We start from the raw sequence: 57671 nt of genomic DNA, 5'->3' as shown, positions 1-57671 counted from the left end.
AGCTCAGGTCGTGTAAAACACGCAAAATCACCACTGATTTCTAGGATAAAACTCATGTATTCTCCTTTTGTCTATTCTATGAAACCATAATAAATAATTTTGATTGTCCAGTCAAGAGTTTTGCTGGCAAATTTGTTATAATACCGCCTGGATAATTATCCAATCAACCGCCCTGCGTGGTTGTGTGTTGAAACTATGATACCATGTCTTAAATTATTAAGGCAAAACGCCCCTATCTAGGGGCGTTTATCATAAGACACACTCACTTGGGGATAGGACACTATCATCTGTCATCAAGCCAAACTTATCATCATAATATCCCGTATCTAGCACTAATAAGCCCGCTCGCTCAAAAACCGCCCCTTTGGGCAATTTTGCCAATTCATGCTCATACACAGTAATGGTGTAGCGTTGTAATTTGCGATAAACCCATTTGTGCTTAAGTGGGTCGCTTTGTAAATAACCAAACCAAGTCTCAAACGGCTCAGGCAATGCCAAGCTCTGCACACCGCCACTTTGAAACTCAAAGCCATCTTGAGCATAAGTAGCACAATCCACATTTTGACCATCTTGGGGCTGGTATCGCAACCCATCAAGCACTGATTGCCATGTTTGTATGGGTTGATTTACCAAATATCGCTCAAAAAATTCTGACAACTGCGTGGCTTCTACAATTTTTGGAGTGCCATCCTGCCAAGCCAATGGCACAAACGGCACAACCAATGCCACACCTTGATTGTCAATCAAACGAAACTTCTCTGAAGCGGTGCGAAATTTGATTGCCAAAGGATTTTGTTCTGAGACTTGCGCTGTCAAATCATCGGTAATTTTGTATTTATCCACCAAGCCTTTGGCACGAAAACGGCGAAAATACTCACTAAATGTCTGTGGCGACAAGGGGTCTGCTAATAGTCCTGCCGCAAGCATCTCTTCGGTAATATCCTGTCCTTGTTTTAGACTGCCTGTGGGAGCACCCTGCTCTGCCCGAAATACCACCACATCACCAAGCTTAGGCAATTTACCTTCTCGATTGCACCGACCTGCCGTCTGAATGATACTATCCAAGCCTGCCATCGCTCGATACACCACAGGAAAATCCACATCCACACCTGCTTCAATCAGCTGAGTACTTACCACCCACAAAGGCCTGGTTAGCTTGCCTTGATGATAAACTTGCAAATAATAGCGTATCAGGGCAACCACTTGGGTGCGATGGGTGGCACACATATTGGCGGATAAATGTAGCTTAATACCATCATCGGGCAAAGCTTCAAATAACAGACGAGCGTGTCGGCGAGTATTGACCACCGCCAGTACGCAGTCATGATTGGCAATATCATGAGCGACCTGTTGCCAAGTCTGCTTGGGCGTGTCTATCTTAGGCAGATGAATTTGTACACGTTGTAGCTTTTTTGCCAAGGCTGTCTTATCAAGGATGATTTCATGCACACCATCTAGTCCCTGCATATCCATTCGCCCAAAGGCATCCACTTCCTTGCCAAGCTCTGGTTGGGTGGCGGTACACAGCACAAATGTCACCCCAAAATCCCTTGCCAAAACACGCATCATATCTGTGATTGGCTTTTGAAACTCTCTAGGAATTTGCTGAGACTCATCCAAAATCACCACACTATCAGCAATATTATGAATTTTGCGACAGCGACTGGTGCGTGTAGCAAACAGACTTTCAAAAAACTGCACATTGGTCGTAACTATCAAAGACGCATCCCAATTTTCGCTAGCCAATCGGTTTTTGGCGGTTTCTTGCCCTTGTGCCACTTCAAGATTGCTATGATGCTCAAGCACCGCTTCATCACCCAAGACTTGACGAAATACGCTAGCATTTTGCTCAATGATACTGGTAAAAGGAATGGCATAAATAATGCGTTTTTTATTAAATTTCAGAGCGTGTTTGAGTGCAAAACCTAGACTTGCCAAAGTCTTGCCACCCCCTGTCGGTACAGTTAGGCTAAACAGCGACTTCTCCAAAGTAGCCGCATCAAAGCATTGCTCCAAGATGGCTTGACGCTCTTGGTTTAATGCCGATGGCTTAGCATTGTTGGCAAGGGCTGCCATAAAATTCTCGTAGCGATGATGCAGCTCATTTAGCGTCTCAAAACTTGGTCGAACACCGGCTTTTTTGGCATCATCAGCATTATCAAAGCCATGCATAAAGCTTTCGGTATCCAAAAAATCAGCATCCACTAGGCACGAAAACCAAAAACGCATCCAAATATGCAGTTCGCCCAATACATCATCACTATGAGCGACAATCTGCTCAAGCTGAGCAACCAGTTCACCTTCATCAAATTGCAAAAACTCGCTTGCCCCTTGCGATTGTGCTACGCCAGCAAGAGCAGCAGAGAGCTCATCATCCGCCTGTTGCAATCTATCCTTTAGACTACCCTTGTCATGCCAATCTGCAAGCCCTGCATGATGGCCTGCAATCAAATACGCCAATAAATGCCCCAATAACGGGTCAAGATGGGTGGTGGCGTACTTTGCCCCTGCGGTAGAATGGGGGCGTTTGGTAGGTTTGCTACTTTCCACATCTTCAAGATGTGCATTTTCTTTGTCAAATCCCGTGACTTGCTTGATATAGTCTTGAAAAGCTTGCTGAAACTTGCCCAAATCATGCCAAAGCCCTGCATAATGAGCAAACAGCTCACCCCGACCATCTGCAAATCTGACTGCCATTTGCGCCACTTTTGCCAAATGATCTTGCAATGCATGAATGCACCAATTCCCTTGCATATCTTGTCGAATATGCGCCATCTGTACTTTATCCATGAATAGTCATCCTTTGCTCGCCCAAGATCAACTCACCAGCCTGATGCTCAAATCAGCCCACTGCCCTTTCTTAATTTACAACCCATGCAAAGCTTTATACTTCTCCAGCCGTTTCTGCTGTTCATCATACGCTTGCTTTTCTCGGTTATAGATTTCATAAACACAAAAATCACCACACTCACTACCACAGCATTCCCATGATTCAGGATAGTCAGGCTTAGGCAATAGGACTTCATTAAATGGTTTGGTTTCGCTCATAACACGCTCCTTTTTTTGTTTGATTATAACAAAATTTGCCATAAAAAACGCCCAAATCCACAGGGATTTAGGCGTCAATTAGCCACAGGCGACTATCAATTATTCATCAACAAAAGTCAGCCAGTGCTTGTATTGCTCATTGCGACCTTGCACCACATCAAAATACAGCGTTTGCAGTTTTTCGGTGATTGGGCCACGACCGCCATTACCGATGACACGGTCATCATATTCACGGATTGGCGTGACTTCTGCCGCTGTACCTGTCATAAAGATTTCGTCCGCCAAATAGAACTCATCACGAGTAATACGGCGCTCCACGACCTTGATGCCCAAGTCATTTGCAAACTGGATGATGGTGCGACGAGTGATGCCGTCTAGCGCACCACCTGCCAAATCAGGCGTGTGTAGCTCGCCATTTTTTACCAAGAATAGGTTTTCGCCAGAGCCTTGGCAGACATAGCCTTGCGGGTCCATCAAGATGGCTTCGTCATAGCCATTGCGGGTTACTTCTTGGTTGGCTAGGATAGACACAGGATAGTTGCTCGCGGCTTTTGCCTTACACATCGTGACATTTGGATGATGGTGCGTGTAGCTTGATGTCTTGACACGGATACCATTTTTGATGCCATCTTCGCCAAGATATGCACCCCAATGCCATGCTGCGACCGCTGCGTGGATGGTGTTGTCTTTGGCAGCGATGCCCAGCTTTTCAGAACCCACCCAAATCAGCGGACGGATATAGGCTGATGCCAAGCCGTTTTCACGCACGACATCTTTTTGGGCTTGGCATAGCTCATCAAAGCTATAAGTGCAGTTCAGCTGAAAGATTTTTGCTGAATTTAATAGACGCTCGGTGTGCTCTTGTAGGCGGAAAATCGCTGTGCGACCATCAGGCGTCTGATAAGCACGCACGCCTTCAAATACCGCCAAGCCATAGTGCAAGCTGTGGGTTAGTACATGAACTTTTGCTTCAGGTTGCTCAACCAAAGCACCGTCAAGCCATAGTTTACCTTGTTGGGTAGCCATACTCATAGCAGTTTCCTTATTTTAAGATAAAATTCATACAGTATCACCATTTTATCATAAATAATCAATTCCTAAAATTTATGACAAAATGACAACATCATCTAAATGGTTTGGATTATAGCATTGTTAATGGCGTTTGTAACGCTTTTTTGGTATCAAATTCTTGCAATTTTTATGATTGGATGATTGGATTTTCTTACCAATCCACCGCCATCATTCCGATTGCACTCATTGACCATTCAATCCGTCATCGCTCGGCGCTGTATCATCATCACCCAAGACATCTTGCCACACATCACGGACAAAGCGGCGCAATTCGTGCCATTCTTCATCATCGACGATGGTTTTTTGTTCAGATAGGGCAAGTTCGTGGGTTTTTTTGCGTAAGTCCAGATAAGCTTGGGTCAGTCGCTCACAGCGATAAACATCCCAAATCTGCGCCTTGCCCACTTCTTCAAAAATCCGCACATTATCCGGCCAAATTGCAAGCGTCGGATAGTCATGCGACAAGCTTAGCACCATAAACTGCGCCAAAAATTCGATGTCCACCAGTCCGCCAAAGTCTTGTTTGATATGAAATTGCTCGCCATCCGTGCCGTGGCGAGTGGCAGGCTTTGTACCCAAATGCGTCTGCATTTTTTGGCGCATCTCAATCACATCACTACGCACCTGCGCCGTATCACGCTTGGCAGTCAGTACTTTTTTGCGGATGCGGTCAAATTCTGTCAGCACCTTTTCATCACCAATCAAGCCACGAGCACGCACCAGCGCCTGATGCTCCCACGCCCATGCTTTTTCGTCTTGATACATCTCAAAGGCATGGGTTGAAATCACCGCCACGCCCGCATTGCCCGATGGACGCAGGCGAGTATCAATCTCATAAGCACGGCCATCACGGGTTTGGGTGGCTAGATAAGTCATCAGCTTTTGGATAAGTCGTGCGGCAAATTTCATACCGCTGATAGGTTTTTCGCCATCGGTTTCGCCTTTTTCGTCAATGCGATGCAAAAATACCAAATCTAAATCCGACGCATAACTCATCTCAAGCCCGCCAAGCTTGCCATAGCCAACGATGGCAAAGCCACAATCATCCGCACCCGCTCGCTCGCCATTTTGGAGTAGCGGAAAGCCATGCTTGGCTGTCAGCTCATCAAAAGCACGATACAGCGCTGATTCTAGCACCACTTCAGCGATAAAGGTTAGGCTATCCGACACCTTCATAATATGGCGAAGTCCAAGCACATCCGCAGTCGCCACCGCCAGCACTTGGGTCTTTTTAAATAGGCGAATGGCAGACAGATAACCTTCATCATCAAATGGCTCAACCCGCAGTAAGCTTTGGCGTAAAATATCGGTCAGCTCGCTCTTATCAGGCAGATGTAGATAGCGTTTTTGTAAGAAAGTATCAAGCAAAACTGGATAATGTGCTAATTCTTTGGCAATCCACGGGCTTGCTGTCAGCATCGGAATGAGTCGCACGGTGGCATCAGGGTTTTCGGTCAGCATCACCAGATAAATCGAGCGACGGCAAATTGCTTCAAGCAGTGCAATCAATCGTGGTAGCGCCGTCATCGCCGACTGCACACCATCCATCTGCGCATGGGTCAATAATGCGTGCAAAATAATCGGATACGCCTGCGACAGTCGCTCTTTTGAGACATCATCGAGCGAGCCGACCAGTCGTGAATTCATAAATTCATCCAGCTGCGCCATCGCTTCATCGCCCAAAGTCTCATGTAGTGAGTCGCCGATTTGCTTGGCGTTTAGGCTTTCTTGCTTGGGTGATTGACGGTCGGTCACCATCCGCCCAAACGGACGGCTGACATTTTGGCGATGTGCATCGAGCACCGAGCGAAACGATGTTACAGACTCGAAACCGAGCGTCTTGGCGATGGCAAGCAGTTCATCGCTATCGCTTGGCAGTCGCTGTGACTGATGGTCGTGGCGTGCTTGGATGGCGTGCTCAAGGCGACGCAAGAACCGATATGCCGATGACAATTGCTTACTTTCTTCGGCATCGATATAGCCAAGCTCAGTCAGCACCTGCATACATTCAAGACAGGCAGGATGCTCAGCGATGCGCACATGATGCCCGCCATAAATCAGCGCAAACGCCTGCACGATAAACTCAATATCACGAATACCGCCCACGCCAAGCTTAACATTATCAAGGTCTTGACGCTGTGTCTGCTGATTGATAATCATCGCTTTCATCTCACGCAGTGCACTAAAGGCACTGTAATCGATGTAATAACGATGAACGAAGTTTTTAATGATTTGGCGTAATTGCGTCGCAAATTCATCACTGATGTGGTTCACCACACGGGCTTTTAGCCAAGCAAATCGCTCCCATGTACGCCCATGCTGATTAAAATATTTCTCAAGCGCCTGTAAATGCAGCACCAGTGGCGAGCCATCGCCCCACGGACGCAGACGCATATCGACACGGAACACAAAGCCATGCTCGGTGTTCTCGTCAAGTAGCTTAATCACCCCGCGACCCAAATCACGCATGAATTTGTGGCTATCGATGCACTTTTTGCCATCGGTATCGCCATTGTCAATATGCACAAAAATCAAATCAATATCGCTTGATAAATTGAGCTCGCGCGCGCCAAGCTTACCCATCGCAATGATGGCAAGCTCGTCTTTGAGTTGCTTGGTTTTACGGCGAATGATGGGGTCGCCATAGCGATTGGTTAATTTGTGATAAACAAAATCTTTTGAAAATTCGATACAGCTATCGGCAAAATCCGACAGCTCACGGGTCAAACCTTCAAGGGTAATCACCGCCAAAGCATCTTGCCAAATCCATTTAAGCATCAAAAATTTACGCAGTTCACGAAGTCCTTTCATCACCATGTCTTCGTTAATGCTGTCTAAATAATTGGTCGTGCCAAGCCCCACAAAGCGGCGCACCAAAGCATCAAAATCCGCTCGAGCCATCGGTGTGCCAAAGCCAAATTCACCCAAAAACGCCTGTGCACGCTCGGTGTGCTTTTGATAAATTTGCAGTGCAAAGGGGCTAGCCAGCGCCAAAATATCCAGCTGTTCTTGGTTGGGGATAAAATCAAATGAGCTCATGAACACCATCTCTTTAGCTACACCCTTGTAGCACAAATCCAAATTTGACTTATTTTACACCAAAAATTGCGTTATAATAAGCCAATGCTTTGATTATTTATGACAAAGTCATTTATAACAGAACCATTATATTATTCTATTATATCATATTTTCTTATGCCTATATCAAAAATCCTAATACTTATCACCACATCACCGCACACGCATAAAGCGAAGCTTGCCCTAGCCGATGTCAGTACTCGCTTGGCAAAGGGTGAATCAGTGTCGGTGTTTTTTTATGGTGATGGAGCAGCCACCGCCAATCGCTTGATGTGGCAAACCGCCGATGTGCCAAACATTCGTGATGGCTGGACAGCATTATCCGAGCAGTATCAGCTTGATTTGCCCGTCTGTGTCAGCACGGCACTCGCTCGGGGCATTACCGACAGCGACAATGCCAAACGACACGGGCTAGATAGCGATAATCTACAAACACCCTTTCGATTGGTTAGCTTATCCGAATTAGCACTACTCATTGATGATGGCGTGCAAGTGGTGCAGTATTAAGGATTAATAATGAAATTTTTGATAACAATTAACACCGATAGCGAGCTAATCAGCTATGAAGCCATTGCCCTAGCATTCACTTTGGCGACTTTTGACCATGCGGTTCAGCTATCTTTTGGTAAGCATAGCTTAACAGTACTGATGGATACATCTACTCGCATCTATGGCATGGTGCAGTCGCTTGAGCTGTATGATTTGCCATTGGCTTATCATGAATTTGGTGATGACTTTGGCAAACTAAATCCCGCCATTCAAGCGGTCTTGACGACAGGCGCACCTGTGCTTGATGACTATGACACCGTGCTGACTTTTTAAGATAAATAATAAATAGATAATAAAATGACAGAACAGATATTATTACTTGATGACGATGGGCATTTGGTCAATCATTTGGATTGGACGCCTGCGGTTGCGCAGACGCTGGCTGATACGCTTGATGTGACACTGACCGATGAGCATTACCAAATCCTAGCCCAAGTGCGTGCGTTTTTTGAGACTTATCATCACAGCCCTGCCACACGCCCACTGATTAAGCATTTGATGACTACCTTGCCGGCACTTGATATTAGCAATCAAAAACTACAAGCACTGTTTAACACAGGCTTAGTTGCTCGCCATGTCAATCGCATTGCAGGCTTGCCAAAACCGCCTAATTGTTTGTGATGATGTTATTGAATCAGTGTGAAGTTATATCAAACAAATGGCTATGTCAAAAAAACCTTGTTAAACAAGATAAAGTTGGTACTTAGCCTTTTAAATACCCTGCCAAATCCACGACTTCCACGCCGTATTGGATATCTGGATTATCCGCTGATAGCAAGTTTTTGATCGCTGTCATTACACGCTCGGCAAGCCCTGCCTTAATCTTATCGCTACGCCCTGCCATGATAGCAACTTTGACATACACAAAGCCTTGCGACATTGTGCCATCACCCACTAGGTAAAACTCGGGACGATACAGGCGAGATTTGATATCAGACAGACGAAAAACGCCACTATCGCTCAGCACTTGATTGACAGCGGTTAGCGCAGCTTGTTCGCTCGCTTTGACACTTGGTGCAAGCTCGATGATGACTTGTGGCATGGTATTTTTCCTTTAAATCAATTACTTATCTATCTTGACTATCTAGAAGTTGGCTTATGATAGCCGACACTTTGCCCAACATCACCAACAAAGCCCAGCTGACGCCACACTTCATACAGACAAATCGAGACACTATTGGCAAGGTTCAGGCTGCGAGATTGTGGTAACATCGGCAGTCTTAGCCAATTATCCGCACCGATATCGGCACGCACATCATCAGGCAGACCATCGGTTTCGGAACCGAACACCACCGCCACACCACAGGCATCACTTTGACCATCTAGCCCAAAATCATAGTCATAAAACGGGCGGCTAAACTTGGTCGTCATCGCCACAAATCGGCTGACGCCTGCTGCCTGCAATACCGCTTTGGCACTCGCCCAATCTTCATGCACCTGCAGATTGGCGTATTCATGATAATCCAGTCCCGCACGCTTAAGCTTGGTATCATCGAGCTCAAAGCCCAATGGCTTGATAAGATGCAACTGTGCACCCGTATTGGCACACAGGCGAATGATGTTGCCTGTGTTATTGGGGATTTTTGGAGAAAATAGAACGATATGGATAAGTGCGTGATCGTATGACATGCGATTAACTACTTGATAAAGATTGGACTATTATAATCAACTAAATATTTCTTGTTTATTGCTATATGAAAAATAATGTAAAATTTCCAGATGAAACACTAGCCAAAAACCCAAAACTTAGCTAAGATAAAACTGCAGATATCGACAGGTATTTGACAATTTAAATTCACTGACTTTGATAAGGAAATTCACATGAAAAAATTACTCATCACCTCACTAGCTGCTCTAGTTGTGCTCACTGGCTGTAATACCGTTAAGGGCTTTGGTAAAGATGTTTCAAAAACTGGTGAAGCCGTTTCAAATACCGCAGAAAAAGTTGAAAATAAACTGTAATTCAATCAGTTTACCCTTTCAAAACTCGCCAAATCTTAGGCGAGTTTTTTGATGTGGATATCTTAAGATAATCCCAAATCACGCAAAACCACTTATAAAAACTGACTCACAAGATGATTGACATAACGAAAGCCCAATGCCGTCGGTGCAATCACAAGTGGGTCAAACACCATCAAGCCTTGATGCTGTAGTGGCATCATCTCATTATCAATGGTACTGACAAATAGCCCTGTACGCTCTTCAAACACCTGCGTCGTCGTGCCTTGTCTTAGACGTAGGGCATTCATCATAAATTCAAAGGGCAGATTTTCTTGGGCGATGGCTTCAAAGTTCACCATCTTTGGCGCGCCATCATAGTTTAGATAATCTTTTGGTAGGCGAGATTTTTGAAAGCGATAAATACCATCTGCCAACTCTGCTTGGTCAGCAACTGTCACTTTGCCATGCGCACCTGCACCGATGGCAAGATAATCACCAAATTGCCAATAGTTCATATTGTGCCGACAAGCCGTATCCGTACACCCCGCCCATGCACTGACTTCATAATTATCAAATCCGTGCTGTGTCAATACATCACGCCCTGCCGTCTCGATGGCTTCCATCATCTCTTCATCGGGCAAATCAGGTGGCGTGCGATGAAAAGCAGTATTGGGCTCAATGGTCAGCTGATACCATGAAATATGCGTCGCACCTGCATTGATGGCTGTGGTGATGTCATGCACGGCAAGGCTTGGCGTTTGATTGGGGAGTCCATACATCAAATCGGCATTGACCCTATCAAAGCCCGCTTGTCTTGCCTTGATGATGGCGCTGATGGCCTGCTTGGGATTATGGATACGCCCAAGCACTGATAAAGCTGTGCCATCAAAGCTTTGCACGCCGATGGATAGGCGATTAATGCCGATGGCAAGATAATCTTCAAATGGTGCGTGCTCAAGCGTGCCGGGGTTGGCTTCTAGCGTGATTTCACAGTCACTGGCAAACGGTAAAATCTGTCTAAGCCCATCAAAGAGCCGCGCCATCTCGGTGATTGGTAATAGCGATGGCGTGCCACCACCGATAAATACCGTGCCAATCTCACGATTTGCCAAAAATCGCACCTGCGATGACGCATCAGCGAGTAGCGCATCAACATAATCAGCAAACGGCGTATCACTTGGCAGTGCATGCGAGTTAAAATCGCAATACGGACATTTTTTGACGCACCACGGCACATGAATGTACAACGACAATGGAATGCGTGATGGCATCAAGGTCAACTCAGGGATCATGCGTCGCCCAAATCCGCCATGCTACGGTCTGACTCACCACCCGTTTCATCAAAATCAAACTGGCTTAGTTTGAATTTTTGGTCAATATGCGACTCCAGAGCAGGCAGGTTAAAGGCATCATTTTCGCTGACAAAGCTGATCGACACCCCCGTATGTCCCGCTCGACCCGTACGCCCGATGCGATGCACATAGTCATCTGGCATATCAGGCAAGGTAAAATTGATGACATGAGTGACATCATCGACATGAATACCACGCCCTGCCACATCGGTCGCCACCAAAATATTAACTTCGCCATCTTTAAAGCGTTGTAGATAGCGTTCTCGTTTTTGCTGTGCGACATCGCCTGATAGCATGGTCACATCATGATGACGGCGTAGATTGTCATACAGTCGCTTGACTTGATCCTTGCGATTGGCAAAGACGATGGCTTTTTTGACCGACTGATCCGATAGAATCTGACGCAGTGCCGTCATCTTTTCACGCTCGGTCAAGAGATAAAATTTCTGCTCAATGGCGGTATTGGTCTTGGACTCAGGCGCAATCTCCACAAAGGCAGGATGATACAACCAGCGATACGCCAAATTCATCACATCTTGGTTGAATGTCGCCGAAAACAGCAAGCTTTGGCGGTCAGTGTTGGCAGGCATATGACGCACGATACGCTTAATATCAGGAATAAAGCCCATATCCAACATACGATCGGCTTCATCTAGCACAAAGACTTCGACACGATCCAAGAACAGCACGCCCTTATTCACCCAGTCAATGATACGACCCGGTGTGCCGATCAGAATATCAAGTGGTCGTTTATTGATTTGTTCTGCTTGCTTATCAAAATCCGCCCCACCTGTAATGCACAGATTATACAGCTCACTAAAGCGAGTCAGCTCACGACAATCCGCCAAAATCTGCTGTGCCAGCTCTCGAGTCGGTGCAAGCACCAAAGCGCGTGGCTCACCCAAATAGCGTTTTTCATCTTTGGCAAATGGTTTTTTTAGTAGTGCTTCAATGATGGTAATCAAAAAAGTCGCCGTCTTGCCCGTGCCTGTCTGCGCCTGACCGATGGCGTCTTGATTTGCCAGCGTATGTGGCAAAATCTGCGCCTGAATCGGGGTCAATTTGGCAAAATTCAGCGCCTTGACTGCCTTTAGCGTCACATCGCTTAATGGCAAATCTGTAAATCGGCTAAACTCAGCCATTGGCTCAGTGGGTGACTGCACAGCTTGCACTGCAGTTGACTCAATGGTGGCTTGAGTTGTCGTTTCGACAGCTAAATCTGACATAAATTATTAAATCACAGTTAATCAAATGAATAAAAAGTGCATGATCATTACCATGCACTTTGGCGTTTATCCTTTTGGCGGTGTGCTGATGTCGGCAATACAGGTGCTCATGCTTTGTTGATACACCGCTTGCACAAAGCCCGCTTTATCTTCTTGGGTGTCATACACCTTAGTTTCCCACATACCATCGATATTCATCCGCCAAAACTCGCCAAGTTGTTTGGTCGCTTCTTTATCTTCAGAGCTATCATTCATCGCCTTGATGATGGTCTCAAGCTCTTTGGTCGCGTCCGTCTTGCTCATGCCACGCTGACGCATATCAGCCAGCACTACAAGACCAAAAGACGACGAATCACAAAATTGTAGCATCGCCATTTCTTCTTTAGTAAATGGTGCTTTTTCTGCGGCTTTGGTGGTAGTTTTAGTATCGGCAGCATTTGCCATCGTTGTGACAGCTAGAGTCGCTACAGTCAATAGTGTTTTTAGTGTTGTTTTCATTATAAATCAATCCAAATACTAAGTTGCGCTATCAAATTGACAGCAGTAATTATCATTATCGCATATTGTCAGATATTTTCATAGCCTAGTTTTGTATCCAATTTCTCGCTCATTTTTGAATCATTGCCACAAAACAAAAACTCGCCAATCATGACGAGTTTTTTGTTTTTTGATGATTATAGTTTCACCACTTCTTCGGCTTGTAGTCCTTTTTCGCCTTCAGTCACCACAAATTCCACTGGCTGACCTTCTTTGAGTGAGCGATAGCCTTCACTTTGAATGGCACGAAAATGCACAAACACATCTTCACCTGTGGCACGTTGAATAAAGCCAAAACCCTTGGCATCATTGAACCATTTGACGGTACCTTGTTCTTTCGACATGATAATTTCCTTATGAGCATACACCGATTTTTCTGTGAACGATGTACAATTTTAAAGCGATGGCAACTTACTAAAGGTTCACAATCCTTAGTGTTTGCTTGGGATTCCTAGCGTACAAGGTGCCACTGTTACAACTTAACGGCAAAAACCATTGGTGCTATCATACCTTGTTTACAAAACTAATACAAGTTTTTACGGATAAAAATAATCACCATTTAGTTGATGAATAATGCATTTTTTGCAAACTTTTAGTACTCATAAAAATTATTAATGAAAACTTGGCAAAAATCCACTAAAATAACCCAAACCCACTAAGGAATTCATCATGAGCACCAAAAAAATCGCACTCATCAACGGCCCAAACTTACACCTACTTGGCAAGCGTGAACCGCACATTTATGGCGCAACCACGCTACAAGATATTGAAGTACATCTAAGTAATCTAGCAAGTCGAGCAGGCATTGAGCTGATTTGTTTTCAATCCAATCACGAAGGTGCTATCGTGGATTTTGTCAGTGACATTGGATTATTAAGCGATACACCCGTCGATGGCGTCATCATCAATCCTGCTGCCTTTACCCATACATCCGTCGCCATCCGTGATGCGCTGTCAGCACTTAATAAACCCTTTATCGAAGTGCATCTGTCCAATGTCCATGCCCGTGAGCCATTCCGTGCACATTCGTATTTTTCGGACAAGGCGGTCGGGGTGATTTGCGGTCTGGGGGATATAGGTTATGAGATGGCGCTCAATTGGTTTGTGAAATATTTCTCAACACATGAATGAGCTTGCTGAATATCTCATCGATGTGCTGAGCCCGTTGGGTAAGCTTAGCACACGACGAATGTTTGGCGAGACTTGCCTGTTTGTCAATGGTCAGATGTTCGCCATCATTAGTGCAGACGGCGATATTTTTGTCAAAACGCATCATCTGACAGATGGCGACATACCCTTTACTTATCAGCGTCAAGGCAGGACTATCACCATGCGCTATACCAAGATTGATAATGACCTACTTGATGATACTGATATGCTAATTGATGTCATTCGTCAAAAGCTACACAATGAAAAAAGCTAGGTGATTGCCTAGCTTTTTCAATCAATACCGCCTGATAGCTTAGTGAAATAACTTAGTAAGATAACTTAGTAAAATTGTAAAATTACCAAATCACAACAACGGGTTAATCACAGGGATTTTGTTGTCTTTTTTATCATCTTCTTTGGCAAATTTAGGGTTAAAAGTCTGCACCAAAGGATTAATCGGCAAGCCCATTTTATCCAGCTCTTCGGTCACGCCCACCTGAATATTATCCCCTTCAAACAGCCTTTCATCATCATTACGCTCAAGGCTTAGATTTTCAAAGTCAAACAAATTGCGGTCGGCAAGCTGACTTGGGGCGACATTTTGTAGTGCCTTAAACATACTGGCTAGGCGTTTTGGATGTGCATGGTCCCATTCTCGCAGCATTTCATTAATCATCGCTCGTTGCAGATTTTCTTGGCTGCCACACAGATTGCATGGAATAATGGGGAATTTTTTGTAATTGGCGTATTTGATGATGTCTTTTTCGGCGACATAAGCAAGCGGACGAATCAGCACATTTTGTTTATCATCGCTTAATAGTTTGGGCGGCATGGCTTTTAGGCTGCCACCGTGGAATAGATTTAGGAAAAAAGTTGCCAAAATATCATCACGATGATGACCCAAAGCTACTTTGGTTGCACCAATTTGTTTAGCAAATCCATACAATGAACCACGACGCAGACGAGAACACGCTGAGCAGTAGGTCTTGCCTTCTGGGACGACTTGCTTGACGATGCTATATGTATCTTTTTCTAGGATATAGTACGGGATGCCTTGCTCAGATAGGTATTTTGGCAGGACATCTTCGGGGAAGCCCGGTTGTTTTTGGTCAAGATTGACCGCCACGACATCGAAGTGAATCGGTGCGATACGCTTTAGGAATAATAAAATATCCAGCAAGGTAAAGCTATCTTTACCGCCTGAGATACACACCATCACCACATCGCCATCTTCAATCATCTTAAAGTCGCGAATCGCCCACGACACTTCTTTGCGTAGCTTTTTTTGTAGCTTTTTAAAGCGGCTTGATTTGATACCATCATCAAATTCATGACGCTCATCATCAAGATTTTCTTCATCATCGACTTGGATAGAATTATCTACACCTGTGAGCACATCGCTCAGCTCTTGTTGTTCTTGGCGGTCAATTTCGTTTGTCTGACTTGTCATGTTTTACCTATTTTTCAATGCTTAATTTCGCTTAAATTTATCAATCTTTACGCTTAATGCGATAGCGTGATGTCGCTTGTACATCATCACTTAGCTTGTCATTGAGTTTTTGCGTCAAGCTTTGGGCAAGTCTTTCGCCATCAGCAAGCTTTGGATTGACATACACACGCTTGATGCTTGGCTTATCTATCGCTTGGGTTTTATCTGTTTGGCTACCAAATTGCTTGCTTTGTGATTTACCAAAAGGTTTGCCTTGCGCTGCTTTATTGGGCTTAGCAAAATTAGACTTATCAAAGTCTTTTTTGCCCAAATGCTTTTTATCGCCACGCTCAAAGGTTTTGCAGTCGCCTTTGACAGGCTTATCAAAAGATTTAAAGGCTTTATCAGACGGCTTATCCGATGTTCTGCCTGATGACTTATCTAAAGATTTCGCAAATGGCTTTTTATCCGCTTTATCTACTCTTTGATACGCTTGATTTCGGTCATTTGGCATATCATTGTCATCATGGACTTCGATTTGTGCCGTCTTGATGGCGTTTTTGTGGCGGATTTCAAAGCTTTGATGAATTGGTTTTTTGATATCAAAATCAAAACCAATGGTCTCATGCGTGATATTTTTGACATTATAGCGAGCCATCAAGCTCTCATCTAGCTCAAAGCGAGTGTAGTTATTACTAAAATACAGCACACCCCCTGCCGATAAGCGGTTCATTGCACGATTAATCAGCGCCACATGGTCACGCTGAACATCAAAAGTGCCTTTGAATTTTTTGGAATTTGAAAAGGTCGGCGGGTCAATAAAAATCACATCATATTGCTCAGTGTTATTTTTAATCCATTCAAACGTATCTTCAGATATGAACTGATATTTTAGTTCATCTTCATGGAATGCATCGAGCACCAAGCCATTTAGGGCAAAGTTTTGTTTACCCCAATCCAAATAATTCCCCGATAAATCCACGCTGGTCACGCACTTAGCACCGCCAAGTGCTGCGTGCACACTCGCCGAGCAGGTGTATGAAAACAGGTTCAGCACTCGCTTGCCACGACTTGCCGATTTGACCAGTCCACGCATATTGCGATGGTCGATGAACAGCCCCGTGTCGAGATACTCGGTGAAATTGACATAAAAATACGCCCCGTCTTCGCTTGCCACCCACATTTTTTTGCGCTTGGTGGTTTCGTTTTTGGTGTATTGTTCATTACCCGATTGACGGGCACGAGTCTTGATAAAGATGGACTCACGAGCCACGCCAAACACTTCACGCACCGAATGTAGCACCAGATTAAAGCGAGCTTTGGCGACATCAGCAGGGATTTGCTTGGGCGGTGCGTACTCTTGGACATGGATTTTGTCACCATAGACATCGATGGCGACATTGAAATTTGGCAAATCTGCATCATAGACACGCAGATTGGTCACGCCTTGTCTGACTGCTTGTTTTTTTAGATTAGCTAAATTTTTCTGTAGGCGATTGATAAATTCTTGGGCATCATCAATCTGCACATCACGACGCTCATAATCACGGATTAGGCTTGGCAGTGGCGATAGGTTTAGCTTGCCATGACGAAAATACACCGTCAGTGCACCGTTATGACAGCGTAAAGTATTCGGCTCGATGATTGGTAGTGTATCGGCGTGTTCGATGTGGCTGGCAAGCACCGCCATATATGCATCACTCACACCTGCTGTACGCAGTCCTGCACTCACCTGCAAGCCCACACCGTGATACAACGGTTTGATAAAATCACTGTCACCAAGTCGCTCGCCATACGGTGGGTTGGTGATGACAAGCAGGTTTGTGGTAGTGATTTTCTCCAGTGCACCCGATAGCTGTGCAACACTACGCTGCTCTAGCTGTACTTTGTGTAAAATTGGCGATAGACCTGACGCCATCAGATTCTTGTGGCACGCCTGCACCGCATGAGCATCAGCGTCAAAGGCGATGACAGTTAAGTGACTATTTTGTAATTTATCTAAATTATTATGAAATTGATTTTGGGCATTGGCGACCACCTCATCCCACAAGTCTTCATCATGATGTTGCCAACAATAAAAGCCAAATTCATCACTGACCTTATCCAATCCCACCGGATAATTGGCACGCATGAGCAGTGCTTCGGTGATGAATGTGCCCGAGCCACACATCGGGTCGATGATGGCATCAAACTCACCCTTGTGCCAACCACATTCATACAGCAACGCCGATGCCAAGTTTTCTTTTAGGGGTGCGGCGGTATTGGCGACACGATAGCCACGGCGATGCAGGCTAGTGCCTGATAAATCAAGAAATAGCTCGGCAAATTTATTATTCGCCGCTGCAAAAATCTGAAAGTCAGGCGACTTGGCATCGACATCTGGGCGTGCGCCAAAAGCACGGTTAAAGGTATCAGCAATCGCATCTTTGATACGCAAGGTGGCAAACTGCTGATTGACCGTCAGACGCTTATCGGTACTTAGGCGAATCGCAAATCGATGCTCAAGCCCGAACAGCTTAGTCCAGTCGATACGAGTGGTGAACTGATACAGGGCTTCTGGCACATCTTCGTTCAGCACTTCTATGCCATTATCCATTTTTTGTTTAAAATGATATTCACCAAGCGGCAACAACACACGGCTTGCCACACGGCTAAATAGGCAGATATGATACAGCTTAGCCAAATTCAGCGACACCAGCACACGCCCTGCACGCAGGATTTTTGGCGCAAGCCCAAAGCTCTCAAGCTCTATCACAAGTGCCTGCTCCAAGCCATCGGCACAAGTGATGACACCATGAAAGTCATCAGCATTAAAATTCGCCAAATCAGCAAAATAAGTCGGGGTGTGCGTGGTCATACTATCCAATCAATTACAAGAATAAAAGCTGATTATTATAGCATATATCATCGCCAAAATCCTGCACATCCGTTAAGAAAATAAACCGCTTTTGGTCACACATAGACACAAAAGCGGTTAAACATCATGGATTGATAATGTCTTTGGATAGTACTCTGGGTAGTACTTTAGGCAGTATCTTAGATAGCATCTTTAGACAGTGTCTGATGGCTTCTGAATAATCACTTTTTTAACATCATCCGCCCCATCATCAAGAATCAGCTTCATATACGGATAAGGCACTTCAACGCCTGCATCATCCAGCGCTCGTTTGATTTTTTCGTTGATATTTTCTTTAATCACAGGAATGCGAGCCACCGACAATGGCGCAACCCAAAAACGCACGATGATATTAATCCCAGACTCGCCAATGCCATCAACGGTGGCAATCGGTGCTGGATGCTTGAGCACGACTTCGTCTTTTTGGAGCGTCTTAATAATCGCACTGCGAGCCTTAGTGATATCGGCGTGTAGCCCGATACGAGTTTTGACATCAAAGCGAATCATCTTTTTAGATGTCAAATTCACCACTTCAGACGATGCGACCGCTGAGTTTGGGATAATAATGATGATATTATCACGGTCAAGGATTTGGGTCGCTCGCAGTGAAATCTTGACCACACGCCCTTCTTTGTCGCCCAAGCGAATCCAGTCCCCCACCTGAAACGACTGCTCCACCAAAATCACAATACCTGCGATAAAGTTCGCCAAAGTGCTTTGGGATGCCCAGCCCACCGCAAGACCTGCGATACCCAGACCTGCGACGATGGAGAAAATATCAAAGCCAAACTTTGCCATCACGGTGGCAAATGCCAAGACCAAAATCAGCACAAGTAACAGGTTTTTGAGCAGCTGTTCAATCGATGCATTCAAATCATAGTGCTTGAGCACGCTACTGACCATCTGCCCACTGACCGCCCACAGCACATAATAAAAGCCTGCCCAAGTCGCCGCCTTAGCAGTCGCCTTGACCAAATCCGCCTGAATACCAATCTGCGACATCACCGCAATCAGACTGGTCATAAACCACAGATAACGCAAAGTCGCACGGGCAATGCGTGCATAACGATGCGACAAATTAAAAATCTTGCGGACCGACTTGACCAGATAGACAAGTAGCCAATAAATAAAGCCAATCACCACAAGCAAAATGACAATCTTGATGCCCGTGCCCAAAAAAGACAAACCAAGCTTTGACCAGTTCAGCGTCTGGTCATCCAATGACCCACCCAATAGCCAATAGATATTGTGGTATAATTCCCTTAAGATTTTTTCAAAAAACTGAGTAATGTCAGACGCATTCATAATCGTGGCATCTTATTGAATTGATGAATAAATAACAGAAATATGCCCAGTATTTTAACAAATTAATTGACAAGCACCAATGATAAACTGTTTAATTTTGCTTGTTTTTTGCAATTTTTTCATCATCACTGACTTTATCTTCTCAAATTATCACTTTATCCCAAGTTTTACTTTTATTTATCCTATTTGTATCTTATAAATCATTCTGCTTATTTTGATGCGTTTTGGCAAAATGACGAAACAATGTTACAATAGCCATCTTTATTGTTATACCCAATCCATTTGACCATTCATCACTCAACTAAGGCATTCACATGGAAGGCATCATCACCCTATTACTCATCCTAAGCCCGATGTTTATTGGCTTTGCTCTGCCGACCAACACCGCATGGGTAAAAAAAGCCGAAACCGCACTGTCTTATTTGGTCTATATCCTGCTCATCGTCATCGGCATTGAGCTTGGTCTGGTCGAAAATCTGCACCAAAAACTCGGCGCAATCGCTGTCTATTTATCCACTTTGATGGCACTAACCATCAGCTTTGGCTTGGTGTCGCTCATGGTTTTTGACCGTATTTCGCCGTGTCAATATCGTGAACAAAGCGTAGGCGGCACAAAGCCAAAGGTCAGCATTCGTGGTAGCTTGGTGCAGTTATTTTGCTTGGCGGTGGGCTTTGTGCTGGCGCAGTTGTTACCACCCGAATTATTGCCCCATGACAAGACCACGACGGTGCTACTGATGGCACTGCTGTTCTTGGTGGGTATTTCGCTCAAAGGCTCGGGCATTAGCCTGCGTGAAGCCATGCTAAACAAACGGGGCTTACAAATCAGCCTTGTATTTATGGCATTTACGCTCTTAAGCGGTATCGTCTATGCACTGATTTTTGATGATGTCTCCATCACCAAGGGCTTGGCGTTGGCATCGGGCTTTGGTTGGTATTCGCTCTCTGGGACGATTATGACCGATGCTTATGGTGCAGTTTGGGGCAGTGTGGCACTGCTCAATGACCTTGGGCGAGAAGTGATTGCGTTGATTTTTATCCCGATGGTGATGCGTTATTCGTCATCATCTGCGATTGGTCTTGGGGGTGTGACGAGCCTTGATTTTACCCTACCGACCATTATCCAATCAGGCGGTACTAAGATTATGCCGCTGGTGATTAGCTTTGGATTTATTACCAATGTCGTTTCACCTGTGCTGATGGTGTTGTTTAGCTCGTTTTAATGATGATTGTGCGAATGACGAGCTTGGTAGAATTTGAACGACAAGCCAAATTTGGCTAATAACGACTAAATCAGCTTTCACCAAATAATTCCTAAGCCATCACGGATTACGCAGTAAAAAAGCAAAATTATCCTTTCAAAAATTGCGCAGCGCCCCACGCTTTGTTACAATGCCATTTATTATTTGCCAACTGATATCCGCCCATGCCAAAATCCATTGTCGAACAAGCGCTGCGTCTAGGAGCAAGCCTACCAAGTAGTGATGACATCACAGCCAAGCATCGCCAAATCGCCGCCGAGTTTGAAGCAGATATGGCAAATGATGCGCCAAAAGCCCTGCTTAGCGATACGCATTTGTCATTATCGGACTATTTGACGGCGGTCAAATTGGTCATTGATGACAGCTTTGACCATGAAGTGTGGGTGCGTGCCGAGATTCGCTCGATGAACACTAAAGGTGGGCATTATTATTTTGAGCTTGCCGAAAAAGACGATGCAGGCGACATCACCGCCAGTTGCCGTGCGACGCTGTGGCGGTTTCGTGCAAGTACTGTACTTGCCAAATTCAAGGCCGCCACAGGGCAAACGCCAAGCGCTGGCAGTAGCGTGCTGATTAAATGCTCGGCGAGCTTTCATGCGCAGTACGGCTTTAGCCTGAATATCAGCGATATTGACCCAAGTTATACGCTTGGTGAGATTGCGATGGCGTATCAAGCGATGAAAAAACGCCTAAGTGATGAAGGCTTATTGATGCTCAATCGCAAATTGCCGACGCCTTTTGATATTCGTCAAGTGGTGGTGATTGCACCCGAACAGGCGGCTGGTTTGGGCGATTTTCGTACAGAAGCTGACCGCTTAGTGTTGGCAAATGCTTGTCAATTTCATTATCATTATGCGACTTTTCAGGGTAATCATGCCCCGAGTGAGATTCGTGCCGCCATCATGACAGGGATGAGCCATTTTATCGAATCATTTGATGACTTGCCTGATTTGCTCGTCATCATTCGTGGTGGTGGTGCGGTGGGTGATTTGGCGTATCTGAATGACTATGAGCTTGCCGCACTCGTGGCGGAATGTCCTGTGCCTGTATGGGTGGGCGTGGGTCATGAGCGAGATACGGTGATTTTGGATGAAGTGGCGCATACCAGCTTTGATACGCCATCCAAAGTCATTCTTGGTATCGAATCACATCTGGTGGCGATGGTCAAAAAAGCCCAAGAGCAGATGACAAAAATCAATCGCTACAGCCAAACTAGCATCGCTCATGCCAAGCAAAACAGTGAACGTAGTCTTGAGCGTATTCGTCTAAATAGCTCACGCACGCTGATGCTCGCCAAAAAAGACAGCCATCATGAGCTCAGACAGCTCCAATCAGCCATCAAGCATCAAGCACAGCGACAAAAACAGCACAATGAGACACTCTTTAGCAGTATCAAATCCAATGCAACCAAAAAGCTCGCTACCGCCAAAGCACTTAGCCAAACTGCATTTGAGCGACATCAATCGCTTGGCACACGCCTACATCAGCTCAAAGAAAATTGCCGTCATCTACAAAGCCTGATTCTGATTCAGCATCCCAAACGCACACTACAAAAAGGCTATGCCATCATCAGTGATGAGACGCACACATCGATTGGCAGTATCACCAAACTTCATCCCAATCAGACGGTGCATATTAGCTTTGCTGATGGTAAAGCATCGGCAGTGATTGAGCATATTTATCCATCTAACTCCAAATAACCAAATAAGGAATACCATGACGACAGCTATCTCGGCACAAACCGCACTTGAGCTCATCCAAACTCGCTACACGTGCAAGGCATACGATGCTACCAAGAAAATCGATGATGCCACACTGCATACCTTACTTGAGATGCTTCGCCTTGCACCATCATCGATTAACATTCAGCCGTGGCAGCTTTTGGTCGCAGGCAGTGATGATGCCAAAGCAACCATCACCACCGCCATGACTGGTGGTGATGCACACAATGTGCCAAAGGTACAAAACGCATCACATACTCTGATTCTATGCACTCGCACGACGATTGATGATACGCATCTAACCGCCGTGCTACACGCCTAAAAAGACGCAAGTCGATTCGCTAGCGATGAGATTATGCAATCTCGCCAAGCGCTGTGCAGTCACTATATCAGCCAGTATGCCACGCAGCCTGAGCTGTTATTACAATGGGCGGAAAATCAAACCTTTATTGCGCTTGGACATCTACTGCTATCTGCCAAGCTACTTGGCATTGATGCGACACCGATCGGTGGCTATGATGCCGCAGTACTTGATCAAGCACTGGACCTGCCTGCCAAAGGGCTAAAAAGCTCGGTACTGGTCGCACTTGGTTATGCCAGTGATGCCGATGGCAATCGCACGCTACCAAAAGCTCGCTTGGCGATGGATCAAGTTGTGAAGTTTTTATAAGTATATTTAATAATACTACTCAGATGACGCTGTCAAAAATCGATCGACTGCCCGATACTGCTCGGCGGTCGTCTCGCAGGCGTACATCGCATCACGAAAGGCATTGGAATTGGGCAGACCGCCCGTATACCATGCAATGTGCTTGCGAGCGATACGACAGCCTGAGTATTCACCATAAAAGCGGTACAACTCTTCTAAATGCGTCAGGACAATTTGGCGTAGTTCTGCCACACTAGGCGGCGACAACTCTTCGCCTGTCTCGGCAAAATGCGCAATATCACGAAACAGCCAAGGTCGCCCCTGCGCCGCTCGCCCAATCATCACCGCATCAGCACCAGTTTGTTGCCAGACATCAAGTGCCTTTTGCGGACTGTCGATATCGCCATTGACGATGACGGGAATTGTTAAGCTATCTTTCACTTTTTTGATTAACTCATAGCGCGCCTGCCCTGTATAAAAGTCTTCACGAGTACGCCCATGAATGGCGATGGCGGCGATGCCTGCATCTTCGGCGATTTTGGCGACTTCTAGGATATTTTCTTGACCATTGGCAAAGCCAAGCCGAGTTTTGAGCGTGACAGGCACATCCACCGATTGTACAGCGGTATTTAGTAGTCTTTTGACCAAATCCACATCTTGTAGCAGTGCCGAGCCTGCCAATTTTTTGCATACTTTTTTGGCGGGACAGCCCATATTGATATCGACGATTTGCGCACCATTGGCAACCTGAAAGCGTGCTGCTTCGGCAAGCTTGTCAGGTTCAGCCCCTGCGATTTGGGCGGAAATCGGCGCAATTTCACCATCAAAATTCGCCCGATACAGCGATTTTTTGCGAGCGTATAAGGCGGTATCGGCAATAATCATCTCGCTGACGGCGTGCCCTGCACCAAAGGACTTGCATAGCCTTCGAAAGGGATTATCCGTCACACCCGCCATCGGTGCAACGAACAAACGGTTCTTGATTTCCAAACCCCCGATATATAAGGGTTTTAGCAAAGGATGTTGATTTTCAAGGGGTTTTTGGGGGTTTTGCATTGTGTGTTTTTCTATTGTTGTCTATTTTGCGCAATGATAAGCGTAGCAAATGCTAAGATTTGCCCGATTTTACACGCTAAAAGGCGTTTAGTAAAGAATCACTGGTGAAAGATGGCTGATGTGCAATCAAACATTGGAAAAGCACTTACCATTTTAAATAAAAAATCCAAACCCCTACTTTGGCAACTCTGAGCAATCCTATTAAACAGTGTTAATCACGCTGATTGGCATACATCTGCAAGGCTTCGGTGACGATTTGCGCTTGAGATTTGCCCGTTTGTTCGGATAATGTCTTGACTAGCGCCACTGTATCTTCATGCAGTTTGAATGCTTTATTGACAATGCCGCGGCGTGCCATAGATGCTTCATTGATTTCACGGCGTGTTTTGGGAGTGGATGTGATTTTTGGCATAACAACCCTTGATTTATAAAATAAACATTATAAAAAACTATACAACTTATCACCCTAACCCATCACTGCAAAATCCACAACCGCAAGCCCTGTTTGTCTGACGGTCGGTGTGGTCATCGCAAGCGTGATGGCAGGCTTGGTGCTGTATATCACCACTTGGGATTTGGCTCGGGTGATGGCGGTATAAATCAGCTCTTTTGACAGCAGGCGTGCATTGGTTTCGTCAAAGACGATGGCGATTTTTTCCCATTCAGAGCCTTGCGATTTGTGCACCGTGATGGCATAGGCGGTGGTGATGGTATGCTCATCAAGCACTTCGGCAGACAGCTTACGCACGCTATCACCTTCAAAATACACCGTCAAGCCATCAGCCCCCCACAAACACACACCAATATCGCCATTAAACAGACCCAAGTCATAGCGGTTTTGGGTTACCATCACCACACGCCCATGATACCACGGTGAATTGGATGGTGGTGTGTGCAGATGTTTGCGGTGCGTCTTGGATAAGTGCGTATTGATGGCATCATCGCCACACGCCCCCATGTGTGATGCGCACAGGATGCGGTAGTTGTTTAAGGTTTCAAAAATATCACTCACCGCCTGCGCCTGAGCATCCGTATCCATTGTGGCAAAGCGATATTGATACTGCTTGGTCAGCTCAAAATACGGCATAAAATCCGCCACCAAGCCATCATAACACGCCGTGATTTGCTGTGCTTGCAAAGGATAAAAATGCAACTGATTAAATCGCTGAACCAATGCATCAAACTCTGCAAAATCAGTATCATCATCCGCCGATTGCACAAGCTTTGCCAACTGCCCCACCGCAGATTTGTCATCAAATCGCTGAGATACCACAAGATTGACCCGATATGGCGACAAGCTAGGCATACGGCACAAATCCGCTAGCACCGCACCAGCATCGACAGCAGCAAGCTGATTGGCATCCCCAAGCAGTATCACCCGTGTACCTGTGGCGATTGCCGCTAGTAATTGGCACGCAAGCTCCGTGCCAAGCATGGATGCTTCATCGATGATAATCATCTGATACGGCAGTGGATTATTGGCATCATAGCGTGGCTTGCCCCGATTACCCATACCGAGCAGGCGGTGAATGGTCTTGGGTTCAGGTAGGCTAAGATTGTGCTTATCAGGCAATGATTTGTGTAGTGAGTTTTGTAGTGATTCACTCATACGCTGCGCTGCCTTGCCTGTCGGTGCGGCCAGTGCCAAAGATGGCATTTCACCTTGCAAATCACGCATCAGCGCAAGCACGATTTGTGCTACAGTGTAGGTCTTGCCCGTTCCCGGCCCACCAGTAATCAGCCCAAAGGCATGAGTTGCCACCAGTTTTACCGCTGCTGCTTGCTCGGCGTTTAGCCCTTCTGGTATGTCATCTGTGCCAAACGGCTGCACCAGTGCACGACTGAGCCGATGGATATGCGCCATCAACTGCGATTCTGCTCGGTAGGCACGCTGAGTCCACAGATACACCGCATCAGCGCTCATACTATAGCGAATAGGTGCGATGTGCTCGCCGTCATAACGCTTGCCATCTATATTGCTCGGTGTAAAAAACGCCTTCGGCAGACGCTGTGCCCATGTCATCAGATTGCCACCTGCGATTTTTTGCATTACATAGTATGCACGCAGTACCCACAAAAATCGCTCACGCACTTGGGTGATTTGTCCATCGCTGATGACCTTAGGCTGTGCCTTTAGCTGTGTAATCAGCGCATTGACTTGCTGAATTGTCCATGATGGCAACGCCTGTGCATCATCAAGCAGTACATTCATTTGGTCAAATACTGTATCAAACCCAAAAGGCGTATCCAAATACTGATTAATCTGCAGCAATATCGGCTCAAGACACAGCGACTGCCAAGACTGTAATGATGCGATACCAAGCGTATCGGCAGATTGATTATCAAGTTTTAATACAGTATGACCCGATGAGATAAGCTGTAATAATGCTTCATGAATGACATAAAAAGTCGCTTCATCTGATGCTTTTAGCTCAAACGGTGTTGCAAGCAATGACTTGTGCTGATACCAATTGGCATGGTCATGAATGCGTCTGGTGACATAGCGACTGATGCTATCTTCTAAAATGGTGCTTGCCATGATTGTTTATTATCCTTTATCAATATCTATCAACTTTATCACAATATCAGCCAAACAAGGCATCAACCGCCATAATCAGCTCAAACGGCGGCTGCCACACCATCTTGCCCGTATCCACACCATCATTATAAATCCCTCTTAAGAAAAAGTACTCAACCGCACCAAGATAACGCTGTTCATTACCAGTATAATCTGCCAATTTAATCTTTAATAAACGATGTAGTGCCACTTGATAAATCACGGCTTGTAGCCAGTACCCCGCCTCGCTCATCGCCTCATTCATCTTATCAAGACGATAATCATCACGGCTATCGCCCAGATAATTGGATTTATAATCTACAATAAAAAATCTGCCTGCGTGCTCATACACCAAGTCAATCTCACCCCGCATAAAGCGATACCACACCGCTTGATGTTCTTGGGTGGATAGTGACAGCGGTTTATCACTGTATTGTTTAAATATTTCGTTAAGCTTATCAATATCAAATGACGGCTTAAGCCCCAAAGTAAAGCCAAGCTCTCGCACCTGCACACCGCTTGCAAGTGATGCCAAGCTGACACCAGATGCGGCAAATGGCGCATGAATGACATCATTTAGCCACATCACCAGCTGGTCATGCTCGCCATTACCATTTAGCGTATCTTTTAATTGGCTTTGGCTATTGTACTTACTTGGTAAAGACAATCGACGGACATAGTCATCAACCACACCACTGATACGATTGGGTTCGATGTGTTGTAATACCTTGTGCAGAAAATCGCCCGCCCCACTACCTTTAATAAAGCTATTACGAATATTTGGCTCATGACCATCGACCGCCTGTGCATCAGCCTGCAGTTCGGTCAAGACCGCCATCTCATCATGGTCGGCAAGCTCGGTCAATAAATCTTTGGTCGGCTTATCAAGTCGGCTCACCAAAGCGGTGAAACTGGTCTTGTATGCACCGACAAAGCGTTTGGTGGGCAACAGTGTATCCCAATCTTGATAAGTCAGCGGTATCAGCTCATGCGTTTGCGCTTGCTTATAGGCGGTGTCGTTCAGTGCCACTTCATCCAAATTAATCGCATCCATCAGCGCCGTCATACGCTCGGGCAGCTGTGGGGTTTTTGGCGAACATTCCAGCCATTGAAACAGTGGACGAGAATCGATGCTAGAATTTTTGCTGGCGGCTTTTGCTACCACAAAAATTTGCTCACTGGCACGGGTCAGCGCCACATAGCCAAGCCGTCGCATCTCGGCGATACTTTCTTGATTATCAAGATTTTTGAAATAATCGTTATCGCCATCTTTATACACCACTGTAGAGATGCAGCGTTCAAACCGCTCATTGCTATACGGATAAATCTTCTCACTTTGCACTGTGGTGATGGCGGACGCATCAAGACCGAGCGCATAGACGATAGGAAATTCCAAGCCTTTGGATTTGTGCATGGTCATCAGATTGACACCGGTTTCGCTTGGCAAAATACGCCGTCCAACGCTTTCATCTTCGCTGTGTTTTTGGGATTGATACCAAGTCAATAGCTGTTTTTCGTGCAAGTCGCCTTGCTCACTGACAAGCTCAATCAACTGCCACAAATCCGCCAAATACCGCTCGCCAAGCGATGCAGCGACTAGCCATAGATTGCTACCATCAGCAAATGGCGCTTTACCAAGTGCATAGTTTAGTGCCGATGATAGGCTATAATTTTGCCATTTGTCATGGATTTTATGTAGATATGATAAAATATCGGATTTGTTAAATGATACTGTGTTTGATGTGTCTTTATCGCCATCATCATCCCCTTCGAGCAAGCGAACGGCATCATCGAGCGATAGACCGACCAAGCGGCTAACCAAAAGCCTGCCAAGATTGGCCGTAGAACGGCTGTCAATCACCGCAAGTAACAATGTGTATAAATCATCCCCTGCAGGCGTGGCAAAGACACTGATGGTCTTGGTATTGAGCGCAGGAATTTTTAGTTCATCTAACTGTTTTTTGACTTCGGCAAGCTGTCGATGCCCCCGTGCTAGCACTGCAATATCCGACGGCTTCACCGCTCGTCCATCGAGCTGATAGCCATGCTGTAATAAGCTATTGATGTGCAGTGCTGTTTTTTTGGCGGCATCAGATGTGGTGTGCAGTAGCGCCATTGGCATCCGACCGACAAATTCCGCCTGTGGCGACACTTCTTGTTGCCATGACAATCGCTGGGTTTCATTCACCGCTCTAATGGTCTCGTAGTTGATGCTTTGCCCAAGATTGGCATGATTTGACCAATCATCGGTATCTCTTTTGACAAACCATTCGTTTAATGCACCAATCAGTGCTTGATTAGAGCGGCGGTTTTGGGTGAGTGATAATGATTGGTTAAGTATGGGGTGACCAAGTTTATCTTCGCCATAGAATTTGAGCCAGTTATAATTGGCGACATCGCCACCACGAAAGCGATAAATCGCCTGCTTGGGGTCGCCGACTAGTAACAAAAATCCTTTGACAGTCTTCGGCTTATCGCTACCATGTTTGTGATGGGCATTTAGTTTTTTTTCATAATCGAACAAGCGTGAGAGATAAATTTTTTCAATCATCTGCGCCTGTAAGCCATTGATATCCTGCGACTCATCAATCAGCGCCACAGGATAGTGATGGCGAATGTGCTTTGCCAAGTCTTCATCAGCATCGAGTGCTTGATTCAGACGCACCATTTGTAGCTCAAAGGTGGTTTTTCCTTGTGATTCTAGCACGCCCATGAGTTGTTCACGCACAGAGTTGATGATTTGATATTTTAGTAAATCATGATGATACTGTGCTTGCGCGCCAAGTGTGCTGTATATTTTTTTGACCAGCATCACCCTATCCCACGGCAGTGCGTTAAAGGTTGCTTTGGCAGTTGTATCGCACTTTTTATTAAAAAAATCCACCTGTATAAATTGCTCGATTTCATCAATAAAAGCAATCTCTTGCTTGGTTAGATGATTGATAAAATCTAAACGATAACTGGATAATTTATCATAGATATCTGCGAGTAATGGTAGCTGTTTTGGCATGGATTTTGTACCATGAAAACCCACTTGTTTGCGATATTTTGCATCAAAAAACGGCGCAAATTGCGACATATCCACCGCCAAAAACTCATCAAGCCAGCGGTCAATAACTGCCCTATCCATCATTTCAATAGGCTTAATTTCGTCAAGTGGCGCAGAATAAAAGTTGATGGCTGTATTGACAACCTGTGCAATTTGTTCAACACTGCTAAAAAATAATGGTGCAACGCTCAGTATCTGCTGATAGACATCGGGCTGATGTTTGCTTAGGCGAGATTGATGTGCACGCAATTGGTCATGCACTAGTGCGTGAATGACGGCGCTCTTATCCATCAGGATTTCACCGTCGGTACGATGACCAATTTGTGACGAAAATTCCCGTAGCCATTTTTGGGCAAGGCTGTCTAGTGTGCCAACAAATAGCTTATCCAAAGTGGTCAGCACCAGTGCTGTACGCCGTAGCGATTCATCAATGGTGTGTCCGCCTGCTAGCAGTAGATTTGTTAATAAATACTGATTAATCGGGTCATCACCTGCAACTTGTGCTTCGCTTGCATATTCATTGATTTCTTGAATAATAGTATCAATATTTTCTTCATCTGTAACGAACCAATGCGGATGCTGTGTCTGTACACTTTTTAGCCAACGCATCAGCCCATAAAATGATTGCAAGCGTTCATAGATGCGCTCTTGCATCTCTGCGGCGGCAGCTTTGGTAAATGTCGTGGCGATGATGCGTTCGGGGGTATATTTATGCTCAATCAGTAGTCGCAAGATAATACCGGTCAGCGTCCAAGTCTTGCCCGTACCTGCCGATGCTTCAATCAGATAGCCGCCTGTTAGCGTACAGTCGATGGCAGGAATGCCTGTTGTCTTGTTGCTCATGATTTATCCCCTTTTGCGACTGCAAGCGTATCGATGGTGCATAGCATGGATGGCAGGATTTGGTAGAGAATTTGTCCCAAATCATATGCACGCTGTATCTCAGATTCTATGTCTGTATTTGTTAGCAATACTTGCCATGCTTGTTCCATTTCTTGTTGATAGCTGTTGATATATTGATAAAATATTTTTTCGTTTAAGTTTAATTTATCTGTACCATGATGAAAAGCAATCTTGATACCAGCATCGACGGTCATAGGTAGCACCAGATGATAGCTCAGCTGTGCAATCAGCACAAAGCACTCAAGCAAATGCTTGGCAGTTGTGGCTTCAATTGGGCTAAAGCATAGCATATCCACATCATCACCGAGCCCGATATCTTTGGCTAATCCTGAAGATTTACTAAATTGCCAAATGCTATGATAACGCCCTGCTGTGATGTCATCTTGTGTGGTTTGGCATATGATTTGCCATGCTAGGTGCGATAGCCACGCCTGCAGTAGATGCTTGGCACGGACGGATTTTGGCAAAATAGACAACCAGCAGTTTGGTGTATCTTTGGGTAGGTGCGCCATTAGGCTAAGCTTGTGCTCGCCAAGCTGTAGCATCACACCGACTTCATGCACAGGATGAATCAGCTTGGAATAATTCATGCCATCAGCACTAGCTATCGCTTGGCAGTCATCTGTGCTTAGGATGTGGTGCTTGGATAGATGCTCAAATAGCGTATCGGCAATGTCGGCAATCGCCACTAATCGCTCGTGTAGACTGTCAAATCGACTGACACCTGCAGGCAATAAGTCATCATAAAAAATCGCACGAAACTGTCTTTGTGCATTTGCTTGTGTACTTACTTGTGTATTGTGCCCACCTGCCTGACTAGCCGCTTGATTGGGATGATTGGATGATATTGATAAGTTTTCATTCAAAATCTGTGCCATCCAGTCACGCATACTCATACCATCAAACGCCCCATCCGCCATCGCTTGGATGATCCGATCATGAGTCTGATAGCGTGTCAGCGCATCAAGGCTAAGCGGTTCATCTTGTGCATCTTCATCGTTATCATCATCTAGGCTAATTTTATTTTGTAAAAAATTAAGCGCAAAACGACCGTGTCGTGACGCAAGCTCGCTGACCGTCATGATGCTTGGCAATATCAGCTGATACTGGGATATTAGACTTACGATTTTGGCTTGGCTGTCCGATTGATACGATAGATGACTAATGAGTGTATCAAATATTGCTTGATATTCATCATCACTTGGAAATGTGGCAAGCGCTTGTTGTGCCACCTGTGTGCTGTGCCGATCTAGCATGGTGCGAATCGAGTGCCAAAGTGGCGCAGGGACTAGGCGTGCTCGCTCAGCATCTTTGATGGCGTGCATTTTTGTCATGAGTAAGTCATGCACATAGTGCTCAAGCTGTTCGGTGTGCGCCGTCGTCTCTTTGGTATCCGCTTGATAAAATAACGATGTATCAAAGCTTGTGGCGGCGTGATGAGTAACCAGATACTGCTCAACCACGCTTGGCATGGCTTTGGCAATGGCAGAACCAATCTCATCGAATGTGGCATCCATCCAAGTAATGCCATTAGCAAGACTGGTTTGCCAATCGACACCATTTTTCAAAAATTCTAACAACTCACTGACAGGCGATGCGGGCAATAATTCAGTAATACCATCAGACGCAATGCTGTCATAAAAAATCATACACGCATCACGGCTACACAATATCGCATCCAAAAACGCCCCATTGTCATCATCTTCGTTCATGCGATCACCACGACGGCGTAGCCCTGCACGCATCAGATCAAGCCGTTGTACGGTGTCTTGGCGTGGGAATGCGGATAAATTCATGCCAAGCATCACAGTCAGCCCAAACGGAATACTACGCAGTGCGCCAAACCGTGCAAAGGTAATCACGCCTGCAGGCTCGGCACTGATGGCCTGATTTGCTACCATTGCGCTGATACTCTCAAGTACAAATTGTAATCTTAGCTTAATTTCATCATTGCTGTGCTGGATATGTTCGTGATGGTTTTTTAGGTGCTTATGATAGTTTTTATTGGCTCGTAGGCTCGCTGCGATGCTGTTTTTGGCTTCAAAGATGGCTCGCATCTGTGGCATGTCTTTGAGATGAGCAAAATAGCGGTCAATGACATCGGTTTCGATTTTATCAAGCCAAGTCTGCACCAAATCCACCTGCTGATACTGCCCATAGACAGCGGATAGCCCGTCATGGATGGCGCACAGGGCGCTGATGATTTTTTGGTCGGATAAGCCGACACCCGATAGCGGTGTCGTCGCTTCGCCAAATGCACCTGCTTGCCAGTCAAATGGATACAATAGGCTATTTGGCTTAGTATCGTCATCGGGATTGAGTAGCCCAAGTACCAATCGGTCTAAAGCATAGCTAAAGCTATAACGATAATCGACATCATCGCCATCGAGCGTCTGCGCCAAATGTCGTGCGTCAAATCCCCGTCGAAAACCTGCTTGGGCAAGTAGCTCGCAAGCTCGGCTCATCTCATCAAAGCTAAGATTAAAGCTTTGATACATCGCAGGGAGCATCAGCCAGTCATAGACATCTTGGCAATAAAATCTGCCATGACCGCCAAGCAAAGTATAAAATCCGGCAATCGCCTGCATCAGCTCATCAATCGTCTTGTTGGTCGTGCCGGTGATTTTGGCGGGCAATGACAAGCCATCGACGCCCACCCCGTCATCGAACACCAGTCGTATCAGTGATTCGGCTTCGGCGACATCAGGCAGATACACCACGACATCGGATAGGTGGCGTGCACTGCCGTCGGCATTAGGCTCATTGAGATAGCGGGCAATCATGATGCGTGCGATTTCAAGCTGTCTTTTTAGGCTATGACAAGCATGGATGGATAAGCTTGGCAAGCGTGCTGTGTCATCAAGCGTCATGATGCCTTTGGCTCGCTGTTTGTCTTGGAGTATATCCAGTACATCGCCAAGCCATTCATCGCTGACACCTGATTCATCAAGCATTAAAATATCTTTTTTGAGCTGATTGAGCAGTCCTTGACTGCTGTCAAATTGGCGAAATTCATCCGACCACACCACCTGCCAATCATGCGGACGGATGGTATCATCAGCTGATTGATTTGCTTGCAATGGTTTTTCATAATAAAACTCACCGCCTGACATATCAGCAAGCATGGCAAAAGTTTCTCGTGATTCTTTACCCAGTCTTGATAATAAGCTGTGCCCGTGGTCTTTGAGATAGACGGTATTGGGTCTGATGATACGCTGTGTGGCAAGCCAGTTTTTATCGACGATATCCGCCCAAAACATCTTGGATGGATTAAAGTGAAATAAATGCACATCAATGAATGTCGATAAACGCTTTAAAAATTGTAACTCAACCAACGGAATCTGCTGAACAGTAAATAAATACAACGCCTTTGGCAATACGCCTTTGGCAAGATGATACACCGCATCGCCCCGCTCACCTGTCAGCACCTGCCAAAAGCGGTGCTCTAAGGCTTCACGGTAGTCATACACCTGTGCAAATAACGAACGCCACAGATAGCGCAGCAGTGCTTCGAGCGCATGATAATGTAGGCTAAGCCATTCAGGTGTCTCAGCATCTTCACCAAAGACGGTGGCAAACTGCTGTTTTTGCATCATCATCGCATCGACACTCATCGGTAGTGGCGCATCATGTGTCCATGCGTGTAGCCATTCGGGTCGGTGCGTCAGATAGCGTACATAGACTGCTGCCAGCTCTTCGCAGACTTGCCAAATGCGGTGCTCGGGCAAAGTGTCCGCCTTTTTATCATGTAGTGTCGCTAACAAAAACTCAAGCGGATGATTGTGATTATCTAAAATCTCATGTAGCTGATTATTATCAATCGCACTCAAAAATCCAAACAATCGCCAACGCATCACTGATGCGGATAGTACCGCCACTTCGGGGACTTCTAAGCTGTCATTGCGACCGATTTGGGCGTTGTGCTCGGCGTCGATTTTGAGCACTTTTTGAATCATCTGCCACTGATATTGACCCCAAAACTGTGCGGTAAACAGCGTACTGATACCGATTTGGCTCGCCACCGCCTTAGTGAGCCAATCGCCAAGCACCATCGATGGCACAATTACCGTAAACGGCGCAAACACCTGTGCGCCCAGTGATGTGTGTCGCCCATCAGTGGTTTGGCTTTGATAAATTTGGATTAAACGGTCTAATAAAATCTGCGTATCGTTGGATTGGGTGATATAAAACATGGCAGTAGCACAATAAAAGGATGAATTTATTGTACCGATATTTTTGCGAATTATCCATGTTATCATGCTATAATTAGCCATTAATTTTATCGGGTTTTGTTATGTCAGCAGCCAATGTACCGCCTAAGCAAACGAATCAATCACCCAATCAGCCAAGCCGGCCTGCCAAAAAGGCGCAGATGAGCACGGCACGCATTTTTCGCTTGGCGGTGTTAATCGTCGGTTTTGCCATCATTGCCTTTGTGCTATTTAATCAAATTTTGCCAAGCTAAATTGGTATGCTGTCAGACTTATGCCGATTGATAAGCTTGAAAAAGAAAGTTTGTCTATCCACTTTTACAATTTATATTAATTTGTCTATTTAAATAAACTATGTCATTTGTACACTTGGGCGTTCGAAGCGAATTTGCCATCGTTGATTCTATCATCCGTATCAAAGAGCTGGTCAAAGCGGCGGCAGCTGATGGTCAGACATCGCTTGCGCTTGCCGACTGGAACAATATGTTTGCGGTGGTGAAGTTCTATAAGGCGTGCATCGGCGCAGGCATCAAGCCAATCATCGGCACTGAATTTGTCATCGGCAACGCCATCAGCCGTGAAGATGAAGAAAATCGCTTTAGTGTGATTTTGTACGCCATGAATAATGATGGCTACAAAAACTTATTACGCCTAGTATCAGATGCCTACACCATGCGTCCGATGAATGACAATGGCTCGGTGAGTGTTGTCACACCGATTATCACCAAGCAAGCACTGTTTGAGCGACATGAAGGTATCATTGCAGTGCTGACTTCTCGTTCTGAGATGGCGACGACGCTGATGGGTAATCACCCTGAGAACGCCCAAGCGACGCTCAAGGCATGGCAGGCTGTGTTTGGTGATAGACTGTATCTGGGTATCAAGCGCACGCACAACCAAGACAACCGCTTTAATGAACAAGCCATCATCCAAGCATCAGCACTCGGCATCCCTATCATTGCCCATAATGATGTTCGCTTTATGAAAGCTACGCCCAAGCCGAGCGATGGTGCAAAAGAAGTCGATACCAGTAGCGACTTTGATGCTCACGAAGCCCGTGTGTGTATTGCTAGCGGCTATACGCTTGGCAACTCCCACCGTCCACGCATCTATAGCGAAGAGCAGTATTTTAAGACCCAAGCTGAGATGACGGCGCTGTTTGCTGATTTGCCACAAGTCATCGAAAATACCAATCGCTTGGCATCTCGCTGTAATGTTACGCTGACACTTGGCATTAATGTCTTGCCTGATTTTCCTATCCCCGAAGGCGATACGATTGAGACATTTTTTCGTAAGACATCCGCCGATGGTCTCAACAAACGCCTTGATAAACTCTACCCGCCTGCTGAGCGTGGCGATGATTGGGCAGATATTCGTAAGCCTTATGACGAACGGCTTGAATATGAGTTTGGCATTATCCTAAAAATGGGTTTCCCGGGATATTTTCTTATCGTTATGGACTTTATCCGCTGGGCAAAAGCCAATGGTGTACCCGTCGGGCCCGGTCGTGGCTCGGGTGCAGGCTCGCTTGTGGCATATGCGCTGAACATCACTGACCTTGACCCGTTGCGTTATGATTTGCTGTTTGAGCGATTCTTGAACCCTGAGCGTGTGTCAATGCCTGACTTTGATATCGACTTTTGTATCGAAGGGCGTGACCGTGTCATCGACTATGTGGCACGCACTTATGGTCGCCAAGCGGTCAGCCAAATCATCACCTTTGGTACGATGGCGGCTCGTGCGGTGGTGCGTGATGTCACTCGTGTCCAAGACAAGCCTTTTGGTATGGGTGACCGTATCTCAAAGCTGATTCCAAAAACCCCTGGCATCAGCCTAGATGATGCGCTAGAGCAAGAGCCACAGCTCAAAGATTTGGTCACCAATGAAGACAATCCCGACCACGAAGCCATCACCGAGATTTGGGAGATGGCAAAAAAACTCGAGGGCTTGACACGCAATGTCGGTAAGCACGCAGGTGGCGTACTAATTGCCCCCAATCGTATCAGTGATTTTAGTGCGGTGTATTGTGATGATGAAGGCCATCCTGTCAGTCAGTTTGATAAGGATGATGTTGAAGCGGTTGGCTTGGTGAAGTTTGACTTCTTGGGACTGCGTAACTTAACGGTCATTCAAGCGGCGATTGACAACATCAACGCCACTCGCAAGGCGCAGAACCTTGACCCGATTGACCTTGACACACTTCCCTTGGATGACATGAATGTCTATGAATCGGTGCTGCAAGAAGCCAAGACTTCGGCGGTATTCCAGCTAGAAAGCTCGGGGATGAAAAAATACCTAGCACAGCTTAAGCCATCTAACATCGAAGACATCATTGCGATGTGTGCCCTATATCGCCCAGGCCCGCTAGAGTCTGGCATGGTGATGGACTTTATTGACCGCAAGCACGGCATCCAAGAAGTCGCCTACCCTGACCCAAATTTTCAGCATGAATGGCTACAGCCTGCGCTTGAGCCGACTTATGGCGTCATCGTCTATCAAGAGCAGGTGATGCAGATTGCGCAGGTGTTGGCAGGCTATACGCTCGGCGGCGCTGATATGCTACGCCGTGCGATGGGTAAGAAAAAACCCGAAGAGATGGCAAAACAGCGTTCGACCTTTGTAGATGGTGCGATTGAGCAAGGGGTGGATGGTGCGCTTGCGGCATCGATTTTTGATTTGGTCGAAAAATTTGCAGGCTACGGCTTTAATAAATCGCACTCGGCAGCCTATGGCGTACTTGCCTATCAGACGGCGTATCTCAAGCACTACTACCCTGCCGAATTTATGGCGGCGGTATTGACATCAGAGATGGATGATACCGACCAAGTCGTTTTCTTAAGAAGTGATTGCACCGATAACTTTGGGCTGGATGTCATTCCACCAAGTGTCAATCACAGCCAATGGAAATTTGTCGTACGAGACAGCAAGACCATCGTCTATGGACTCGGTGCGGTCAAGGGTGTGGGCGAAGAAGCGGTGAATAGCATCGTCGCCGCTCGCCGTGATGGACCGTTCAAAGACCTTTATGATTTTTGTAATCGTGTGGACATCAAAAAAGTCGGCAAACGCTCGCTTGAAGCACTGATTAAGGCAGGCTGTTTTGATATTTTGGCAGAAACGCTCAAGCCGCAGTATCTTGCCAATGGTATCAATCTTAGCCATCAAATCCGCCGTGGGCTATGGCGACAGCTACCCGAAGCGATGGCAGCTGCCACCCAAAACCGCCAAAACCAGCTATCAGGCACTTTTGATTTATTCCAAGAAGTCGATGATAGCCTAGCGGTTGCACCTGATCTTGAAGATGTCTATTGGAATGCCCAAGATCGCCTACGCTATGAGATGCAGACGCTTGGCTTGTATCTGACTGGTCATCCGCTCGATGAATATCGTGGCGAGACGGGGCTTTATACTTCGGTATCAAGCGTGCTTAACCTATCGGATACCGGCTTTAAAGGTGGTAGTAAGATTGCCGGCGTGATTTTTGATGTGGCGCATTTTGGCGATCGTACGGTGGTCAAGCTCGATGACGGCAAAGGCCGTGTTGAGTTAAGCTGTTATAATGATACTTTTTCACGATTTAGCCATATTCTCACCGCAGGCAAAAAAGTGAGCGCCTATGATGAAGAATATCAGCCTGTATATGACAAAAAAGGCAATCTTGAGACCATGCAGATCGCCAATGTTGTCATCGCTAAGGTGGGTGTGCGTGAGAGCGATGATGGGCGATTGTTCCTACGCCTACAAGCAGCCGAGCCGATTGAGCAAGCGCGCCTACGCCGTCTCAAAGAAATCCATGTCAAAGTGCCATCCCAAGACATCCAAGCACTCGATACACTGATTAGTATTCTTAAAGAAAATAGCCCACCACCACGGGCATTGGCTTATCAATTTGATCAAGAAGATGAGAATACGCCAAGCACCGCCCATGCAGATTATTGTGTGCCAATCAGCCTATATCTGTATGATGAGTGCAGTATCAGCCGTATCAATGTCAATGAGCGATTTAGGCTATTTCCTAGCGAAGAGAACATCGCCAAGCTCAAATCGGTGCTTGGCGTGGATAATGTGATTTTTAGATAAATTCATCAATAAAACCATCAATCATCAAATAATCATCAAAAGAGCATCCTATGAGCCAAACGCACGACTACCTTGATTATCTGCCTAGCATTCGCATTGTGATGGTTGAGACCACCTTGCCCGCCAATATCGGCTCGGCAGCTCGTGCGTTACATACGATGGGTCTGACGGATTTGGTGGTGGTCAATCCACGCCTACCGATTGATGAGACCAGTACCGCCAATGCCGCAGGCGCGCAAGAGATTTTGGCTAATGCTCGCATCACCGCCACGCTAGATGAAGCGCTCGCCGATTGTACGCTGATTTTTGCTGCCAGTGCTCGTAGCCGTCAGATGCCACGCCCTGTGGTGACGCCTGCTTTTGCTGCATCGATGATGGCGCAGCATCTATCGGCGCAGGTATCAGCAATAGATAAGCCCACTGATAAGCCTATTGATACCGCCATCACGCCACGCATTGCTATTTTATTTGGTCGTGAAAATCATGGGCTTAATAACGATGAGCTTGCCAAAGCAGATTATCACATCCAAATCCCTGCCAATCCCGCTTATCCGGTGCTCAATGTCGCCAGTGCCATTCAGGTGATTGCAGCCAATATCTATGCGCACTTTTCATATCCTTGTAATGATAATGAACATACAAATAGCGTACAAGGTATTTATACCAACAAACAAACCCAAGGCACACCACAAATCACCCATCCGCTTGACATCACCATCCGTGGACAATGGGATGAACCTGCCATCAGCCATACACAGACGATGAGCCTTAATACCGCAGTGATTGACTTATTAAAAAAACTAAACCTTGCCCATGATGATGACCTAAAGCACCTACCGCACCGCTTATCACGGCTATCATCACGGCTACAGCTTGACCAAAAAGAATATGCACTGATTCGTGCGCTGATTGCCAAAGTCGATAAGATGATAGGCTAGTTGTCTTGTTGATGGATTGCTGACGGATTGTCGTGATTTGCTTAGTAATTTTTTGCACATTGATATCCCGATTGCGACTTGATAATTCCCTTTGCCGTCGCTAATATGTTCACATCTTGCAGATGAGTTAGGAAAACCACCATGTCGATTTTTGCCAAATTAAGCGAACTAAAAAACGCCATCAATGATGATGTACAAGCCGTCCTAGAACGAGACCCTGCTGCCCGCACCAAAGCCGAAGTGCTACTGACCTACCCTGGCATCCATGCACGCATCATGCACCGCGGCGCACACGCGCTGTGGCAATGCGACCAAAAATTCTTGGCACGTGCCTTATCGCATTTTAGCCGCTGCACCACAGGCATCGAGATTCACCCTGCTGCCAAGATTGGCAAGCGATTTTTTATTGACCACGGCATGGGTGTGGTGATCGGTGAGACTGCTGAGATTGGCGATGATGTCACGCTGTATCATGGCGTAACATTAGGCGGTGTATCATGGGAAAAAGGCGCAAAACGCCATCCGACACTGGGTAATAATGTCGTCGTCGGTGCAGGGGCGAAGATTTTGGGCGGCTTTAGCGTTGGTGATGATGCCAAAGTCGGCTCAAATGCCGTCGTCGTCAAGCCCGTACCAGCGGGTGCGACGATGGTCGGCAGTGCTGCTCGCATGATTGTCAAAGAAGAGCCAACAAGCCCTACCGAGCATCAAGCGCAGTCCGAGCATCTGTTCAACGCCTATGGACTCAAGCCCAATGCCAAAGACCCTGTGGCATCAAGCATCGCTGCCTTACTTGCGCATATCCAAGACCAAGATAAGCAAATCTGCGAGCTGATGACGGCAGTGAAACGCCTTGACCCAAATTTTGAGCCAAAATCCATCAAATCCATCTGCAAAGATGATTTATCTGTGCTAGACGACCAGCAGGATAGTAACGGCACAACTGATAATTATCAAATCTGATTAAATGGTTTAATAAATATTATGAATAACGACTATACCCCACCACCATTGTATGACGATTACCCTTTTTATCATTATAAAGGGCGTATCGGGCGTATTCGCTATCTTGCGTATTCGATGATTCTTAACATCTTGCTAAGCCTACTGTTTGCAGTCCCAATGGGCGTGCTCTTTGCGATGATTGATGCGGTCAATCCTGATGCGATGTTTGGCATTTTACTGATGTTTTGGCTGCCGATGATGCTCATTGGCCTATATACCACCTTTGCGCCGACCATTCGCAGATTGCATGATTTGGGTAAAACAGGCTGGATGTCGCTACTACTACTTGTGCCACTTGTCAATCTGATTTTGCTCTTGTATCTGCTATTTGCCAAAGGCGAGCCATTGCCAAATCAATACGGCAATCCTGCCAAGCCCGCCGGTATGGTGCTTAAGGTCTTTGTGGTAGTGATGCTTGTACTACAGCTGATTTGGGCGATTGCGTTCTTTGTGTTTTTTGATGCCTTGACGCAGTCAGCGCAGATGGGGCAATTTGTATGACACATCGCTGTGCTTGGTGCTTATCCGACCCGATGTATATCGCTTATCATGATAACGAATGGGGCAAGCCTGTCTATGATGACGACGCCCTATTTGCCATGCTGTGCCTAGAGTCGATGCAGGCGGGGCTTAGCTGGATTACGATTTTGAAGCGTCGTGATGGCTATTATCGAGCGTTTGATGGCTTTGATGCGACTAAGATTGCTACCTATGATGACGCCAAAGTCGATGAACTCATGCTAGATGCTGGTATCATCCGCCATCGTGCCAAGATTTTGGCGATTATCAATAACGCTAAGGCGTATTTAAACATTAAACAATATCAAAGCTTTAGCGACTATCTATGGGGCATCACCACAGCGGATGGCAAGCCAATTGACAACTACCCTGCCGATTTATCAAGCGTTCCTGCGCAGACAGATGTATCGGTACGCCTAGCCAAACAGCTCAAAAAAGACGGCTTTAAATTCGTCGGTGCAACCACTTGCTATGCCTTTATGCAGGCGGTCGGCATGGTCAATGACCATGTGGCGGATTGTGCATTTCGTTAATTTTTACATATAAATTTTTTAATAATATTAATTATCTTATAAAAATAACACCATAAAAACGGAACTTATCATGCCAAATACCCCATCAGCACCGCCACATCTGATGGCGCTTATCAAAGATGAGATACATCATCTAATCAGCTTTAATACGCACACACGGCCTTGGCATATGCCGATTATGGCAGCGATCGCCAGTAGCTTGCCGATATTTTTGGGTGCTTATTTTGGGCAACTCAGCTATGGATTGATCGCATCACTTGGGGCGATGGTATTTTTAAATCTGCCTTATCAAGGCTCATTCATGTTTCGCATGGTACAGGTGCTTGCCTGCAGTATGGGCTTTGTAGCGTGCTATGGCATAGGGATGCTTGCCCATCTTGAGCCACGATTGACATTACCCTTGCTGTTTTTTATCGCATTTTGGGTAGCAGTTTTTGGGCGATTTTATCGTATGGCACCGCCAGCTGGGATGTTTATTTTGATGGCATCAGCGATTGCGCTATTTATGCCTGTGCCTGCGATGCAGATACCATTTTATGTTGGCTTGATTGGCTTTGGCTGTCTGTTTGCCGGAGTGATTGCGTGCATTTACACCTTGATCACGATGGCAGCTAAGCACAAGGCAACCAAGATGGAACCCTTTGTTTATCAAAATGATATTATTATCAATAGCTTAATCGTCGCCACTACCGTGACGCTATCAATGGCTATTGCTTTATCGATGGATATGACCAAGCCCTACTGGGCGGCGATGAGCAGCTTTGTCATTATCAATGGCGTTAATTTTCAGGGTATTTGGCGCAAACAATTCCAGCGCATCATCGGTACTTTTTTGGGTATGGGTGTAGCATGGTGGTTGCTTAGCCTAAATCTTAACGCTTGGGGCGTGGCAGTGACGATGTTTTTACTTGCAGCGACTATTGAAACTTTGGTAGTTAGAAATTATGCTTTTGCTGTAATTTTTATTACGCCGATGACCATCATCATTGCAGAATATGGCAGCCATCCGCTGTCACTTGTCCAGACAGTATCGCATTCGGCAGTGATTTTAGCTCGTTTTTGGGATACCGTGATCGGCTGTCTGATCGGTTTGGCAGGCGGTTTTGTAATTCATCATGCGCATTTTCGCCCACGACTACACGCCATCGATCAGTGGCTGATTAAGAAATTGAATATCATTGAGCGCTAAACCAGCATCAAATTAATACTTGGTAGAAAAACAGGCTCATGGCTTGAAATTGCGCTCTGTCGCCCTTATTGATAATGCTATTAAACCATTGACAAACATGGTATAATCCGAAGTTTAAAATCCGCCAATCGACAAGAGCATATTATGAGCAATGACACCCTTACAGGCACCGAAGAGTATCAAGAATCTTCATCACAGTTGGCTGAACTGATTCGTCTTGGCAAGGAACAGGGTTATTTGACTTATGCAGAAGTCAATGACCAACTGCCTGAGTCTGTCACCGAAAGCGATCAAATCGAAGACATCATTCAGATGCTGACCGATGTCGGTATTCAGGTCTTTGAAGTCGCCCCTGATGATGACGATATGCTACTGGCTGATACAGGTAGCGATGACGATATGGCAGCCGATGAAGCTGCTGCTGTCTTGGCATCGGTAGAAACCGAGCCGGGTCGCACCACCGACCCTGTGCGTATGTATATGCGTGAAATGGGTACGGTTGATCTATTGACCCGTGAAGGTGAGATTGGCATCGCCAAACGCATCGAAGAAGGCACTCGTGAAGTGCAGTACATCATGGCGTATTGGCCGGGCACGGTCAAGCTTGTGCTAGACGAATACCAACAAGTCCTAGATGGCGAAAAGAAAATTTCTGATGTGGTATCAGGCTTTTTGAGCCTTGAAGACACTGATTTTGAGTTGAGCGAAGAAGATGCTGAGTTGAATTTAGACGAGCCAAAAACTGACACGCCTGACATTGATGATCTTGAAGATGATGACGAAGATGGTGATGGCGGTAGTATGGATGCCGATGCCGATGACTCAAATCTTGATCCCGAAGAAGTGCGTGTCCGCTTTGAAGAGCTACAAGCCCTATATGACAAGACGCAACAAGTCCTAGACAAGCACGGTCGTGGTAGTGAAGAAGCCAAAGCCGCCGAAGATGAGCTTGCCAATCGCTTTATGCTCATCAAGCTAAACAATCGCTTGTCTGATCAAGTGATGGAGCTAATGCGCGAAGTCTATGAAGATGTGCGCGCCAACGAACGCCGTATCATGAAACTGGTGATTCGTCGTGGTAAGATGCCACTAGAAGAGTTCAAAAAGACTTTCCCAAGTAACGAAACCAATATCGAGTGGCTGGCGCATCGTATCGAAGGCAAGCCTGCTTTTGCAGAGACTTTGGCAAAAATCGAAAAAGATGTCGTCGCCCTACAAGAAAAAATCCTAGCGCACGAAGTCGCCCTAAAAATGGACATTCGTGATATGAAAGCGGTCGCTCGCCAAATGGCCATCGGTGAAGCCAAAGCACGCCGAGCCAAAAAAGATATGGTCGAAGCCAACTTGCGTCTGGTCATTAGTATCGCTAAGAAATACACCAACCGTGGCTTGCAGTTCTTGGATTTGATCCAAGAAGGTAACATCGGTCTGATGAAGGCGGTGGATAAATTTGAATATCGTCGTGGCTATAAGTTCTCTACTTATGCGACATGGTGGATTCGCCAAGCCATCACCCGCTCGATCGCTGACCAAGCACGCACGATTCGTATCCCTGTGCATATGATTGAGACGATTAATAAAATCAACCGTGTCAGCCGTCAGCTGCTCCAAGAAATGGGTCGTGAGCCAACGCCCGAAGAGCTTGGCGAACGTTTGGATATGGACGAAGCCAAAGTCCGCAAGGTGCTAAAAATCGCCAAAGAGCCAATCTCTATGGAGACGCCAATCGGTGATGATGAAGATAGCCACTTGGGTGATTTTATCGAAGACAACACCATCTCAAGCCCGATTGAGAATGCCACCGCCGAAGGCTTACGTGAAGCGACTCGTGAAGTCTTGGATAATCTGACCGAAAGAGAAGCCAAAGTCTTGAAGATGCGTTTTGGTATCGATATGCCAAGCGATCACACGCTTGAAGAAGTGGGCAAGCAGTTCGATGTGACTCGTGAGCGTATCCGCCAAATCGAAGCCAAAGCACTGCGTAAACTGCGCCACCCTTCTCGCTCAGAGCATCTGCGTTCATTCTTAGAAAACGATTGATAGCCATTTTATCAAGCTTTCAAAATTTGCTAAAGTCTGCTAATGATGATTGGCAGACTTATTTTATCCCTATTAATTTTAAAAACTTATTTATGATGAAAATTATCGGTTCAAAATACTACCATCCCCGCCGTATCGTGGATGAACACTATGTCAATGGCGTGCATCAGCTACAAGTGCAGGCACTCGATGAGCGTGTCAGCTCAGACAGCCACCCTTTTGCCGGCTTGATTAGTCGTATGATGGCGACGGTCAATTTTCGTGGTGATGATATCGTCATCAAAAAAGAATCGCTCAAGGACTTTGTGCAATGCACCGATTACAGTACGGCGCATTATAACGGTCAGACAGGCGTGTTTTATGCGGGTGAATTGTGCTATTTTCATCCAGACTATGAGTTTTTCTTAGTTTTGAATGAAGATTTGAGCAATGATTATGACAAGACCATCATTGAATCAGGATTTTATGGCGTGTCACTGCTTGGTTATAATAGCCAACAAGCGGATAATTTGACAAAAATCCGTCAATTTTTTGATAAATATCTGAGCAAATATGTCTCAACAGATGCCAAAATCAGTCTACTGCTCAAAGAAGGTCAAGATTTGGTGTTCAAAACTCATGTCATCAAACCGCTTAGCCTAGATATTGACACCATGTACAATGATGACTTTGCGCCTGTGCATCAAAAAATCAAGCAGGATTTGACGCAAGGCAATAAAGGCGTGGTGCTATTGCATGGCGTGGCAGGCTCAGGCAAGACCAACTACATCAAGTGGCTCACCGCCCAAATCCCCGATAAGAACTTTATCTTTGTGCCAAACAATCTCATCGGCGCATTGGCTGATCCGCAGTTTATGAGTATGCTGATTGATAACAAAAATTCAGTGCTGGTGCTCGAAGACTGCGAAAACTATATCGCCGAGCGTGTCGGCGGCGGCAATACATCGGATGTTGTTTCGACCATCTTAAATATCGCTGATGGTATCTTATCAGATGTGCTTGAATGTCAATTTATCTGTACTTTTAATGCTGATTTGATGGATATTGATCATGCCCTACTACGACATGGTCGTCTGATTGCCGAATATCAATTTGGTGCACTCAGCATTGATAAGGCAAATGCGTATTTGGCAAGTATTGGCAAACAAATGATTGTTGATACACCAAAGACACTTGCACAAATCACCAATATGGATGATGCACATTTGGTCGCTAAGCAAAACAAAGGTGGATTTGGCTTTATTAACTAAAAAAACCGACCAGATGGTTTGTTAATTGTATCAATGGCGGATTACTTGAAAAAACTGACAGCCACCCCCATTGATACGATATCAAACCAATTAGGAAAATGAATCATGACTAACAATACCACTCCAAGCCGTACCGAAATCCAAAATCCAGAGCTTTGGACTTTTCCGATGGATTATCCGATGAGCATCATTGGCAACGAAGGCTATCGTGAAGAATTACTTAATGAAGTGAAGCTAATTTTGGCGGAGATTTTCCCTGAATTTGACCACGCAAGCATCCAAATGCGTGCATCAAAAACAGGTCGCTATCATGCACTGCGTCTAAGCCTATACTTAACCCATGCCGATGAAGTCAATCGACTCTACACCGCACTGGATAAGGCAAAAACTGTACGCACTGTCGTATAACCGACAATCCCAAAAAGATCGCCTGATGGCGGTCTTTTTTTGTGGTGTGATTTGATAAACCTAGCCTATCACACCCTACAAAAAATCGCACACCATGCCAAAAAAAGTGCTATAGTATCCATAAGATTTCAACACTTGATAGACTATGAATAGCATCAAAACGCATCTAAGCACCGATACGCCCAAAGACATCGCCGTCCCCGCCAAGCCTGACCATGCACTGCGAATTTTACACACATCAGATTGGCATTTAGGTAAGCTATTGTACAATCAATCTCGCTATGATGAGTTTGAGTGCTTTTTAGAATGGCTACAAGAAAGCTTGCTTAGGCTTCAAGTGGATGTGCTGATTGTCGCTGGCGACATTTTTGATACGATGACGCCAAGCAACAAGGCGGAGCATCTATATCATCATTTTTTGGCACAGGCGTTCAAAAATCATATCAAGCATATCATCATCGTCGCAGGCAATCACGACTCACCGACCAGCCTACAAAAGACCAAAGAAGTGCTTGGCGTGCTCAACACTCATGTCATCGGTAGTGCCACTGACAATCCAGAAGATGAGCTCATCACCTTATATGACGGCGAGACACCGAGTGCGATTATCATCGCAACGCCCTATTTGCGTGACCGTGATGTGCGTACCAGTGGCGATGCCCAAAGTATCGAACAAAAAAACAGCGACCTACTTCAAGGTGTCGCTGACCACTATCATCTATTAGCCAATCTTGCCAAACAAAAACAGCAATATATTAAAGATACTTATCAAATCACCATCCCTATTATCGCCACAGGGCATTTGTTTGTCGCAGGCTCAAGCGTCTCATCGGCGGATGATGGTATGCGAGATTTGCAAGTAGGTACGCTTGGACAAATCAGCGCAAGTATCTTTGATGATGACATTGACTATGTGGCGCTCGGTCATATTCATGCAAGCCAAATCGTCGCTAAGCAAAGTCGTATCCGCTACTGTGGCTCGCCGATTGCGATGGGTTTTGGGGAGATTGGGCGGCATAAACAGGTGCTGATTGTGGATATTGCCGATGGTCAGCCGATTCAAGTGAACGCCCTATCCGTGCCAATTTTTCAAAGTTTAGCCAAGATTAGTGGCGAGCTAGATTATATTTATGATAATTTAGCAAAACTATCAGAATACGACCAAGATATTTGGCTTGAGATTGAATACACGGGGTCAAAAGTATTGCCAGATTTACGGCAATTAATTACTGATGCTATTAGTGAGACACGACTGACAGCGCTGAGTATCAAAAATCGCAGTACCTATAAAGGCAGTCTGACACAGGGCGATACATCAGATGTACCAAAGCTTGAAATGCTGAGCACGACCGATGTGTTTGATAAGCGACTTGAAAAAGAAGCGCTCAATGATGACGAAAAAACCGCACTCAAGCACGCTTATCAAACCCTGCTCAAAGAATTACAAGAAGCCGATACCAAAGCCCAATAACCGATATACATACACGGACAGACAATGAAAATTATTAAGCTTAGCTTTGAAAATATCAACTCGCTCAAAGGCAAATGGCAGATTAATTTTGAAGACCCTGCCTTTGATGCCAATGCGTTATTTGCCATCACGGGTGCGACAGGCGCAGGCAAGACCACAGTGCTTGATGCGATTTGTTTGGCACTGTATGGTGAGACGCCCCGTGTCACAGTCTCAGCATCGCACAATGAGCTGATGAGTATCGGCACGGCTTTTGCATCGAGTGAAGTGATTTTTCAAGTCAATAAAACGGTGTACCGTGCGTATTGGTCACAGCGCCGAGCTAATAAAAACCCCAATGGCAAGCTGCAGCCCATTGTCCGTGAATTATCATTATTAAGTAGTACTCAAGATGATACCGGCAAGATTATTGAAGAAAAAGCCAGCAATGTCGAGAAAAAAATCATCGAAATCTTGGGGATGAATAAAGAGCAGTTCACTCGTTCGGTGATGCTGGTTCAGGGGGATTTTTCGGCGTTTTTGCAAGCTGAAGCTAGTGAGCGCGGTGCAATTTTGGAGCAGATTACCGGCACGCAGATTTATGCCGAGATTGGTAAGCTTGCCTTTGAGAAGAATAAAGAGCAGGCACTTACGCTCAAACAGCTAACGACACGACTTGGTGAAGTCAATTGCATGGATCAAGCGACTTTTGATGCACTGATTGGCGAGCTTAATCAAGCTCAAGCACACAGCGAGACACTTGCCAAACAGCTAAATAATTATGAAAATGAGCTAAATACTGCCAATCACTATCAAAAGCTACATGATGAGATATGTCATTGGCAAGCCAAATTGAATGACAGCCAAGATAAGCTCGATAACTTTGCTGATGATAAGGCTAGGCTTGATAAAGCAAAGCATGCTTTTGAGATTTTACCCTTTTATCAGCAGTATTATGAGCTTAAAAGCGACCATGATACAGCCAATCAGTCTTTAATTAATCTCAATAATCAACTGCCACAATTCACCGCACAACTGGATGCGTATAACAATCAGCTAGCACAGCATAAGCAGGATTATGAGCGGGCGGTGAAAGCACTAAATGACAAAAAACCTGCCATCACGGATGCACGCAAGTTGGATCAACAGATTGCACTGACACAGCAAAGTCTAAATCAGTGCGACGCACAGTATAGAGATAGGCAGCAATCTTATGCAGAAAATAGTAAGCATATCACAGAGACGCAGTCAAAAGTCGAAAGCATCAGCGATGCACTCACCCAACTTCAGCAGCAACTAATGGCTGATGAACAAGATGAGTATTTATTAGACAAGATTAACTATCTTAAGCATAGTTCCAGCAAAATCAGCGATACAAAAGCCTATATCAGTAAGCAATACGGGCATCTAGCAAAAGCACATCAGGATCTACATCAAGCCAATACCAATCGCTTAGCCAAACGTGAAGCGTACAAATCGGTAAAAGACAAAATTGCAGATGTACAAAATGCACTGGCATCACAACAAGGTACGCTTGCGAGCATCTTGGGCTTAAGCGCGATTGATACTACGGATAATTATCAAGAATATTTAACCAAACTTGATAATCAGCTAAAGCATCTGCAACAACAAGCACATCACTACGAACAGCTCATTGCTCATACACACAATCATCAAGCATTGATGGCTGAAATGGCCAAGCTTGATGAAGCTATCTATAATGAGCAAAATCAGCTAAATAATGCCAAGCATGATATCGCAAGCAAACAGCAAGCACTGACTGATGTGATGGCGCTGCAAAATGCACTTAGCGATGCATATGAAACCAAAAAACAGCTGATACACATGAAGTTGCAGTTTGATAAGCTGAGCGACGGTCATCCTTGCCCATTGTGCGGTTCGACGACACATCCATATAAGCATAATGGCACACAGCCAAGCGATGATGATGCGCAAATCGCTAAAGATAAGCTGGATGCACAACTTATCATCACGACCAATCTACAAGATGAAATCAATCAAGATTTACTAAATATTCATACGCTAGAAACCAAAATCAGCACACTGTCAGCGACAAGCGGGCAGACCAAAGATCAGTGTCAACAGCTCTCTGAGCAGATGATCGGGATTTGGGCGCAGTATCATTCAGATAAGCCATTGCCAAGCTACTTACAACTTGAAGAAGATTATGAAGCATTACTACAGGATTTGACTCATAAAGACGGGCTCAAACAACAAGTGCATGGGCTGATTTATCAGATCAAAGATAGCCAATCCAATCTTGCGACCTTGACTGTGCAGCATGAGCATATCATCGCCGAAGGTACATCGCTCAAATCCCAAATCGCAGGATATCTGGCGCAGATTATCAGCATCCAAAGTGAACTGACTGCACAATTTGACATCATGAATACACTGACAGATGAGCTTGGTGCATTTGGCATTGATTGCCAATCTTATCATCAGTGGCAAGGTGAGATTCGCAGTCAATGCACCATCACAGAGCAGATATCGGTGGATGATTGGACTGCATCGCCTAGTCAGATGATTGTAGATATCGGTGCTGATGCCATTGATGATTTGTTATCTTTGATTAATAATTATCAACATAATCTTACTAAGCAATACGAGACTTATGAGCAGTTATCAGCCCAAAAAACCACACTGACCCATGAGCAGATTGAACATCAAACCCGATTAAATGCATTGATGGCTGAACAACAAACGCTTGAATCGGCTTGTCATAGCTTGGATACTCAGCGAGATGAGTATCAAAAAATTCTGCAAACTCAAAACGAGCAACGGTACGCCCTACTTGGTGATGCAAGTGTTGATGATGTAGAAAATGCACTACAATCTGCTATTAGCCATCATCAAGCACAGCTTAACCAAAGTGAACAAGCCTATCAGACGGCCAAACTCACACTTGAGCAAGCGTCACTCGGCATCAAGCATCAAGGCGAACAAGTCGCTCAGCTACACAAAAAACTGCAACAAGCAGGGAAACTTTGGCAAGATAAGCTATCGGATTCTTTGTTTGATGATGAAGTACAGTTTGTGGCAGTACAGCTTGATAAAGATGCGATGCAGGCACTCGATGAGACCTTGCAAGCACTTGAGCAGGCGCATCAACTTGCCAAAATCACTTATCAAGATCGTGTTAATAGTTTAGATGAATTACAAAAAAATCATCCAACTATCCATGAGATTAATCTGCTACAGCTACAAAAGACCGTCAGTCAGCTCAAAGATGAACAAGCCTTATTGCACCAAAAAATCGGTGAGCTTAGCACCAAAAAAGACACCGAAGAGCAAAACCGCCATTATCAACAAGCGCTAATTGAACAAATCGATCAGCAAAAGGTACAAAATGAAATTTGGGCGAAGTTAGATGTGCTTATTGGCTCGGCAGATGGTCGCAAGTATCGTAACTTTGTGCAGGGCTTAACGCTGGATTTGGTGCTATATCACGCCAATCATATTTTACAAAAAATGAATGATCGCTATCTATTAACCCAAAATGCAGACAGTGGCAAGGCGCTTGAGATTTTGGTCACGGATTTGCATCAAGGCGATGTGGTACGCAGCAGCAAAAATTTGTCAGGTGGCGAGACATTTATGGTGAGTCTAGCGCTTGCGCTTGGTTTATCACAGATTAATAGTCGGCAGATGCAGATTGAGTCGCTATTTTTGGATGAAGGCTTTGGCACGCTTGATGAAACTGCACTTGATATGGCGCTTAGCACCCTATTTGAGCTCCAACAAAGCGGTAAAAGCATCGGTATCATCAGCCATGTCGCAAGCCTAAAAGAGCGTATCGATACCCAAATCATCATCGAAAAGCGTGCCGGTGGCACAAGCGTGATGAGTGGTGCCGGTGTCAGTCGGTTGGATTAAACTTTGGAATGCTAGATATTTATTTTGCCATTGATTACTATCACTAATCAATGATTATGGCTATAACGATAATTACAGTTCATTCAGTTTAATTTACCACACCCTATACCCTACGCCAAGCCCATAATCCGTAGCATCGCCATACCGACCGCCATGCCAAGCATACTCACCACGGTGGTAAAGCCTAAGATATTGGCAGCCAGCACATCATTACCGCCCATTGCCTTTGCCATCACATAGCTTGCCGCTGCCGCAGGGCTTGCCACCATCAAAAACAGCACACCCATCTCAATCGGTGCAAGATTGAACGCCAATCCAAATGCCACCGCCATGAGTGGCGCAACCACAATTCGCCCGATACTCGCCTGCATCGACACCCCTGATAATGACAGCATGGATTTGACATTGAGCGTCGCACCTGCGCAGATGAGTGCCAACGGCAAAGCAACTGCACCGAGTAGCTCACCGGTTTTATAAGCGAATTTTGGCAACTCAGGCAATGCCAATGCCTTATAGCCAAATGCAGAAACCAGAGCGATAATTAAGGGATTTTTGATAATATGCAGTAGCACATCTTTGGCTTGATGGACAAATCCGCCACCACTTTGCATGGTGCGTGATAGCGTAATCACCGCCAAAATATTATACACGATGGTCAGCACACCCATATACACCGCACCGATACCAAGCCCTTCGTTGCCATAGGCGTTCGACACCACCGCCAGCGACATAATCGCCATATTGGAGCGAAACACTCCTTGCACAAACACCCCTTTATCCGCCACATCCTTGACCAAAAACTTGGCATACAGTTCAGCCAAGATAAACAATGCAAAAGTACACGCAAGCCCTGCGGTCAACAGATTAACCTGCTTGGCATAATCCACATCGCTTTTTATCACACTAAAAAACAACAAACATGGTAAGCAATAACTAAACACCATTTTTGACGCTACTTCAATAAAGCCTGGATTGATGACATTGCGTTTTTGCATCATAAACCCAAGCCCCATCAAAATCAGATTGGGCAGGGTGATTGAAATGGCAAAAATGATGGCATCAAGCATAATGTTCTCTTTTGGCTGATTGAATTGACAAATAAAAGGGCTGAATGCACTTCAGCCCTTATGATTATGACAAGATTTCTTGTTGTTTTTTGAGTTTTTTAATCGTCATCGCAAGCAGGCTCACTGCTGCAGGTGTCACGCCACTGATACGAGATGCTTGGGCAAGTGTCGCAGGTCGCACTTGGCTTAGCTTTTGTACGATTTCATTGGACAAGCCTGACACAGTCGTATAGTCAAAATCCATCGGCAATGGCGTATTTTCAAGGCGTTTCATCTGCTCGATTTCGTCATTTTGGCGGTCGATATAGCCTGCGTATTTCACGGCAATCTCAATCTGCTCGCCTACTTCGCTACTCACCGTGCTATCGGCGACTTTGGCAATATCGCCAAAGCTGATATTGGGACGCTTGAGCAAATCAAGCAAGGTATTTTCTTTGGTCAATACTTCATCGGTATTTGCCATAAATGCCTTACCGATGGCGTTGTTTGGCGTTGCCCAAATCTCTTGTAGGCGTGCGCTTTCTGATGCGATGGCATCCATTTTTTGATTAAATTTCGCCCAGCGTTCATCATCAATCAAGCCAAGCTTGCGACCGATGGCGGTCAAACGCTGGTCGGCATTGTCTTCACGCAGTAGCAAGCGATGCTCAGCACGGCTGGTGAACATACGATACGGCTCTTTGGTGCCATGCGTAATCAAATCATCGACCAGTACGCCAAGATAGGCTTCATTACGCTTAGGCGTCCAAAACTCTTTATCTTGACTGGATAAAGCAGCATTAATCCCTGCCAATAGCCCCTGCGCCGCCGCTTCTTCATAGCCTGTCGTGCCGTTGATTTGCCCCGCAAAATACAGCTGTTCGATGGATTTGGTTTCTAAGGTTGGCTTTAGATTTTGTGGGTCAAAATAATCATACTCAATGGCGTAGCCGGGACGTGTGATGTGTGCATTTTCAAGCCCTTTCATACTGTGAATAAAGGCGACTTGCACATCAAAAGGCAGGCTCGTTGAGATGCCATTTGGGTATAGCTCATGCGTGGTCAAGCCTTCAGGCTCAATAAAAATCTGATGGCTATCTTTATCGGCAAAGCGATGAATTTTATCTTCGATCGATGGGCAATAGCGTGGGCCGACGCCTTCGATTTTACCGCTGAACATCGGGCTGCGGTCGAGATTTTCACGGATGATGTCATGCGTGCGTTCGTTGGTGTGGGTGATATAGCAGTTCACTTGGGTTGGGTGCATGGACACATCACCCATATAGCTCATCACCGGCAGCGGCGTATCACCCGGCTGCACCGTCATCACGCTAAAATCCACTGTGCGAGCATCGATACGAGCAGGTGTACCTGTCTTTAGGCGACCCACAGGCAGCTTAAGTTCACGCAATCGATCCGCTAAGCGGATGGCGGGCATATCCCCAGCACGGCCACCACTTTGGTGCTCAAGCCCCACATGAATGACCCCGCCCAAAAATGTCCCCGAAGTCAGCACCACCGCATGGGTATCAAAGCGTACACCCGTTGCTGTCACGACCGCCACCGCTTTGCCATTTTCGACGATGATGTCATCGACAGGCTGTTGGAATAAGTCTAGGTTTGGCTGATTTTCGAGTGTATGGCGGATTGCCGCCTTATATAAGATACGATCGGCTTGGGCACGGGTCGCGCGCACTGCCGCCCCTTTTCGGTTATTTAGAACGCGAAACTGAATACCTGCCTTATCCGTCGCCAGCGCCATCACACCGCCGAGCGCATCCACTTCGCGCACCAGATGCGACTTACCAATACCACCAATGGCGGGGTTACAGCTCATCTGACCCAGCGTTTCGATATTATGGGTAATCAGCATGGTCGCTGCACCCATGCGAGCAGCTGCCAGCGCCGCTTCGGTGCCCGCATGACCACCACCGACGACGATGACATCATATTTTTTTGGATAAGTATAAGTGCTTTGGCTCATGGCTTGCTCTGATAATCTTGGAATACTGTAAAAGATAGAAAAATGCGCTTATTTTAGCACAGTTTGGATGATTTTAGCAGTGCTTGGTTTGGTCAATTGGTGGTTGCCACTCAGATTTGGGATCAATGACTGATGATACCACTGCAAGATTTGCGCATATTACCAAGATAGATTAGCTAAGCTTTTGTAGAATACACACCGCCACATGAATATTGTATAATTTTATATCTTAAAAATCAAACACTTATAAACTTAATCACAAAATTATCAAATTTTTGCCAAAAAATGTTTGACACCTGTGTAAATTTCTATATAATACGCACCACAACGAACGAACACAGCAACATAATCTAGCGTGTACGGTTCAAAACTTAAAATGTGATACCTTGACACAGTATCAGTTTTCCAAATGATGGAAAAGACATTTTAGGGTGGTTAGCTCAGTTGGTAGAGCATCTGCCTTACAAGCAGAGGGTCAGCGGTTCGATCCCGTTACCACCCACCACTATGCAGCGGTAGTTCAGTTGGTTAGAATACCGGCCTGTCACGCCGGGGGTCGCGGGTTCGAGCCCCGTCCGCTGCGCCACTATTCATCGCATTGCGATACTTTAAATCTCAAGTCTTTGGCTTGGGATTTTTTGTTTTTATGTCAAAATTTTATAATTTATAACATATCATTATTTACATTCTGGTTTCAGTTGGTTATAATTTTACAATAATTCACAACCAAAAGGAACTTGAAGATGAAGACCAGACCTACTTTTCTAGCTCTTGCACTATTCGGCACGCTTTCAGTTGGCACTACTCATGCTGCACCGATGCTGCATACACTTGGCAATTACAGCTACGCCGCCAATCACGCCATCACCAATGCCTATCTTGAGATCGATGTTCAGGCTTTTGAAGATAATATCACCAATCTTAGACAGACCCTAGGTGAAGAGACGAAAATCTGCGCCGTTCTAAAAGGTGATGCATACGGTCATGGCATCGATCTGCTGATGCCAAGCGTCATCAAATTGGGCGTATCATGCATTGCCGTCACCAGTAACGAAGAAGCGCGTGTTGCGCGTGCGCATGGATATCAAGGTATCATCAATCGCGTTCGTATCGCAAGTGGTGACGAAGTTGAATCTGCGCTTGCGTACGATATTACCGAATTGGTGGGTAGCCTAGATCATGCCAAAACTTTGGATAATATTGCCAAAAAACATGGTAAAGTTATCAACTTCCACTTGGCACTGAATGCAGGCGGCATGGGTCGAAATGGTCTGGATGTGAGCAACAAAGCAGGTCAAAAAGATGCCATTGCCATCACCAAGCTATCGAATCTGAACATGACAGGCATCATGACGCACTATGCTTTTGAAGATGAGGCATTTATTCGCGAAAGCTTGGCGCAGTTCAATAAACAAACCGATTGGCTAATCAAAGCCGCCAAATTGGATCGCAAAAAATTAACCCTGCATACCGCCAATTCATTTGCTACCGCTTTGGTTCCTGAGAGCCGCTTGGATATGGTGCGCCCTGGTCGCTTGATGTATGGCGATCCTGTCGGCGGCGTTGAACTGCCATCAAAGCGAATCATGCAGTTCAAATCAAAAGTTGCCGCCGTGCATTTTTATCCAAAAGGCACAAAAATTGGCTATGATGGCACTTATGAATTGACACGCGATTCGTATCTTGCCAACCTACCCCTTGGCTTCTCTGATGGCTACCGTCGTATCTTTAGTAATAAAGGTCATGTACTCATCAATGGGCATCGCGCGCCTGTGGTCGGTAAAACTTCAATGAACACCACCATGGTCGATGTGACTGATATTATGGCAAAACAACCTGTGAAAATTAATGATGAAGTGGTGCTTTTTGGTAAGCAAGGCGATAGTGAAGTCACGCAAGCTGAGATTGAAGAATTAAACGGTGCACTGCTCGCCGATTTATATTCTGTTTGGGGTAATTCAAATCCGCGTCTGATTAAGCCATAACCAAACTTTAATCAAGTTTGATTGGCAAGCCCTTTTATGAACCATTAATCCTAGATTAATGGTTCATTTTTTATTTAAAGTTACCAAAAGCTGATTGTAAATTCTTGATAATCTTTTGCTTAATCCGTAATTTTTTTCACCTTCGTACTTATAAAAATACAACACACCCTTTACTCAACGGATGCATTTGGTTACAATAACAAATTCTTTCACAACCAAAGGATCTGGATCATGAAGACCAAACTGACTTTATTATCGCTCGCCCTAACGGCACTACTATCTACCAGTACGGTACAGGCCGCTCCGCTACTGCACACACATGGTGATTATAGCTTTGCCAATCACAGCAAGGCAAATG

At 45.6% G+C, this 57671-nt stretch carries 45 protein-coding genes and 2 tRNA genes (1 of these 47 running past the window's edge); 25 read left to right on the top strand and 22 right to left on the bottom strand.

The genetic code is table 11. The annotated features are described in order from the left end of the window. The 5 genes from cas5c to glnE form a co-directional block, all read right to left on the bottom strand. Positions 1-56 carry the 5' portion of a type I-C CRISPR-associated protein Cas5c gene (cas5c, locus tag Q0N89_RS05380; RefSeq protein WP_294034161.1) on the bottom strand. Its footprint begins 589 nt before the window's first position, so 56 of the gene's 645 nt are visible here — the first part of the coding sequence; it begins with the start codon at positions 54-56; its stop codon lies beyond the left edge, outside the window. A 193-nt stretch (positions 57-249) separates the two neighbouring features. Further along, positions 250-2790: a CRISPR-associated helicase Cas3' gene (gene cas3, locus Q0N89_RS05375; protein WP_294034159.1), complete on the bottom strand. Its 2541-nt coding sequence runs from the start codon at positions 2788-2790 to the stop codon at positions 250-252. Between the two features lie 75 nt (positions 2791-2865). Further along, on the bottom strand, positions 2866-3048 hold the full coding sequence (locus Q0N89_RS05370) for an oxidoreductase-like domain-containing protein (protein WP_294034157.1): 183 nt from the start codon (positions 3046-3048) through the stop codon (positions 2866-2868). 99 nt (positions 3049-3147) lie between these two features. Beyond that, complete coding sequence (locus Q0N89_RS05365) at positions 3148-4080, bottom strand: branched-chain amino acid transaminase (protein ID WP_294034155.1); 933 nt, start codon at positions 4078-4080, stop codon at positions 3148-3150. Between the two features lie 222 nt (positions 4081-4302). Continuing rightward, positions 4303-7158, bottom strand: coding sequence for a bifunctional [glutamate--ammonia ligase]-adenylyl-L-tyrosine phosphorylase/[glutamate--ammonia-ligase] adenylyltransferase (gene glnE, locus Q0N89_RS05360; protein WP_294034153.1), 2856 nt, complete (start codon positions 7156-7158; stop codon positions 4303-4305). 156 nt (positions 7159-7314) lie between these two features. Between glnE and Q0N89_RS05355 the strand changes: the two genes are divergently transcribed. From Q0N89_RS05355 to Q0N89_RS05345, 3 genes are read left to right on the top strand one after another with little or no spacing between them, the layout of a single operon-like run. Next, the gene (locus tag Q0N89_RS05355; protein WP_294034151.1) at positions 7315-7704 is read left to right on the top strand and encodes a DsrE family protein; all 390 of its coding nucleotides are present in this window, start codon (positions 7315-7317) and stop codon (positions 7702-7704) included. A gap of 9 nt (positions 7705-7713) precedes the next feature. Beyond that, on the top strand, positions 7714-8019 hold the full coding sequence (locus tag Q0N89_RS05350) for a hypothetical protein (RefSeq protein ID WP_294034149.1): 306 nt from the start codon (positions 7714-7716) through the stop codon (positions 8017-8019). A gap of 24 nt (positions 8020-8043) precedes the next feature. Then, positions 8044-8367: a TusE/DsrC/DsvC family sulfur relay protein gene (locus Q0N89_RS05345; RefSeq protein WP_294034147.1), complete on the top strand. Its 324-nt coding sequence runs from the start codon at positions 8044-8046 to the stop codon at positions 8365-8367. Between the two features lie 82 nt (positions 8368-8449). On the opposite strand, the gene Q0N89_RS05340 is transcribed toward Q0N89_RS05345, so the two are convergent. Next, the gene (locus Q0N89_RS05340) at positions 8450-8788 is read right to left on the bottom strand and encodes a 5-carboxymethyl-2-hydroxymuconate Delta-isomerase (protein ID WP_294034145.1); all 339 of its coding nucleotides are present in this window, start codon (positions 8786-8788) and stop codon (positions 8450-8452) included. Positions 8789-8826: 38 nt separating this feature from the next. After that, positions 8827-9375, bottom strand: coding sequence for a tRNA (cytidine(34)-2'-O)-methyltransferase (locus Q0N89_RS05335; protein WP_294034143.1), 549 nt, complete (start codon positions 9373-9375; stop codon positions 8827-8829). 192 nt (positions 9376-9567) lie between these two features. Between Q0N89_RS05335 and Q0N89_RS05330 the strand changes: the two genes are divergently transcribed. Then, positions 9568-9708: an entericidin A/B family lipoprotein gene (locus Q0N89_RS05330; RefSeq protein WP_254731405.1), complete on the top strand. Its 141-nt coding sequence runs from the start codon at positions 9568-9570 to the stop codon at positions 9706-9708. A gap of 92 nt (positions 9709-9800) precedes the next feature. Here the strand turns inward: Q0N89_RS05330 and hemW are convergent, their stop codons facing one another. The 4 genes from hemW to Q0N89_RS05310 form a co-directional block, all read right to left on the bottom strand. Beyond that, positions 9801-10979: a radical SAM family heme chaperone HemW gene (gene hemW, locus Q0N89_RS05325; RefSeq protein ID WP_294034139.1), complete on the bottom strand. Its 1179-nt coding sequence runs from the start codon at positions 10977-10979 to the stop codon at positions 9801-9803. Then, a complete protein-coding gene (locus tag Q0N89_RS05320; protein WP_294034174.1) occupies positions 10976-12181 on the bottom strand; it encodes a DEAD/DEAH box helicase in 1206 nt (401 codons plus the stop codon). The genes hemW and Q0N89_RS05320 overlap by 4 nt, the downstream gene beginning before the upstream one ends. Before the next feature lie 150 nt (positions 12182-12331). Then, the gene (locus Q0N89_RS05315) at positions 12332-12763 is read right to left on the bottom strand and encodes a hypothetical protein (protein WP_294034137.1); all 432 of its coding nucleotides are present in this window, start codon (positions 12761-12763) and stop codon (positions 12332-12334) included. A gap of 176 nt (positions 12764-12939) precedes the next feature. Beyond that, positions 12940-13146 carry a cold-shock protein gene (locus Q0N89_RS05310; protein WP_078253881.1) on the bottom strand — a complete coding sequence of 69 codons (207 nt, stop codon included), beginning with the start codon at positions 13144-13146 and terminating at the stop codon, positions 12940-12942. Between the two features lie 325 nt (positions 13147-13471). On the opposite strand from Q0N89_RS05310, the gene aroQ reads away from it, so the two are divergent. Together aroQ and Q0N89_RS05300 are read left to right on the top strand one after the other, a co-directional pair. Further along, a complete protein-coding gene (gene aroQ, locus Q0N89_RS05305) occupies positions 13472-13933 on the top strand; it encodes a type II 3-dehydroquinate dehydratase (protein WP_294034135.1) in 462 nt (153 codons plus the stop codon). Continuing rightward, complete coding sequence (locus Q0N89_RS05300) at positions 13926-14225, top strand: TfoX/Sxy family protein (protein WP_294034133.1); 300 nt, start codon at positions 13926-13928, stop codon at positions 14223-14225. The genes aroQ and Q0N89_RS05300 overlap by 8 nt, the downstream gene beginning before the upstream one ends. Positions 14226-14315: 90 nt before the next feature. Here Q0N89_RS05300 and ttcA read toward each other — a convergent pair whose 3' ends face one another. The 3 genes from ttcA to Q0N89_RS05285 all read right to left on the bottom strand — a co-directional run bounded on the left by ttcA (position 14316) and on the right by Q0N89_RS05285 (position 19581). Further along, positions 14316-15401, bottom strand: a complete 1086-nt coding sequence (ttcA, locus tag Q0N89_RS05295; RefSeq protein WP_294034131.1) for a tRNA 2-thiocytidine(32) synthetase TtcA — start codon at positions 15399-15401, stop codon at positions 14316-14318. Positions 15402-15441: 40 nt separating this feature from the next. Continuing rightward, a complete protein-coding gene (gene rlmKL / locus Q0N89_RS05290) occupies positions 15442-18237 on the bottom strand; it encodes a bifunctional 23S rRNA (guanine(2069)-N(7))-methyltransferase RlmK/23S rRNA (guanine(2445)-N(2))-methyltransferase RlmL (RefSeq protein ID WP_294034129.1) in 2796 nt (931 codons plus the stop codon). Positions 18238-18429: 192 nt separating this feature from the next. Continuing rightward, positions 18430-19581 carry a mechanosensitive ion channel family protein gene (locus Q0N89_RS05285; RefSeq protein ID WP_294034127.1) on the bottom strand — a complete coding sequence of 384 codons (1152 nt, stop codon included), beginning with the start codon at positions 19579-19581 and terminating at the stop codon, positions 18430-18432. Between the two features lie 314 nt (positions 19582-19895). On the opposite strand from Q0N89_RS05285, the gene Q0N89_RS05280 reads away from it, so the two are divergent. The 4 genes from Q0N89_RS05280 (at position 19896) to Q0N89_RS05265 (ending at position 23234) form a co-directional block, all read left to right on the top strand. Continuing rightward, positions 19896-20804, top strand: a complete 909-nt coding sequence (locus tag Q0N89_RS05280) for a lysine exporter LysO family protein (protein WP_294034125.1) — start codon at positions 19896-19898, stop codon at positions 20802-20804. 203 nt (positions 20805-21007) lie between these two features. Further along, a complete protein-coding gene (gene xseA / locus Q0N89_RS05275; protein ID WP_294034123.1) occupies positions 21008-22543 on the top strand; it encodes an exodeoxyribonuclease VII large subunit in 1536 nt (511 codons plus the stop codon). Positions 22544-22559: 16 nt separating this feature from the next. Beyond that, positions 22560-22886: a nitroreductase family protein gene (locus Q0N89_RS05270; protein WP_294034121.1), complete on the top strand. Its 327-nt coding sequence runs from the start codon at positions 22560-22562 to the stop codon at positions 22884-22886. A gap of 33 nt (positions 22887-22919) precedes the next feature. Continuing rightward, positions 22920-23234, top strand: coding sequence for a nitroreductase family protein (locus Q0N89_RS05265; RefSeq protein WP_294034119.1), 315 nt, complete (start codon positions 22920-22922; stop codon positions 23232-23234). 15 nt (positions 23235-23249) lie between these two features. Here the strand turns inward: Q0N89_RS05265 and dusB are convergent, their stop codons facing one another. The 5 genes from dusB to Q0N89_RS05240 form a co-directional block, all read right to left on the bottom strand. Next, entirely contained in the window at positions 23250-24269 is a 1020-nt protein-coding gene (gene dusB, locus Q0N89_RS05260; protein ID WP_294034117.1) for a tRNA dihydrouridine synthase DusB, read from the bottom strand. A 211-nt stretch (positions 24270-24480) separates the two neighbouring features. Then, the gene (locus Q0N89_RS05255; RefSeq protein WP_294034115.1) at positions 24481-24681 is read right to left on the bottom strand and encodes a hypothetical protein; all 201 of its coding nucleotides are present in this window, start codon (positions 24679-24681) and stop codon (positions 24481-24483) included. Positions 24682-24735: 54 nt separating this feature from the next. Then, the gene (recD, locus tag Q0N89_RS05250) at positions 24736-26808 is read right to left on the bottom strand and encodes an exodeoxyribonuclease V subunit alpha (RefSeq protein ID WP_294034113.1); all 2073 of its coding nucleotides are present in this window, start codon (positions 26806-26808) and stop codon (positions 24736-24738) included. 46 nt (positions 26809-26854) lie between these two features. Next, positions 26855-30718 carry a UvrD-helicase domain-containing protein gene (locus Q0N89_RS05245; RefSeq protein WP_294034111.1) on the bottom strand — a complete coding sequence of 1288 codons (3864 nt, stop codon included), beginning with the start codon at positions 30716-30718 and terminating at the stop codon, positions 26855-26857. Then, positions 30715-34971, bottom strand: a complete 4257-nt coding sequence (locus Q0N89_RS05240) for an exodeoxyribonuclease V subunit gamma (protein WP_294034109.1) — start codon at positions 34969-34971, stop codon at positions 30715-30717. The genes Q0N89_RS05245 and Q0N89_RS05240 overlap by 4 nt, the downstream gene beginning before the upstream one ends. A 101-nt stretch (positions 34972-35072) precedes the next feature. Between Q0N89_RS05240 and Q0N89_RS05235 the strand changes: the two genes are divergently transcribed. From Q0N89_RS05235 to Q0N89_RS05185, 11 genes are all read left to right on the top strand, one after another. Then, entirely contained in the window at positions 35073-35243 is a 171-nt protein-coding gene (locus tag Q0N89_RS05235) for a hypothetical protein (protein ID WP_294034107.1), read from the top strand. A 100-nt stretch (positions 35244-35343) separates the two neighbouring features. Continuing rightward, positions 35344-39069: a DNA polymerase III subunit alpha gene (gene dnaE / locus Q0N89_RS05230; protein WP_294034105.1), complete on the top strand. Its 3726-nt coding sequence runs from the start codon at positions 35344-35346 to the stop codon at positions 39067-39069. 50 nt (positions 39070-39119) lie between these two features. Then, on the top strand, positions 39120-40007 hold the full coding sequence (locus tag Q0N89_RS05225) for a TrmJ/YjtD family RNA methyltransferase (protein ID WP_294034103.1): 888 nt from the start codon (positions 39120-39122) through the stop codon (positions 40005-40007). A gap of 141 nt (positions 40008-40148) precedes the next feature. After that, positions 40149-40970 carry a serine O-acetyltransferase gene (gene cysE / locus Q0N89_RS05220; protein WP_294034101.1) on the top strand — a complete coding sequence of 274 codons (822 nt, stop codon included), beginning with the start codon at positions 40149-40151 and terminating at the stop codon, positions 40968-40970. 21 nt (positions 40971-40991) lie between these two features. Next, a complete protein-coding gene (locus Q0N89_RS05215; RefSeq protein WP_294034099.1) occupies positions 40992-41513 on the top strand; it encodes a DUF805 domain-containing protein in 522 nt (173 codons plus the stop codon). After that, entirely contained in the window at positions 41510-42064 is a 555-nt protein-coding gene (locus Q0N89_RS05210) for a DNA-3-methyladenine glycosylase I (protein WP_294034097.1), read from the top strand. The genes Q0N89_RS05215 and Q0N89_RS05210 overlap by 4 nt, the downstream gene beginning before the upstream one ends. A 70-nt stretch (positions 42065-42134) precedes the next feature. Continuing rightward, the gene (locus Q0N89_RS05205; RefSeq protein ID WP_294034095.1) at positions 42135-43253 is read left to right on the top strand and encodes an FUSC family protein; all 1119 of its coding nucleotides are present in this window, start codon (positions 42135-42137) and stop codon (positions 43251-43253) included. Positions 43254-43397: 144 nt separating this feature from the next. Beyond that, a complete protein-coding gene (gene rpoD / locus Q0N89_RS05200) occupies positions 43398-45293 on the top strand; it encodes an RNA polymerase sigma factor RpoD (RefSeq protein ID WP_294034093.1) in 1896 nt (631 codons plus the stop codon). Positions 45294-45385: 92 nt separating this feature from the next. Further along, a complete protein-coding gene (locus Q0N89_RS05195; RefSeq protein WP_294034091.1) occupies positions 45386-46543 on the top strand; it encodes an AAA family ATPase in 1158 nt (385 codons plus the stop codon). 105 nt (positions 46544-46648) lie between these two features. Then, complete coding sequence (locus tag Q0N89_RS05190; protein WP_078253756.1) at positions 46649-46951, top strand: DUF493 domain-containing protein; 303 nt, start codon at positions 46649-46651, stop codon at positions 46949-46951. Between the two features lie 145 nt (positions 46952-47096). After that, the gene (locus tag Q0N89_RS05185) at positions 47097-48422 is read left to right on the top strand and encodes an exonuclease SbcCD subunit D C-terminal domain-containing protein (RefSeq protein WP_294034088.1); all 1326 of its coding nucleotides are present in this window, start codon (positions 47097-47099) and stop codon (positions 48420-48422) included. Here Q0N89_RS05185 and Q0N89_RS09835 read toward each other — a convergent pair. Further along, positions 48393-48476, bottom strand: a complete 84-nt coding sequence (locus Q0N89_RS09835; RefSeq protein WP_367178557.1) for a hypothetical protein — start codon at positions 48474-48476, stop codon at positions 48393-48395. The two genes, Q0N89_RS05185 and Q0N89_RS09835, sit on opposite strands and share 30 nt — an antisense overlap. Here Q0N89_RS09835 and Q0N89_RS05180 point away from each other — a divergent pair. After that, complete coding sequence (locus Q0N89_RS05180; RefSeq protein WP_294034086.1) at positions 48447-52298, top strand: SbcC/MukB-like Walker B domain-containing protein; 3852 nt, start codon at positions 48447-48449, stop codon at positions 52296-52298. The genes Q0N89_RS09835 and Q0N89_RS05180 overlap by 30 nt on opposite strands. A 110-nt stretch (positions 52299-52408) precedes the next feature. Here the strand turns inward: Q0N89_RS05180 and Q0N89_RS05175 are convergent, their stop codons facing one another. Both Q0N89_RS05175 and mnmG read right to left on the bottom strand, forming a co-directional pair. Beyond that, a complete protein-coding gene (locus Q0N89_RS05175) occupies positions 52409-53365 on the bottom strand; it encodes an AEC family transporter (RefSeq protein WP_294034084.1) in 957 nt (318 codons plus the stop codon). A 64-nt stretch (positions 53366-53429) separates the two neighbouring features. After that, positions 53430-55328 (bottom strand): tRNA uridine-5-carboxymethylaminomethyl(34) synthesis enzyme MnmG, encoded by a 1899-nt coding sequence (gene mnmG, locus Q0N89_RS05170; protein WP_294034081.1) that lies wholly within the window; start codon positions 55326-55328, stop codon positions 53430-53432. Between the two features lie 429 nt (positions 55329-55757). Between mnmG and Q0N89_RS05165 the strand changes: the two genes are divergently transcribed. The 3 genes from Q0N89_RS05165 (at position 55758) to alr (ending at position 57313) form a co-directional block, all read left to right on the top strand. Beyond that, positions 55758-55833: transfer RNA gene (locus Q0N89_RS05165), tRNA-Val, on the top strand. A 4-nt stretch (positions 55834-55837) separates the two neighbouring features. Next, a tRNA-Asp gene (locus Q0N89_RS05160) sits at positions 55838-55914 on the top strand. 151 nt (positions 55915-56065) lie between these two features. Further along, the gene (alr, locus tag Q0N89_RS05155; protein ID WP_294034079.1) at positions 56066-57313 is read left to right on the top strand and encodes an alanine racemase; all 1248 of its coding nucleotides are present in this window, start codon (positions 56066-56068) and stop codon (positions 57311-57313) included. Positions 57314-57671: the final 358 nt, after the last annotated feature.

It is taken from the genome of uncultured Moraxella sp., from assembly GCF_945873075.1.
Taxonomy (GTDB): Bacteria; Pseudomonadota; Gammaproteobacteria; order Pseudomonadales; family Moraxellaceae; genus Moraxella.
Note: the sequence above shows the minus strand (reverse complement) of the source record. Positions and strands in the feature narration are given on the sequence as shown.

What these genes read in the sequence shown, in the direction of transcription:
- rlmKL (WP_294034129.1), bottom strand. Translation starts at nt 18,237, where the DNA reads ATGACCACGCACACCCCGACTTATTTTGCTGATTTGGCGAATTTTAAT.
- cas3 (WP_294034159.1), bottom strand. Translation starts at nt 2,790, where the DNA reads ATGGATAAAGTACAGATGGCGCATATTCGACAAGATATGCAAGGGAAT.
- Q0N89_RS05215 (WP_294034099.1), top strand. Translation starts at nt 40,992, where the DNA reads ATGAATAACGACTATACCCCACCACCATTGTATGACGATTACCCTTTT.
- Q0N89_RS05235 (WP_294034107.1), top strand. Translation starts at nt 35,073, where the DNA reads ATGTCAGCAGCCAATGTACCGCCTAAGCAAACGAATCAATCACCCAAT.
- Q0N89_RS05320 (WP_294034174.1), bottom strand. Translation starts at nt 12,181, where the DNA reads ATGGCTGAGTTTAGCCGATTTACAGATTTGCCATTAAGCGATGTGACG.
- Q0N89_RS05335 (WP_294034143.1), bottom strand. Translation starts at nt 9,375, where the DNA reads ATGTCATACGATCACGCACTTATCCATATCGTTCTATTTTCTCCAAAA.
- xseA (WP_294034123.1), top strand. Translation starts at nt 21,008, where the DNA reads ATGCCAAAATCCATTGTCGAACAAGCGCTGCGTCTAGGAGCAAGCCTA.
- Q0N89_RS05310 (WP_078253881.1), bottom strand. Translation starts at nt 13,146, where the DNA reads ATGTCGAAAGAACAAGGTACCGTCAAATGGTTCAATGATGCCAAGGGT.
- hemW (WP_294034139.1), bottom strand. Translation starts at nt 10,979, where the DNA reads ATGATCCCTGAGTTGACCTTGATGCCATCACGCATTCCATTGTCGTTG.
- Q0N89_RS05175 (WP_294034084.1), bottom strand. Translation starts at nt 53,365, where the DNA reads ATGCTTGATGCCATCATTTTTGCCATTTCAATCACCCTGCCCAATCTG.
- mnmG (WP_294034081.1), bottom strand. Translation starts at nt 55,328, where the DNA reads ATGAGCCAAAGCACTTATACTTATCCAAAAAAATATGATGTCATCGTC.
- glnE (WP_294034153.1), bottom strand. Translation starts at nt 7,158, where the DNA reads ATGAGCTCATTTGATTTTATCCCCAACCAAGAACAGCTGGATATTTTG.
- Q0N89_RS05180 (WP_294034086.1), top strand. Translation starts at nt 48,447, where the DNA reads ATGAAAATTATTAAGCTTAGCTTTGAAAATATCAACTCGCTCAAAGGC.
- Q0N89_RS05185 (WP_294034088.1), top strand. Translation starts at nt 47,097, where the DNA reads ATGAATAGCATCAAAACGCATCTAAGCACCGATACGCCCAAAGACATC.
- Q0N89_RS05300 (WP_294034133.1), top strand. Translation starts at nt 13,926, where the DNA reads ATGAATGAGCTTGCTGAATATCTCATCGATGTGCTGAGCCCGTTGGGT.
- Q0N89_RS05315 (WP_294034137.1), bottom strand. Translation starts at nt 12,763, where the DNA reads ATGAAAACAACACTAAAAACACTATTGACTGTAGCGACTCTAGCTGTC.
- Q0N89_RS05205 (WP_294034095.1), top strand. Translation starts at nt 42,135, where the DNA reads ATGCCAAATACCCCATCAGCACCGCCACATCTGATGGCGCTTATCAAA.
- Q0N89_RS05195 (WP_294034091.1), top strand. Translation starts at nt 45,386, where the DNA reads ATGATGAAAATTATCGGTTCAAAATACTACCATCCCCGCCGTATCGTG.
- aroQ (WP_294034135.1), top strand. Translation starts at nt 13,472, where the DNA reads ATGAGCACCAAAAAAATCGCACTCATCAACGGCCCAAACTTACACCTA.
- Q0N89_RS05340 (WP_294034145.1), bottom strand. Translation starts at nt 8,788, where the DNA reads ATGCCACAAGTCATCATCGAGCTTGCACCAAGTGTCAAAGCGAGCGAA.
- Q0N89_RS05355 (WP_294034151.1), top strand. Translation starts at nt 7,315, where the DNA reads ATGCCTATATCAAAAATCCTAATACTTATCACCACATCACCGCACACG.
- Q0N89_RS05350 (WP_294034149.1), top strand. Translation starts at nt 7,714, where the DNA reads ATGAAATTTTTGATAACAATTAACACCGATAGCGAGCTAATCAGCTAT.
- recD (WP_294034113.1), bottom strand. Translation starts at nt 26,808, where the DNA reads ATGGCAAGCACCATTTTAGAAGATAGCATCAGTCGCTATGTCACCAGA.
- dnaE (WP_294034105.1), top strand. Translation starts at nt 35,344, where the DNA reads ATGTCATTTGTACACTTGGGCGTTCGAAGCGAATTTGCCATCGTTGAT.
- Q0N89_RS05330 (WP_254731405.1), top strand. Translation starts at nt 9,568, where the DNA reads ATGAAAAAATTACTCATCACCTCACTAGCTGCTCTAGTTGTGCTCACT.
- ttcA (WP_294034131.1), bottom strand. Translation starts at nt 15,401, where the DNA reads ATGACAAGTCAGACAAACGAAATTGACCGCCAAGAACAACAAGAGCTG.
- Q0N89_RS05190 (WP_078253756.1), top strand. Translation starts at nt 46,649, where the DNA reads ATGACTAACAATACCACTCCAAGCCGTACCGAAATCCAAAATCCAGAG.
- rpoD (WP_294034093.1), top strand. Translation starts at nt 43,398, where the DNA reads ATGAGCAATGACACCCTTACAGGCACCGAAGAGTATCAAGAATCTTCA.
- Q0N89_RS05285 (WP_294034127.1), bottom strand. Translation starts at nt 19,581, where the DNA reads ATGAATGCGTCTGACATTACTCAGTTTTTTGAAAAAATCTTAAGGGAA.
- dusB (WP_294034117.1), bottom strand. Translation starts at nt 24,269, where the DNA reads ATGCAAAACCCCCAAAAACCCCTTGAAAATCAACATCCTTTGCTAAAA.
- Q0N89_RS05225 (WP_294034103.1), top strand. Translation starts at nt 39,120, where the DNA reads ATGAGCCAAACGCACGACTACCTTGATTATCTGCCTAGCATTCGCATT.
- Q0N89_RS05270 (WP_294034121.1), top strand. Translation starts at nt 22,560, where the DNA reads ATGACGACAGCTATCTCGGCACAAACCGCACTTGAGCTCATCCAAACT.
- cysE (WP_294034101.1), top strand. Translation starts at nt 40,149, where the DNA reads ATGTCGATTTTTGCCAAATTAAGCGAACTAAAAAACGCCATCAATGAT.
- Q0N89_RS05255 (WP_294034115.1), bottom strand. Translation starts at nt 24,681, where the DNA reads ATGCCAAAAATCACATCCACTCCCAAAACACGCCGTGAAATCAATGAA.
- Q0N89_RS05370 (WP_294034157.1), bottom strand. Translation starts at nt 3,048, where the DNA reads ATGAGCGAAACCAAACCATTTAATGAAGTCCTATTGCCTAAGCCTGAC.
- Q0N89_RS05280 (WP_294034125.1), top strand. Translation starts at nt 19,896, where the DNA reads ATGGAAGGCATCATCACCCTATTACTCATCCTAAGCCCGATGTTTATT.
- Q0N89_RS05345 (WP_294034147.1), top strand. Translation starts at nt 8,044, where the DNA reads ATGACAGAACAGATATTATTACTTGATGACGATGGGCATTTGGTCAAT.
- Q0N89_RS05265 (WP_294034119.1), top strand. Translation starts at nt 22,920, where the DNA reads ATGCAATCTCGCCAAGCGCTGTGCAGTCACTATATCAGCCAGTATGCC.
- Q0N89_RS05210 (WP_294034097.1), top strand. Translation starts at nt 41,510, where the DNA reads ATGACACATCGCTGTGCTTGGTGCTTATCCGACCCGATGTATATCGCT.
- Q0N89_RS05365 (WP_294034155.1), bottom strand. Translation starts at nt 4,080, where the DNA reads ATGAGTATGGCTACCCAACAAGGTAAACTATGGCTTGACGGTGCTTTG.
- Q0N89_RS05240 (WP_294034109.1), bottom strand. Translation starts at nt 34,971, where the DNA reads ATGTTTTATATCACCCAATCCAACGATACGCAGATTTTATTAGACCGT.
- Q0N89_RS05245 (WP_294034111.1), bottom strand. Translation starts at nt 30,718, where the DNA reads ATGAGCAACAAGACAACAGGCATTCCTGCCATCGACTGTACGCTAACA.